The sequence below is a fragment of the Streptomyces sp. NPDC048197 genome, assembly GCF_043202395.1.
In the GTDB taxonomy this organism is placed as follows: Bacteria; Actinomycetota; Actinomycetes; order Streptomycetales; family Streptomycetaceae; genus Streptomyces; species Streptomyces siderophoricus.
The window spans coordinates 229,151-283,265 of record NZ_JBIDAJ010000006.1; the positions used below are offsets into that span (position 1 = coordinate 229,151).

Annotated in this window: 58 protein-coding genes (2 of these 58 cut by a window edge); 31 read left to right on the forward strand and 27 right to left on the reverse strand. The window is 73.5% G+C overall.

What is annotated here, in order from left to right:
- Positions 1–741, forward strand: the 3' portion of a protein-coding gene (locus tag ACGF4C_RS11415) for a 4-hydroxybenzoate 3-monooxygenase (RefSeq protein ID WP_393565305.1). 468 nt of this gene lie to the left of the window's left edge; only the last 741 of its 1,209 coding nucleotides appear in the window; its start codon lies beyond the left edge, outside the window; its stop codon occupies positions 739–741.
- Positions 742–1,036: 295 nt separating this feature from the next.
- Entirely contained in the window at positions 1,037–1,114 is a 78-nt protein-coding gene (locus ACGF4C_RS11420; RefSeq protein WP_370454205.1) for a 50S ribosomal protein bL37, read from the forward strand.
- Positions 1,115–1,223: 109 nt separating this feature from the next.
- Here ACGF4C_RS11420 and ACGF4C_RS11425 read toward each other — a convergent pair whose 3' ends face one another.
- Entirely contained in the window at positions 1,224–2,471 is a 1,248-nt protein-coding gene (locus tag ACGF4C_RS11425; protein WP_393565307.1) for a serine hydrolase domain-containing protein, read from the reverse strand.
- A gap of 185 nt (positions 2,472–2,656) precedes the next feature.
- Between ACGF4C_RS11425 and ACGF4C_RS11430 the strand changes: the two genes are divergently transcribed.
- Positions 2,657–2,980 (forward strand): putative quinol monooxygenase, encoded by a 324-nt coding sequence (locus tag ACGF4C_RS11430; protein WP_393565308.1) that lies wholly within the window; start codon positions 2,657–2,659, stop codon positions 2,978–2,980.
- 100 nt (positions 2,981–3,080) lie between these two features.
- On the opposite strand, the gene ACGF4C_RS11435 is transcribed toward ACGF4C_RS11430, so the two are convergent.
- Complete coding sequence (locus tag ACGF4C_RS11435; RefSeq protein WP_393565310.1) at positions 3,081–4,436, reverse strand: phosphoribosyltransferase family protein; 1,356 nt, start codon at positions 4,434–4,436, stop codon at positions 3,081–3,083.
- 165 nt (positions 4,437–4,601) lie between these two features.
- Between ACGF4C_RS11435 and ACGF4C_RS11440 the strand changes: the two genes are divergently transcribed.
- Entirely contained in the window at positions 4,602–5,420 is an 819-nt protein-coding gene (locus ACGF4C_RS11440; protein WP_393565311.1) for a TIGR01458 family HAD-type hydrolase, read from the forward strand.
- Here the strand turns inward: ACGF4C_RS11440 and ACGF4C_RS11445 are convergent.
- Positions 5,377–6,114: a histone deacetylase gene (locus ACGF4C_RS11445; protein ID WP_393565313.1), complete on the reverse strand. Its 738-nt coding sequence runs from the start codon at positions 6,112–6,114 to the stop codon at positions 5,377–5,379. The genes ACGF4C_RS11440 and ACGF4C_RS11445 overlap by 44 nt on opposite strands.
- A 278-nt stretch (positions 6,115–6,392) precedes the next feature.
- On the opposite strand from ACGF4C_RS11445, the gene ACGF4C_RS11450 reads away from it, so the two are divergent.
- The gene (locus ACGF4C_RS11450) at positions 6,393–7,361 is read left to right on the forward strand and encodes a hypothetical protein (RefSeq protein ID WP_393565315.1); all 969 of its coding nucleotides are present in this window, start codon (positions 6,393–6,395) and stop codon (positions 7,359–7,361) included.
- Between the two features lie 28 nt (positions 7,362–7,389).
- Here ACGF4C_RS11450 and ACGF4C_RS11455 read toward each other — a convergent pair whose 3' ends face one another.
- Complete coding sequence (locus ACGF4C_RS11455; RefSeq protein WP_393565317.1) at positions 7,390–7,977, reverse strand: nucleoside deaminase; 588 nt, start codon at positions 7,975–7,977, stop codon at positions 7,390–7,392.
- A 132-nt stretch (positions 7,978–8,109) separates the two neighbouring features.
- Between ACGF4C_RS11455 and ACGF4C_RS11460 the strand changes: the two genes are divergently transcribed.
- From ACGF4C_RS11460 to ACGF4C_RS11470, 3 genes are all read left to right on the forward strand, one after another.
- Positions 8,110–9,657: an ATP-dependent DNA ligase gene (locus ACGF4C_RS11460; protein ID WP_393565319.1), complete on the forward strand. Its 1,548-nt coding sequence runs from the start codon at positions 8,110–8,112 to the stop codon at positions 9,655–9,657.
- 3 nt (positions 9,658–9,660) lie between these two features.
- Positions 9,661–10,134, forward strand: coding sequence for an NUDIX domain-containing protein (locus tag ACGF4C_RS11465; RefSeq protein ID WP_393565321.1), 474 nt, complete (start codon positions 9,661–9,663; stop codon positions 10,132–10,134).
- A gap of 222 nt (positions 10,135–10,356) precedes the next feature.
- Positions 10,357–11,370, forward strand: coding sequence for a winged helix-turn-helix domain-containing protein (locus ACGF4C_RS11470; protein ID WP_393565322.1), 1,014 nt, complete (start codon positions 10,357–10,359; stop codon positions 11,368–11,370).
- A 14-nt stretch (positions 11,371–11,384) separates the two neighbouring features.
- Here the strand turns inward: ACGF4C_RS11470 and ACGF4C_RS11475 are convergent, their stop codons facing one another.
- From ACGF4C_RS11475 to ACGF4C_RS11495, 5 genes are all read right to left on the reverse strand, one after another.
- On the reverse strand, positions 11,385–12,377 hold the full coding sequence (locus tag ACGF4C_RS11475; protein ID WP_393565323.1) for a zinc-dependent alcohol dehydrogenase family protein: 993 nt from the start codon (positions 12,375–12,377) through the stop codon (positions 11,385–11,387).
- 31 nt (positions 12,378–12,408) lie between these two features.
- Positions 12,409–13,257, reverse strand: a complete 849-nt coding sequence (locus tag ACGF4C_RS11480; protein WP_030411223.1) for a carbohydrate ABC transporter permease — start codon at positions 13,255–13,257, stop codon at positions 12,409–12,411.
- A complete protein-coding gene (locus ACGF4C_RS11485; protein ID WP_393565326.1) occupies positions 13,254–14,237 on the reverse strand; it encodes a carbohydrate ABC transporter permease in 984 nt (327 codons plus the stop codon). The genes ACGF4C_RS11480 and ACGF4C_RS11485 overlap by 4 nt, the downstream gene beginning before the upstream one ends.
- Positions 14,218–15,597 (reverse strand): ABC transporter substrate-binding protein, encoded by a 1,380-nt coding sequence (locus ACGF4C_RS11490; protein WP_393565327.1) that lies wholly within the window; start codon positions 15,595–15,597, stop codon positions 14,218–14,220. Before ACGF4C_RS11490 ends, ACGF4C_RS11485 begins: the two co-directional genes overlap by 20 nt.
- A 178-nt stretch (positions 15,598–15,775) precedes the next feature.
- Positions 15,776–16,537: a DeoR/GlpR family DNA-binding transcription regulator gene (locus ACGF4C_RS11495; RefSeq protein WP_393565328.1), complete on the reverse strand. Its 762-nt coding sequence runs from the start codon at positions 16,535–16,537 to the stop codon at positions 15,776–15,778.
- A gap of 293 nt (positions 16,538–16,830) precedes the next feature.
- Here ACGF4C_RS11495 and ACGF4C_RS11500 point away from each other — a divergent pair, with 293 nt between their 5' ends.
- Positions 16,831–17,238 (forward strand): STAS domain-containing protein, encoded by a 408-nt coding sequence (locus ACGF4C_RS11500; protein ID WP_374102747.1) that lies wholly within the window; start codon positions 16,831–16,833, stop codon positions 17,236–17,238.
- Positions 17,239–17,247: 9 nt separating this feature from the next.
- On the opposite strand, the gene ACGF4C_RS11505 is transcribed toward ACGF4C_RS11500, so the two are convergent.
- Entirely contained in the window at positions 17,248–18,438 is a 1,191-nt protein-coding gene (locus ACGF4C_RS11505) for an exo-alpha-sialidase (RefSeq protein ID WP_393565331.1), read from the reverse strand.
- 294 nt (positions 18,439–18,732) lie between these two features.
- Here ACGF4C_RS11505 and ACGF4C_RS11510 point away from each other — a divergent pair, with 294 nt between their 5' ends.
- Genes ACGF4C_RS11510 through ACGF4C_RS11520 form a run of 3 tightly spaced genes read left to right on the forward strand, consistent with a single transcriptional unit; the run spans position 18,733 to position 23,004 of the window.
- Positions 18,733–19,929 carry an NAD(P)/FAD-dependent oxidoreductase gene (locus tag ACGF4C_RS11510; RefSeq protein WP_393565332.1) on the forward strand — a complete coding sequence of 399 codons (1,197 nt, stop codon included), beginning with the start codon at positions 18,733–18,735 and terminating at the stop codon, positions 19,927–19,929.
- A 42-nt stretch (positions 19,930–19,971) separates the two neighbouring features.
- Positions 19,972–21,408, forward strand: coding sequence for a 2-oxoadipate dioxygenase/decarboxylase family protein (locus ACGF4C_RS11515; protein WP_393565334.1), 1,437 nt, complete (start codon positions 19,972–19,974; stop codon positions 21,406–21,408).
- A 36-nt stretch (positions 21,409–21,444) separates the two neighbouring features.
- Entirely contained in the window at positions 21,445–23,004 is a 1,560-nt protein-coding gene (locus ACGF4C_RS11520) for an aldehyde dehydrogenase family protein (RefSeq protein WP_393565335.1), read from the forward strand.
- Between the two features lie 24 nt (positions 23,005–23,028).
- On the opposite strand, the gene ACGF4C_RS11525 is transcribed toward ACGF4C_RS11520, so the two are convergent.
- Both ACGF4C_RS11525 and ACGF4C_RS11530 read right to left on the reverse strand, forming a co-directional pair.
- Entirely contained in the window at positions 23,029–23,790 is a 762-nt protein-coding gene (locus ACGF4C_RS11525; RefSeq protein WP_393565337.1) for a hypothetical protein, read from the reverse strand.
- 2 nt (positions 23,791–23,792) lie between these two features.
- Positions 23,793–24,314, reverse strand: a complete 522-nt coding sequence (locus tag ACGF4C_RS11530) for an RNA polymerase sigma factor (protein WP_393565339.1) — start codon at positions 24,312–24,314, stop codon at positions 23,793–23,795.
- A gap of 514 nt (positions 24,315–24,828) precedes the next feature.
- On the opposite strand from ACGF4C_RS11530, the gene ACGF4C_RS11535 reads away from it, so the two are divergent.
- Positions 24,829–25,647: an SAM-dependent methyltransferase gene (locus ACGF4C_RS11535; RefSeq protein ID WP_393565341.1), complete on the forward strand. Its 819-nt coding sequence runs from the start codon at positions 24,829–24,831 to the stop codon at positions 25,645–25,647.
- 61 nt (positions 25,648–25,708) lie between these two features.
- Here ACGF4C_RS11535 and ACGF4C_RS11540 read toward each other — a convergent pair whose 3' ends face one another.
- The 3 genes from ACGF4C_RS11540 to dhaK form a co-directional block, all read right to left on the reverse strand.
- The gene (locus ACGF4C_RS11540; RefSeq protein WP_393565343.1) at positions 25,709–26,158 is read right to left on the reverse strand and encodes a PTS-dependent dihydroxyacetone kinase phosphotransferase subunit DhaM; all 450 of its coding nucleotides are present in this window, start codon (positions 26,156–26,158) and stop codon (positions 25,709–25,711) included.
- On the reverse strand, positions 26,155–26,763 hold the full coding sequence (dhaL, locus tag ACGF4C_RS11545) for a dihydroxyacetone kinase subunit DhaL (protein WP_393565345.1): 609 nt from the start codon (positions 26,761–26,763) through the stop codon (positions 26,155–26,157). Before dhaL ends, ACGF4C_RS11540 begins: the two co-directional genes overlap by 4 nt.
- A 112-nt stretch (positions 26,764–26,875) precedes the next feature.
- Positions 26,876–27,868 carry a dihydroxyacetone kinase subunit DhaK gene (dhaK, locus tag ACGF4C_RS11550; RefSeq protein WP_393565347.1) on the reverse strand — a complete coding sequence of 331 codons (993 nt, stop codon included), beginning with the start codon at positions 27,866–27,868 and terminating at the stop codon, positions 26,876–26,878.
- A 168-nt stretch (positions 27,869–28,036) separates the two neighbouring features.
- Here dhaK and ACGF4C_RS11555 point away from each other — a divergent pair, with 168 nt between their 5' ends.
- From ACGF4C_RS11555 to rpsN, 3 genes are all read left to right on the forward strand, one after another.
- Positions 28,037–29,059 (forward strand): alcohol dehydrogenase catalytic domain-containing protein, encoded by a 1,023-nt coding sequence (locus ACGF4C_RS11555; protein ID WP_393565349.1) that lies wholly within the window; start codon positions 28,037–28,039, stop codon positions 29,057–29,059.
- 108 nt (positions 29,060–29,167) lie between these two features.
- On the forward strand, positions 29,168–29,404 hold the full coding sequence (rpmB, locus tag ACGF4C_RS11560) for a 50S ribosomal protein L28 (protein WP_393565350.1): 237 nt from the start codon (positions 29,168–29,170) through the stop codon (positions 29,402–29,404).
- A complete protein-coding gene (gene rpsN / locus ACGF4C_RS11565; RefSeq protein WP_393565352.1) occupies positions 29,404–29,709 on the forward strand; it encodes a 30S ribosomal protein S14 in 306 nt (101 codons plus the stop codon). Before rpmB ends, rpsN begins: the two co-directional genes overlap by 1 nt.
- Before the next feature lie 96 nt (positions 29,710–29,805).
- Here rpsN and ACGF4C_RS11570 read toward each other — a convergent pair whose 3' ends face one another.
- Both ACGF4C_RS11570 and ACGF4C_RS11575 read right to left on the reverse strand, forming a co-directional pair.
- Complete coding sequence (locus ACGF4C_RS11570) at positions 29,806–30,966, reverse strand: adenosine deaminase (RefSeq protein WP_393565354.1); 1,161 nt, start codon at positions 30,964–30,966, stop codon at positions 29,806–29,808.
- Between the two features lie 114 nt (positions 30,967–31,080).
- Entirely contained in the window at positions 31,081–31,827 is a 747-nt protein-coding gene (locus ACGF4C_RS11575; protein ID WP_393565356.1) for a GntR family transcriptional regulator, read from the reverse strand.
- A 129-nt stretch (positions 31,828–31,956) separates the two neighbouring features.
- On the opposite strand from ACGF4C_RS11575, the gene ACGF4C_RS11580 reads away from it, so the two are divergent.
- Complete coding sequence (locus ACGF4C_RS11580; protein WP_393565358.1) at positions 31,957–33,921, forward strand: aconitate hydratase; 1,965 nt, start codon at positions 31,957–31,959, stop codon at positions 33,919–33,921.
- Between the two features lie 24 nt (positions 33,922–33,945).
- Here the strand turns inward: ACGF4C_RS11580 and ACGF4C_RS11585 are convergent, their stop codons facing one another.
- A complete protein-coding gene (locus tag ACGF4C_RS11585) occupies positions 33,946–34,263 on the reverse strand; it encodes a DUF6343 family protein (RefSeq protein ID WP_393565359.1) in 318 nt (105 codons plus the stop codon).
- A 323-nt stretch (positions 34,264–34,586) separates the two neighbouring features.
- Between ACGF4C_RS11585 and ACGF4C_RS11590 the strand changes: the two genes are divergently transcribed.
- The 3 genes from ACGF4C_RS11590 (at position 34,587) to ACGF4C_RS11600 (ending at position 37,615) form a co-directional block, all read left to right on the forward strand.
- Positions 34,587–35,378: a SigB/SigF/SigG family RNA polymerase sigma factor gene (locus tag ACGF4C_RS11590; protein ID WP_393565361.1), complete on the forward strand. Its 792-nt coding sequence runs from the start codon at positions 34,587–34,589 to the stop codon at positions 35,376–35,378.
- 105 nt (positions 35,379–35,483) lie between these two features.
- Positions 35,484–35,912, forward strand: a complete 429-nt coding sequence (locus ACGF4C_RS11595; RefSeq protein ID WP_393565363.1) for an SRPBCC family protein — start codon at positions 35,484–35,486, stop codon at positions 35,910–35,912.
- A gap of 74 nt (positions 35,913–35,986) precedes the next feature.
- Positions 35,987–37,615 (forward strand): phytoene desaturase family protein, encoded by a 1,629-nt coding sequence (locus tag ACGF4C_RS11600; protein WP_393565364.1) that lies wholly within the window; start codon positions 35,987–35,989, stop codon positions 37,613–37,615.
- A 16-nt stretch (positions 37,616–37,631) separates the two neighbouring features.
- Here ACGF4C_RS11600 and ACGF4C_RS11605 read toward each other — a convergent pair whose 3' ends face one another.
- A complete protein-coding gene (locus tag ACGF4C_RS11605) occupies positions 37,632–38,534 on the reverse strand; it encodes a universal stress protein (RefSeq protein ID WP_393565366.1) in 903 nt (300 codons plus the stop codon).
- 79 nt (positions 38,535–38,613) lie between these two features.
- A complete protein-coding gene (locus ACGF4C_RS11610; RefSeq protein WP_393565368.1) occupies positions 38,614–40,758 on the reverse strand; it encodes a SpoIIE family protein phosphatase in 2,145 nt (714 codons plus the stop codon).
- 263 nt (positions 40,759–41,021) lie between these two features.
- Between ACGF4C_RS11610 and ACGF4C_RS11615 the strand changes: the two genes are divergently transcribed.
- The 9 genes from ACGF4C_RS11615 to ACGF4C_RS11655 all read left to right on the forward strand — a co-directional run bounded on the left by ACGF4C_RS11615 (position 41,022) and on the right by ACGF4C_RS11655 (position 45,540).
- Positions 41,022–41,411 (forward strand): gas vesicle protein, encoded by a 390-nt coding sequence (locus tag ACGF4C_RS11615; protein ID WP_030411250.1) that lies wholly within the window; start codon positions 41,022–41,024, stop codon positions 41,409–41,411.
- A gap of 89 nt (positions 41,412–41,500) precedes the next feature.
- The gene (locus ACGF4C_RS11620; protein ID WP_030411251.1) at positions 41,501–41,935 is read left to right on the forward strand and encodes a gas vesicle structural protein GvpA; all 435 of its coding nucleotides are present in this window, start codon (positions 41,501–41,503) and stop codon (positions 41,933–41,935) included.
- A 3-nt stretch (positions 41,936–41,938) separates the two neighbouring features.
- Positions 41,939–42,652: a GvpL/GvpF family gas vesicle protein gene (locus tag ACGF4C_RS11625; RefSeq protein ID WP_393565370.1), complete on the forward strand. Its 714-nt coding sequence runs from the start codon at positions 41,939–41,941 to the stop codon at positions 42,650–42,652.
- A gap of 69 nt (positions 42,653–42,721) precedes the next feature.
- Positions 42,722–42,973: a gas vesicle protein GvpG gene (locus ACGF4C_RS11630; protein ID WP_030411253.1), complete on the forward strand. Its 252-nt coding sequence runs from the start codon at positions 42,722–42,724 to the stop codon at positions 42,971–42,973.
- Between the two features lie 48 nt (positions 42,974–43,021).
- Positions 43,022–43,744, forward strand: coding sequence for a gas vesicle protein (locus ACGF4C_RS11635; protein WP_393565372.1), 723 nt, complete (start codon positions 43,022–43,024; stop codon positions 43,742–43,744).
- On the forward strand, positions 43,741–44,547 hold the full coding sequence (locus tag ACGF4C_RS11640) for a GvpL/GvpF family gas vesicle protein (RefSeq protein ID WP_393565373.1): 807 nt from the start codon (positions 43,741–43,743) through the stop codon (positions 44,545–44,547). The genes ACGF4C_RS11635 and ACGF4C_RS11640 overlap by 4 nt, the downstream gene beginning before the upstream one ends.
- Positions 44,544–44,828, forward strand: coding sequence for a gas vesicle protein (locus ACGF4C_RS11645; RefSeq protein WP_393565375.1), 285 nt, complete (start codon positions 44,544–44,546; stop codon positions 44,826–44,828). The genes ACGF4C_RS11640 and ACGF4C_RS11645 overlap by 4 nt, the downstream gene beginning before the upstream one ends.
- Positions 44,825–45,241, forward strand: a complete 417-nt coding sequence (locus tag ACGF4C_RS11650) for a gas vesicle protein K (RefSeq protein WP_393565377.1) — start codon at positions 44,825–44,827, stop codon at positions 45,239–45,241. The genes ACGF4C_RS11645 and ACGF4C_RS11650 overlap by 4 nt, the downstream gene beginning before the upstream one ends.
- A 104-nt stretch (positions 45,242–45,345) precedes the next feature.
- Positions 45,346–45,540: a CsbD family protein gene (locus ACGF4C_RS11655; protein ID WP_393565379.1), complete on the forward strand. Its 195-nt coding sequence runs from the start codon at positions 45,346–45,348 to the stop codon at positions 45,538–45,540.
- A gap of 116 nt (positions 45,541–45,656) precedes the next feature.
- On the opposite strand, the gene ACGF4C_RS11660 is transcribed toward ACGF4C_RS11655, so the two are convergent.
- Genes ACGF4C_RS11660 through ACGF4C_RS11670 form a run of 3 tightly spaced genes read right to left on the reverse strand, consistent with a single transcriptional unit; the run spans position 45,657 to position 48,316 of the window.
- Entirely contained in the window at positions 45,657–46,643 is a 987-nt protein-coding gene (locus ACGF4C_RS11660) for a Rieske 2Fe-2S domain-containing protein (protein WP_393565381.1), read from the reverse strand.
- 5 nt (positions 46,644–46,648) lie between these two features.
- Positions 46,649–47,626, reverse strand: a complete 978-nt coding sequence (locus ACGF4C_RS11665; protein WP_393565382.1) for an SRPBCC family protein — start codon at positions 47,624–47,626, stop codon at positions 46,649–46,651.
- 6 nt (positions 47,627–47,632) lie between these two features.
- Positions 47,633–48,316, reverse strand: a complete 684-nt coding sequence (locus ACGF4C_RS11670; RefSeq protein WP_393565384.1) for a histone protein — start codon at positions 48,314–48,316, stop codon at positions 47,633–47,635.
- 362 nt (positions 48,317–48,678) lie between these two features.
- On the opposite strand from ACGF4C_RS11670, the gene ACGF4C_RS11675 reads away from it, so the two are divergent.
- Complete coding sequence (locus ACGF4C_RS11675; RefSeq protein ID WP_393565386.1) at positions 48,679–50,349, forward strand: alpha/beta hydrolase; 1,671 nt, start codon at positions 48,679–48,681, stop codon at positions 50,347–50,349.
- A gap of 28 nt (positions 50,350–50,377) precedes the next feature.
- Here ACGF4C_RS11675 and ACGF4C_RS11680 read toward each other — a convergent pair whose 3' ends face one another.
- From ACGF4C_RS11680 to ACGF4C_RS11690, 3 genes are all read right to left on the reverse strand, one after another.
- Positions 50,378–50,608, reverse strand: a complete 231-nt coding sequence (locus ACGF4C_RS11680; RefSeq protein WP_030411263.1) for a hypothetical protein — start codon at positions 50,606–50,608, stop codon at positions 50,378–50,380.
- Between the two features lie 144 nt (positions 50,609–50,752).
- Positions 50,753–51,745: a Ku protein gene (locus ACGF4C_RS11685; RefSeq protein ID WP_393565387.1), complete on the reverse strand. Its 993-nt coding sequence runs from the start codon at positions 51,743–51,745 to the stop codon at positions 50,753–50,755.
- Positions 51,746–51,893: 148 nt separating this feature from the next.
- Positions 51,894–52,292, reverse strand: coding sequence for a hypothetical protein (locus ACGF4C_RS11690; protein ID WP_030411265.1), 399 nt, complete (start codon positions 52,290–52,292; stop codon positions 51,894–51,896).
- 622 nt (positions 52,293–52,914) lie between these two features.
- Between ACGF4C_RS11690 and ligD the strand changes: the two genes are divergently transcribed.
- Positions 52,915–53,922, forward strand: a complete 1,008-nt coding sequence (ligD, locus tag ACGF4C_RS11695) for a non-homologous end-joining DNA ligase (RefSeq protein ID WP_393565389.1) — start codon at positions 52,915–52,917, stop codon at positions 53,920–53,922.
- A 16-nt stretch (positions 53,923–53,938) separates the two neighbouring features.
- Here the strand turns inward: ligD and ACGF4C_RS11700 are convergent, their stop codons facing one another.
- Positions 53,939–54,115, reverse strand: the end of a protein-coding gene (locus ACGF4C_RS11700) for a cation diffusion facilitator family transporter (RefSeq protein WP_393565391.1). 954 nt of this gene lie beyond the right edge of the window; the window shows 177 of its 1,131 coding nt (coding positions 955–1,131); the start codon falls outside the window, past its right edge; it ends in the stop codon at positions 53,939–53,941.

Below are 54,115 nucleotides of genomic sequence, written 5' to 3' on the forward strand. Positions count from 1 at the left end.
GCGCGGCACCACATCTCCTGCGACATCATCGCCGGTTGCGACGGCGCGCGGGGGGTGACCCGGGCGGCGATACCCGCCGGACGGACCGTCCTGACCCGCTACGACCACGGCGTCGCCTGGCTCGCCCTGCTCGCCGAGGCCCCGCCGTCCGCCGACGGCGTGGTCTTCGGCATCCACGAGCGCGGGTTCGGCGCCCATATGGCCCGCAGCCCCCAGGTCACCCGCTACTACCTCCAGGTCCCGCCCGGTGCGGACGCGGACGACTGGCCGCACGCCCGGGTCTGGGACGAACTGCACACCCGGCTCGCCGCCGCCGGGGCCCCGCCCCTGACCGAAGGGCCCCTGCGGGAGAAGGTCGTCCTGGACATGCACAACTACGTTGTGGAACCCATGGCGTACGGCCGGCTCTACCTGGCGGGCGACGCCGCACATCTGGTCGCGCCGATCGCCGCCAAGGGCATGAACCTCGCGATCAACGACGCCCTGCTGCTCGCCGAGGCGCTCATCGCGCACCACAACGGTGACGACACCGGCCTGGCCGGCTACTCGGACGCCTGTCTGCGGCGGGTCTGGCAGTACCTGGAGTTCTCGCAGTGGCTCTCCGAGGTGCTGCACGGCGCCTCGTCCGGCGACCGGTTCCGGGCCGGCACGGCCTCCGCCCGGCTGCGGCGGCTGCTGGTCTCCCGTCCGGCGGCCGAGGCGTTCGCCGGTCTGTACCTCGGCGAGGAGGCCGATCTGTGAGGAGGCCGATCTGTGAGGAGGCGGATCTGTGAGGAGCCGATCTGTGAGGGTGGCGGATGAGGGAGGAAGCGGATGGGGGAGGAGGCGGATCTGTGCGGCCGCCGGCCCGCCGGACCGGCCGACCGGGCAGGCTGACCCGGCGGGACGACTTCCGGTGGCATGGCTCACAGGGAGCCGGAGGGTGATGTCCCGGAACGCTGGGTACGGGCCTCATGATCGCCGGGCGGGATACCGCGTCGAAGTGGTAGAAATTCGGCGAAACCATCGATGAGCCGCCAGGGAGAAGGGAGACGCCATGTCCTCGAAGCGCCGTCGCAAGAAGAAGGCACGCCGCAAGAACGGAGCCAACCACGGCAAGCGGCCGCAGTCCTGAACTGAGGACACGACCGTCCTCACCCGTAGCCGGCCCCCTGGGGACGACTTCCGTCAACCCCACGGGCGCCGGCTACGCCTTCGTACGGCCGGGGCCTTACCGATCCTGGTCAGCGCCCGGACGGGGGCTTCGTCAGGGCGTCGGCTATGCGGAGGGTGGCCTGGACCTGGGTGGCATCGCGCCGGACCGGGTTGAACGACAGGACCGCACGCCGCTGTTGGTCCCGCGTGGCGACCATGGCCGAGGCGTAGCCGAAGCGTTCGCCGGTCTTGCCCCAGAAGGTGATCCCGTTCACCGTGACCGTCTGCAATCCCGCGGCGTAGCGCGCCGGGGTGCCGTCCAGCATCCGCACCTCCTCCGGCGGCAGGGTGAACATCCGGTCCAGCTCACGGGGCGGCAGCAGCTCACCGGAGAACAGGGCGGTGAGGAAGCGGTCCAGATCGCCCGTGGTGGAGATCATCTCGCCCTCGCCCCAGGCCTCCGACTGGTCGAAATCGGTGATGTCCAGCAGCGACCCGTCCGTCATCTGCATATAGCCGTGCACATGCGGGCCGTGGATCCGCGGGTCGTTGCCCGGCACGCAGGTGTGGTGCAGGCCGAGCGGGCGCAGTATGCGGTCCGCGACGACCTCTCCGTAGGGCCGGCCGGTCAGCCGCTCGATGAGCAGCGCCAGCAGGACGTAATTGATGCCGCGGTACTCCTGTTTCCGGCCGGGCGTGAACTTCATCGGGCCGGGCGGGAGGAGGGCGACGAGCTGCCGGGGTGTCCACCGGTCGTAGCGGTGCCGGGCGATGGCCTCGGGCGTGGACAGATCCGGTGCGCCTTCCTCGTCGGGGAGCCCGCTGGTGTGGTTCAGCAACTGCAGCACCGTGATCGGCGGGAACCCGGCCGGCAGCAGCCCGGGCAGCTGGCGCTGGATCGGCGACTCCACCGCGACCCGGCCCTCGGCCGCCAGCTGGAGCACCACCGTGGCGACGAAGACCTTGGTGATGCTGCCGATGCGGAAGGTGTCGCGGGCCTGGACCGCACGGCCGGTGTCCCGCTCCGCGACGCCCGCGGCGCCGTACCACCGGCCCGCCGAGCCGCTCACCCGCACCTGCGCCGCGGTCAGCTGCGGATGGTCCAGATCGCCGATGGCGGCCCGCAGTGCGGGAACGTTCAGCGGAGGCACCGGCACCGGCGCCGGGGGAGTGGGGTGGGCGGACGGGGCGGTGCGGACGGACGGGACGGGCCGGTGCGGCGGGCGCGGGCCGGGCGCGCAGCCGGTGGCCTGGGCGAGGCCCGGCGTCGCCATGACCGCCGCACCGGACAGCGCCGCACCCACAACTGCCCTGCGGGACAAGGAAGAAGAACTCATGTGACTCAGCATGAGGAAAATCCGCCGCGATTCCGTCAGGGCTTTCCCCGACCTGTCCCTGATCCGCCCCTGAGACAGCCCTGAGACAGTTCTGAAAGAGCTCTGATCCGGCAGCGCAGACCATGACACTCACCATCAAACCCCTGGCTAACAGGAAACATCAGTATGTGATCTAGAATCGGCGGATGATCTTCATTGTCGTCAAGTTCCCCGTGAAGCCCGAGTACGCCGAAGAGTGGCCGCAGCACGTCCACGCCTTCACCGGGGCCACCCGTGCCGAACCCGGCAACCTGTGGTTCGAGTGGTCACGCAGCCTGGAGGACCCGAACACCTACGTCCTCGTCGAGGCGTTCCAGGACGACGCCGGCGAGGCGCACGTCAACTCCGACCACTTCCGCGCCGGTCTGGAAGCCATGCGCCCGCTGCTGCGCAGTACCCCCGAGATCGTGAGCACCACCATCGAGGGCGCCCACGGCTGGAGCGCGATGGGCGAACTCACCATCGACTGACGAGACCGGCGAGACCGGCGAGACCGGCAAGACCGACGAGAAGGACGAGACCGGCGAGACCGGCGGGGTGACGACGAGCGAGGGCACCGGACCGGCCCGCTCAGCCGACCAGATGGTCGAGGAACCAGTCCCGGGCGAGCTCGGACACCTGGTCCAGGGCGCCGTGCTCCTCGAAGAGGTGGGTGGCGCCGGGGACGACGTCGAGCCGGGTCTCGCAGCGCAGGGCGGATTCCGCCTCGCGGTTGAGGTCGAGGACCAGCGGGTCGTTGCCGCCGACGATCAGCAGGGTCGGTGCGCGGACGCCGGCCAGCAGCGGCCCGGCGAGGTCCGGGCGGCCGCCGCGGGAGACCACGGCGCCGATGTCCGCGCTCGGGGAGGCGGCGGCCCGTAGCGCGGCGGCGGCCCCGGTGCTCGCGCCGAAGTAGCCGATGGGTACGGGGACGCGGCCGCGCAGCCACTCCGTGGCGTCGGTCAGCCGCTCGGCCAGCGTCTCGATGGCGAAGACGTTCGCCCGGTTGGCTTCCTCCGCCGGTGTGAGCAGGTCGAAGAGCAGAGTGCCCAGGCCCGCCCGGTTGAGGGCGGTGGCGACCAGGCGGTTACGGGGGCTGTGCCGGCTGCTGCCCGAGCCGTGGGCGAACATCACGACCGCCTTGGCGCCCGCCGGCAAGGTCAGATCGCCGGTCAGCCGGACCCCGGCGGCGTCGATGGCCACTTCCTCCTCGACGTCCACGTCCGCCACGGCGGCCGCGCCCTCCTCGGCGCCTGCGCCTTCCCCGGCGCCCGGATTCTCCTCGGCGGCCGCGCCGGCACCCGTACCGGGCCGGGCGGCGGCCTGCGCCAGCAGGGATACCACTTCGTCGTCGGGGGTCTGGGAGAAGTCCTGGTACCACTCGCCCACGGCGGAGAACCCGAACGGCGTGGAGAGACAGACGAATTCATCGGCGCTGCTGCGGAGTCGTTCGGCCGCGTCCGGAGGCGCCACCGGCACGGCGAGCACCACCCGGGCCGCGCCCTGCGCCCGTACCACCTCACAGGCGGCGGCCGCCGTGGAGCCGGTGGCGATACCGTCGTCCACCAGGATCGCGGTCCGTCCTTCCAGGGACAGCCGGGGGCGGCCGGCGCGGAACTTCTCCGCCTGGCGCACCAGTTCCGCCTCCTCGGCGCGCTCGACGGACGCCAGGTCCGCCTGGCCGAGGTGGCCGCGACGGACGATGTCGTCGCTGATGACCCGCACGCCGCCCTCGCCGATGGCGCCGAACCCGAGCTCACGCTGGTACGGGACGCCGAGTTTGCGGACCACGATCACATCGAGCGGTGCGTTCAGCGCCCGCGCCACCTGGAAGGCCACCGGGACCCCGCCCCGCGGCAGGCCCAGCACCACGGGCTCTTCCTGCGCCAGCTGCCGCAGCGCTTCGGCAAGGCGCTGACCTGCGTCGACGCGGTCGGTGAACAGCACGATGGGCACCCCCTGCCCAGGGGACGGATGTCACGTCCATACCTGTCTCGGACCCCGTACACCTGTCTCCGACGTAACCGCAAGTGGAGGGCGGGCGCAAGTCGGGCCGGTCGCCGTCGGCCGTACACGGGCCGGATGCCGCCGACCGTGGTTACCGTCGTTCCCATGGAACACATCCGGGCGGTGCTGATCGATATCGACGGGGTGCTCACGGTGTCCTGGAAGGCGCTGCCGGGCGCCGTCGAGGCCATAGAACGGCTGCGCGCCGCGGACCTCCCGCTGGCCCTGGTCACCAACACCACCTCGCGCACCCGCGCCGAGATCGCCCGGCGACTGAGCGGGGAGGGCTTTCCCGTCGGCGCCGACGACATCCTCACCGCGCCCGCGGTCACCGCTGCCTACCTGCGGGAACACCATCCTGACGCGCGCTGTCTGCTGATCAACAGCGGTGACGTCCGGGCCGATCTGGAAGGCGTCGAGATCGTGCCGGGGACGGACCGCCCGGGGACGGAGCGTCCGGAGACCGACTCCGGGGCGACGCCGGATGTGGTGGTCTTCGGCGGGGCGGGCGAGGAATTCAGCTACCCGGCGCTGAACGCGGCGTTCCGGCACCTGCGGTCCGGTGCCCGGCTCGTCGCCATGCACCGCAATCTGTACTGGCGCACGGCACAGGGGCTGGACCTGGACACCGGCGCCTTCCTCCTGGGCCTGGAACGGGCCGCCCGGGTCGATGCCGTGGTCACCGGAAAGCCGTCCGAGGCGTTCTTCGCCGCGGCGCTGGCGCACCTGGGCACGTCCGCCTCCGAGGCGCTGATGGTGGGCGACGACGTCGAGTCCGACGTGCTCGCGGCCCAGCGCTGCGGGATCACCGGGGTGCTGGTGCGGACCGGCAAGTACCAGTCCGAGGCCGTCGAGGCGGCCGACGGGACCCCGGACCGGGTCATCGACTCGTTCGCCGATCTGCCGGCGCTGCTGGGCCGCTGAGCAGCGCGGCGATGTCCGTCGCCGTCCAGTGGCCGTGGGCGCCCGGGCAGCCGGCCAGATAGCCGGCGGCGCGGCGTGCGCTCCAGCCGTGGGAGGCGATGATCCCGGTCGCGATGTGGCGCAGATAGGCCGCGGACGGCGGGTTCAGGCCGACGGTGCCGTCGGCACTGCTCCAGGGGGCCGTGAAGGTCAGCACCGGCAGGCCCTCCAGCCGCCCGGCACACACCAGCGTTTCGTAGCGGCCCGGGCCGATGCGCGCCCGTCCCTCGCGCAGCACCTCCGTGAGCTCGAGCTCCCCGCCCGGTTCCCGGTACATCTCCTGGGCGGCGATGTCGGAGAACTGCTGGGGCGTCAGGAGGTAGAGCCGCGCGGGGAGTTCGGGGGCCCGGCCGTCGGTGCCGTGCGGCGCTTGTGGGGCGCGGTGGTCGGGGTCGTAGAAGGCGCGGCCGCCGGTCCACACCTGCGAGGTGGTGGCGAAGTACATCCGGCCGGGCAGCATGACCGGCTCGGAACGGGCGGGCGGGCGCGGGTCCCGGCAGCCGGGGTAGCTGCGCAGCCCGCCGGGCGGACGCCCGCCGGCCAGGTAGTACGTCAGCCGGTCGAGGTGCATGTTGGAGCCGTAGGCGGCGTACCACAGATGGCGCTCGCCGTCCGGACGGGCGGTGGCGTCATCGAGGCGTCGGGGCCTGGTCACGTCTTCACGCTACGCGCCGGGGGAGGCGTTGCGCCTGCTCCGCCCCCTGCCGTCGCCCGAGGGGGCCGGAAATGGCCTGACCCGGCCGGGTCGGCGAAAGGAGGGCGGCGGCGCGGGTTTTGCGCGGAATCGGCTGGAGAAGCGCACTGGACGGAAAGGGACGCCCGAAGGACGGAGGCAGTGTGCCGGACACCGCGCCAGGAACCGCAACGGACCGGACAGCACGGCGGACAACGGACGGAGCACCGGGGAGGGCAGCGGGCGTCGGCCGCCGGGAGATGCTTGCGGCGTCCGCGGCGGCCGGCCTCACACTGCTCACCGGCTGCGGGGAGGCGCCGTCCGCCGGCCGCTCGGACGCCAAGCCCGCGCCCTCGCCCTCGCATGCCTCGCCCACCACGCCCGGCCCGCACGGTTCTCCCACCCCGGCCCGGACACCGCACCGCGCCCGCCCCGAACTCCCCCGCGGCGGCCGGGAGTTGTTCCCGCGGTACCGGATGGTCGGCTTCTGCGGTCTGCCCGGTGCGGCGGCGCTCGGCCGGCTCGGTACCGGCGATCCGGCGGAGCGCGCCGACGAGATCGAGAAGACGGCCCGCCGTTTTGCGGCGGGGCGCGAACCGCTGCCCGTACTGGAGCTGCTGGCCGTCGTCGCCAACTCCACCCCCGGCCCGGACGGCACCTACCGCTCCCGGACGCCCGCCGCGACCATCGCCCGCTTCCACCGGCTGGCGCGGCGCCGCCGAGCGATGCTGCTGCTGAACGTCCAGCCCGGGCGGGCGGCGGTGCTCGACGAGGTCAAGGCGCTGCGGGAGTGGCTGGTCCACCCGGACGTGGGGGTGGCACTGGACCCCGAGTGGGAGATGGGCCCCGGCGGGATACCGGGCGACTCCTACGGGCGGACCGACGGCCATGAGCTGACCTCGGTGGCCCGCTATCTGTCGGGGCTGGTCGAGGCGCACGACCTGCCGGAGAAACCGCTGGTCTTCCATCAGGTCGCCACGTCCGTCGTACGGGAGCAGTCCGCGCTGCGGCCGCAGCCGGGCGTGGCGCTGATCAAGAGCGCCGACGGCATCGGCTCGCCGGGGCTCAAACGCGGTACCTGGAAGCGGCTGGTGCGCGATCTGCCGGACGGGCTGCACACCGGTTTCAAGCTCTTCTACGAGGAGGACGCGGAGGGCGGCAGCCGCCTGATGACGCCGAAGGAGGTGCTGGCGCTCAGGCCGCAGCCGGAGTACGTGATGTACGAGTGAGCAGGCCGCCCGCGGGCGGACGGGAACTTCAGTACCAGTGCCGGTCCGCCCGTGCCCGCCAGGCGTCGTAGGCGCGGGCGCCCAGCTCGGGGTGGAGCTGCTCCATCGTGATCGCGCGCCGGTCGATCGGTTTGCCGAATTCCTCGTACTGGAACGAGTCGTCGAATCCCAGTTTCCGGGTCTCCTCCAGATCGCAGCTGAAATACACCGCGTCCAGCCGCGCCCAGTAGAGGGCGCTCAGGCACATCGGGCACGGTGCGCCGCTGACGTAGATCGAGCAGCCTTGCAGCATCCGGGCGCGGGCGGGTACCGGATCGGAGGAGCCTTCCGGGCGCGGTACGTACGCCAGGGTGCTTTCGCCCTGGCGCTGCCGGGAAATGGAGGGGGCCTCGGGGTTGAGCCGGCGCACGGCCGCGCGGATGCATTCCACCTCGGCGTGCGCGGTGGGGTCGCCGGTGAGCAGGACGCGGTTCTGGCCGCGGGCGATGATCTCGCCGTCGCGGGTGAGCACCGCGCCGAAGGGGCCGCCCCAGCCGTTCTCCACGGATTCGGTGGCGAGCCGGGCCGCCTCCGCCATGAGGTCCTCCGGGTCCATCGCGCAACCTCCGATCGGCATCGCCCCTCGCGCGCCACCGGGGGAACCGGCTGAGCCGGCAGCAGCCCGTTCGGGGCAGAAATTGCTTGTGGGTGAGGCTACTTCACGGCGGGCCCACCTGCGCCGCGGGCCGTACGGAGGCACCATGGCCCTATGTTGCTGGCCGATCTCGCGCAGGTGTCAGGGGAGGTGGCCGCGACCTCCGCGCGGTCGCGGAAGATCGCGCTGCTGGCCGGGCTGTTCCGGGCCGCGGCGCCGGAGGACGTCCCGGTGGTCATCCCGTATCTGGCCGGGCGGCTGCCCCAGGGGCGGATCGGGGTCGGCTGGAGCGTGCTGCGCGAGCCGGTCCCGGCGGCGGAGCGGGCCACGCTGACCGTGGAGGAGGCGGACGCGGCGCTGACCGGGCTGGCCGGGGTCGCCGGGGCCGGGGCGCAGGCGGAGCGGCGCCGGCGGGTGCGGGAGCTGCTGGGCGCGGCGACCGCCGAGGAACAGCGGTTCCTGGTCGCGCTGCTCACCGGCGAGGTGCGCCAGGGCGCGCTGGACGCCCTCGCGGTCGAGGGGCTGGCCGCGGCGACCGAGGTGCCGGCCGAGGACGTGCGGCGGGCGGTGATGCTCGCCGGCTCGCTGCAGGACGTGGCCCGGGAGCTGCTCGCGGAGGGGCCGGCGGCACTGACCCGCTTCCGGCTGACCGTCGGCCGGCCGGTCGGGCCGATGCTGGCGCACAGCGCGAAGTCCGTGGCCGAGGCCCTCGACAAACTGGGGGCCTGCGCCGTCGAGGAGAAGCTCGACGGCATCCGCGTCCAGGTGCACCGGGACGGCCCGGACGTACGGATCTACACCCGCACACTGGACGAGGTCACCGGGCGGCTGCCCGAGGTGACCGCCGCCGCCCGGGAGCTGCCGGCCGACCGCTTCATCCTCGACGGTGAGGTGATCGCCCTCGGACGAAGCGGCCGTCCGGTGCCGTTCCAGCAGGTCGCGGGCCGGTTCGGCTCACGGGTCGATGTCGCCGCCGCGCAGGCCGCGCTGCCGCTGTCCGTGGTCTTCTTCGACGTGCTGGCGGTGGACGGCCGGGAACTGCTGGAACTGCCGGGCGCCCGGCGGCATGCGGAGCTGGCGCGGCTGGTGCCGGAGCCGATGCGGGTGCGGCGCTGTGTGGTCGAGGACCCGGCCGATCCCGCGGCCCGCGCGGCCGCCGAGGAGTTCTGGACCCGGACGCTCGACCGCGGCCACGAGGGCGTGATGGTCAAGGCGCTCGACGCCCCGTACAGCGCGGGCCGCCGGGGTGCCGCCTGGCTGAAGGTGAAGCCGGTGCACACCCTGGATCTGGTGGTGCTCGCGGCGGAGTGGGGGCACGGCCGGCGCACCGGAAAGCTGTCCAACCTCCACCTGGGCGCCCGCGACCCGGACGGCGGGTTCGTCATGCTCGGCAAGACCTTCAAGGGGCTCACCGACACCGTCCTCGGCTGGCAGACCGAGCGGCTGCGGGAGCTCGCGGTGTCCGACGACGGGCATGTGGTGATCGTGCGGCCGGAACTCGTCGTGGAGATCGCCTACGACGGGCTGCAGACGTCCTCGCGCTACCCGGCGGGGGTGACGCTGCGGTTCGCGCGCGTGGTGCGCTACCGGGACGACAAGACGGCCGCCGAGGCGGACACGGTGGGCACCGTCCTCGCCGCGCATCCCGGCGGGGAGGCGTAGGCCGTGGCGGCGCGGCGCAGCGCCGGGCTGCTGGTGTACCGCAGCGGCGGGCCCGGCGTCGAGGTGCTGCTGGCGCACATGGGCGGACCGCTGTGGGCCCGGCGGGACGCGGGCGCCTGGTCCGTGCCCAAGGGGGAGTACCTGCCGCCCGAGGAGCCGTGGGCCGCCGCCCGGCGGGAGTTCGAGGAGGAGCTCGGGATGCCGCCGCCCGACGGCACCTACCTGCCGTTGGGGGAGACCCGGCAGTCCGGGGGCAAGGTGGTGACCGTGTGGGCCGTCGAGGGCGATCTCGACCCGGAACGGATCGTGCCCGGCACCTTCACCATGGAATGGCCGCGCGGCTCCGGCACGGTCCGCAGCTTCCCGGAGATCGACCGGGTGGCGTGGTTCTCCCCGGACGAGGCGCACGGGCGGCTGGTGACGGGGCAGCGGGTGTTCCTGGCCCGGCTCGCCGAGCGGCTCACGGCCGGCGGCTGACCTCCGGGGCCCGCCAAGGCCCCGTCCCGTGCCCGGAACCGGCCGCCGGGCCGCTCGCGCACCGCGTCCCGCGCCCCCCCGCCTTCACCACCTGTGCACACGGCCGGCCGGCCCCCGCCCTGGACACCCCGTCCCCGGCCCGGCAGGCTGACGGCGGGGCCCGGGGGAGGCCCGGAACACAGGGCTCCGGCAACGGGGTCATGAGCATGCTGCGGGGGCCGCATGTTGCGCATCCACTTCGAGGACCGGGACGTCGCGCGGGTGCAGATCGCCGCGGAACCCGATCCGCTCTGGGAAACGGTGCTGGCGGTGCACCAGCTGGTGCCGGCCGGTCCTGGAGTGCCGGTGTACGCGGCCTGGCGGGCCCGGGCCCGGCGCGAGCTGGACGCGCGCGGGCTGGCCCGGGCCGCCCGGCTGATCAGCGTCCTCGCCCCGGCCGGCGCCCGCTACTTCCCGGACTTCCTCACCCCCGACGCGGCCCGCGACGGGCTCGCCGCGGGCCTGGCGGCGCTCCGCGACACCCCCGCCGACCGGCTGGTCGCGGAGGCCGCCCGGGCCGCGCTGCCGGCCCGGCTGCCGCGCTGGACCGGTGCGCTGGCCGCGGGCAGCCGGCAGCCGCTCGACCAACTGGCCACCGCCCTTGCGGAGGTGCACCGTGCGGTGGTCGCGCCGGACTGGACCGAGGTGGCCGCCACGGTCGGCTGCGACCGCGGCACCCGGACCCGCGCGTTCTGCCGCGGCGGGGTGGACGGCATGCTCAACTCCCTTCGCCCGTCCGCGCGTTGGGACCCGCCGGTGCTGTCCGTGGACTATCCCTGCGAGCGCGAGCTGCATCTGCGCGGCCGCGGGCTGCGGCTGATCCCGTCCCACTTCTGCTGGCGCCGGCCCATCGCGCTCGCCGACCCCGGCCTGCCGCCGGTCCTCGTCCACCCGGTGGAACACGGAACCGGCTGGGCGCCGGACGCCGCCCGCGGCTGCCGCCCGGAGGCGCTGTCCGCCCTGCTCGGCCGCACCCGGGCCCGGGTCCTCGCGGCCCTCGACGCGCCCGCCACCACCGGTGAACTGGCCCGCCGGCTACGGGTCTCCGCGCCGTCGGCCAGCGAGCACGTCAGCGCGCTGCGCGAGGCCAACCTGGCCCGCAGCCGGCGCGACGGCGGCTGCGTCGTCCATGCCCTCACCCCGCTCGGCAGCGCGCTGCTGCACGGCGAGCTCGCGCCGGCGCGCCGGGCGGAGTGAGGGCCGGAGACGTCCTACGGGCAGACCTGGATCTTGCGGCCCTGCCCGCCCTGGAACCGGCCGATCGCCTCGGCGTAGTGGTCCAGGGGGAGGCGGTCGCTGATGAAGACCTCCGGGTCGAGGACGCCCGCCGCGAAGAGTTCCGCGGCGCGTTCGTAGCTGTGCAGGACGGCCATCGAGCCGGTGATGGTGATCTCCTGGTTGTAGATCCGGTACGGCTCGATGACGGCGCGGGCGGCGTAGTCGGCCACGCCGAACTGGAGGAACGTGCCTCCCTTGCCGACCCGGCCGAGCGCGTCCTGGATGGCGCGTGCGTTGCCGGTGGCGTCGATGACCACGTCCCAGCCGCGCGGCCGGTCCAGCTCGTCGGCGGAGCCGGCGGCGTTGCTGCAGCCCAGTGTGCGGGCGGTGGCCAGCCGTTCGGGGTTGATGTCGATGACGTCCACGCCGGCCGCACCGGTCCGCTTGGCCAGCTCCAGCATCATCAGGCCCATCGTGCCCGACCCGTAGATCAGCACCTGGCCGCCCAGTTGCTGGGAGCGCAGGATGTCGTAGCCGCGGACCGCGCAGGACAGCGGCTCGATCAGGGCCGCGTCCTCGGTGCGGACGTGGTCGGGCAGCTTGACGCAGTTCGCGACCGGGGCCACGGCGAACTCGGCGGCGCCGCCGGCCGTGGTCACCCCGATCGCGGCCCAGCGCTCGCAGAGGTTGTTGCGGCCGATCCGGCAGTAGTGGCACTCGTGGCAGTACAGGGAGGGGTCGACGGCCACCCGGTCGCCCTCGGCGAGCTCGGTGACCGCGCTGCCGGTCGCGACGACCGTACCGGCGAACTCGTGGCCCGGGACGACCGGCAGGGTGGGTGCGAACTCGCCCTGGAGGATGTGCAGATCGGTGCCGCACAGCCCGCAGGCGGCGACCTGGACCACGACCTCGCGCGGCCCGGGGGTGGGGTCGTCCACGGTGGTGACCTCGACCTTGCCGGGGGCGCTGATCAGTGCGGCCTTCATTTCACGGTTCCCTTCGTTGCACGGCCGCGAGTCATTTCACGGCTCCGAGCGACAGGCCCTGGACGAGTTTGTCCTGGGCGGCGAACCCGGCGACGAGCACCGGGAGCGAGATGACGGTGGCGGCGGCGCACACCTTGGCCAGGAACAGGCCCTGGCTGGTCACGAGTCCGGTCAGGAACACCGGTGCGGTGCCGGCCACGATCCCGGTCAGGACCCGGGCGAACAGCAGCTCGTTCCAGCTGAAGATGAACGAGATCAGCGCGGTCGCGGCGATGCCGGGCAGGGCGACCGGGGCCACGATGCGGGTCAGCGTGGTGGTCAGCCCGGCACCGTCGATCGAGGCCGCCTCCAGCATCTCCACCGGCACCTCGGCGAGGAACGAGCGCATCATCCACACCGCGATCGGCAGGTTCATCGACGTGTAGAGGATGACCAGCAGCCAGACGCTGTCGAGCAGCCCGGTGTTCTGGGCGACGAGGTACACCGGCAGCAGGCCGGCCACCAGCGGCAGCATCTTCGTGGAGAGGAAGAAGAAGAGGACGTCGCTCCACTTCCGTACCGGCTTGATGGCCAGGGCGTACGCGGCCGGGACGGCGAGCGCCAGCACGAGCAGGGTGGAAACCACCGATGCCGTCAGGGAGTTGAGCAGCGGCGGCCAGGGACTGACGCCGCTGTCCGCGCCGAAGAACTCCCGGTAGCCGTGCAGGCTCAGCCCCGCGCCGACGCTCGGCGGGTTGGTCGCGGCGTCCGCCTCGCTGTGGAAGGACGTCAGCACCATCCAGGCGACGGGCAGGAAGAAGGCGATCCCGCACAGCCAGGCCGCCAGGCCCAGCAGGCTCCCGGTCCGCCGTGGGCGCCGGGTCAGGGGTGCGCGGTTCATCGGGTGACCTCCTCGCGCAGCAGGGACGAGACGGTACGCAGCGCGAAGGTCGCCACGAGCAGGGAGCACACGACCACGACGACGCCCTGCGCGGACGCCCGTCCGTAGTCGTGGGCCTGGTAGAAGGTCTGGTAGATGGCGTACGGGAGGTTGGCGGTGCCCAGGCCCCCGGACGTGATGGTGAACACCGCGTCGAAGTTCTGGACGACGTAGACGGTGCCCAGCAGCGCGGCCAGTTCGAGGTAGCGGCGCAGATGCGGCAGGGTGAGGTAGCGGAAGATGTCGAAGGTGGAGGCCCCGTCCATCCGGGCCGCCTCGACCGCGTCGGCCGCCCGGCTCTGCAGCCCGGCCAGCAGGATCAGCATCATGAACGGGGTCCACTGCCAGATCAGCGACACCTCGACCGAGGCCAGCGGCACAGCGGTCATCCAGTCCGGCTGCGGTGCGTGGTCACTGCCGAACAGGCCCCATATCCAGGTGAGCGAGCCGTTGATCAGCCCGTAGGAGGCGTTGTAGAGGGCGTGCTTCCACAGCAGTGCGGAGGCCACCGGAACGACCAGGAACGGGGTGATGAGCAGCGTCCGGACGATGCCGCGGCCGCGGAAGCTGCGGTCCAGCAGCAGCGCCAGGCCCAGCCCGAGCACCAGGCTGACCAGCACCACGGTCACGGTCAGCAGCACCGTCGTGCCCACCGAGGACCGCAGTGCCGGATCGGTGAAGACCGCCCGGTAGTTGGCGAGGGCGGCGAAGCCGCGGTGGTCGGGGGCGAGCGCGTTCCAGCGGGTGAAGGAGATCACCACCGTCGCCACGAACGGGAGCTGGGTGACGGCGATCAGGAAGACCAGGGCGGGCAGGAGCGGGGCGCGCCGGGCCCAGTCCTTGGCCCGCCCGGTGCGGCGGGCGCGGGCGACCGGTCCGCCGGCCGGCGGTGTTGCCGGGCACGCGGCCTCCCGGGCCGGTTCAGTGGTCTGCGTAGGCATCGGACACCTCCTGCGCCAGTCGCTGGCTCGCGGTAAGGGCCTCGGGCACGCTCTGCTTGCCGGCGATGGCCGCGCTGATCTCGTGCGAGACCTTGGTGCCGAGGTCGGAGAATTCGGGGATGCCGACGAACTGGATCCCGGGGGCGGGGCGTTGCTGGACGCCGGGGTCGGCGGGCCGGGCCGAGCCGATGGCCTGTTGTGTGGCCGCGGCGAAGGCGCCGGCGGACCGGGTGTAGTCGGGGTTGCGGTAGAGCGAGGCCCGTTTGCCGCCGGGCACCCTCGACCAGCCCAGTTCGCGGCCCACCAGCCGTTCGTACGCGGCGCCCGAGGCCCAGCGGATGAACTTCCAGGCGGCGTCCTGGTGGGTGCTGGCCTTCTGCACGCCCCAGGCCCAGGTGTAGAGCCAGCCGGAGGTGCGGGTGCGCTCGACCGGGGCGGGGGCGTAGCCGATCCTGCCGGCGACCTTGGATCCGGTGGTTTCCAGGGAGCCGGCGCCGGCGGTGGCGTCGTACCACATGGCGACCTTGCCCTGCTGCATGTCGTTGAGGCACTCGGTGTAGCCGGCCTGCGGGGCGCCCGCCTCGCCGTGCTTGCGGACCAGATGGACGTAGAAGCGGGTGGCCCGGGTGAATTCCGGGCTGTTGACCCGTGCCTTCCAGTCCTTGTCGAACCACGTTCCGCCGAAGGTGTTGACGACGGTGGTCAGCGGGGCGGCCAGCTGGCCCCAGCCGGGCTGGCCGCGCAGGCAGATGCCCTTCATGCCCTTGCGGAACCCGTCCAACTTGGCGGCCAGTGCGGCCACTTGGTGCCAGGTGGGGTGCGCGGGCATGGTCAGGCCGGCGGCCTTGAGCAGGTCCTTGCGGTACATCAGGAAGGACGATTCGCCGTAGAACGGCTCCGCGTAGATCTTGCCGTCGGCGGCGGTGAGGGAGCTGCGGAGCGGCGGGAGGATGTCGTGCTGGTCGAACGCCCGGTCCTTCGCGGCGCGGGTGCCGAGCTCCGCCAGCCAGCCGTTGCGGGCGTAGATGGGGGTCTCGTAATTGCTGACGCTGGCCACGTCGTACTGGCCGGCCTGGCTGGAGAAGTCCTGGCTCATCTTGTCGCGCAGGTCGTCCTCCGGCAGCACGGTGAAGTTGACCTTGATGCCGGTCTCCTTGGTGAAGTGCTCGGCGGTGAGCCGCTGCAGATCCACCATCTGCGGGTTGTTGACCATCAGGACGTTCAGGGTGTTGCGGCCGTCGTTGCCGGCGTCACCGGCGCCGCGGTAGCAGCCGGTGGTGGACAGCGACAGGGTCAGGGCCAGGGCGGTGAGCCCCGCCGCGCGGGGGCCGCGGCGTGGCCCGGGGGATCGTGCTCGCACGGCTCATACCTCTCTTTTTCACTGCATGTCGGCATGTCGGGGATACGGGGATACGGGGATACGGGGATACAAGGTCGTGCCGGGGCACGGTGGGGGAACCGCACGAGGGCCCGCGGTGCGGTGCGGCCTCGGCGGCGGCTGGTGGTGTGCTGCGGACCGGTTTCGTCCGGGCCTTGGGTCAGACCCGGAGCACCTGCGGCCCCAGGAGGGAGTAGCGGTGGGCCTCCGGCGCGGACAGCCCCGCGTCGGTGACGATCGTGTCGAAGTCGCCGACCTCGGCGAACCGGCAGAAGCTGCTGGCGCCGAATTTGCTGTGCACCCCGACCAGCACCCGCCGCCGCGAGGAGCGGACGGCCTGCTCCTTCACCTCCGCGACCGCCGGGTCGGGGGTGGTCAGTCCGTGCTCCCGGGAGATGCCGTTCGCCCCGAGGAACGCCAGGTCGATCACGAACCGGGAGAGCATGTCGCGGGCCCAGGAGCCCACCGTCGCCTGCGTCCCGGAGCGCACCCGGCCGCCGGCGAGCAGCACGGTGGCGGACTCCGCGGCGGAGACCAGGGACGCGGTCCGCAGCGAGGCGGTGATCACGGTCAGCGGTCGGTCGGTGGGCAGCAGCATGGCGACCAGCTCCGGGGTGTAGCCCTCGTCGACGAACACCGTCTCGGCGGAGCCGACCAGCTCCGCGGCGGCCGCGGCGATCCGCCGCTTCTCGGCCACCTGCTGGGTCTCCCGCCGGGCGAGCGTGGTCTCGAAACCGGCGCTCTCGACCGGGTACGCGGCCCCGTGCGTCCGCCGGACCAGCCCGCGGCGCTCCAGTTCGCTCAGGTCGCGCCGGACGGTCTCGCGGGCCACGCCGAACTCGGCCGCGGCATCGGCGACCTCGACCCGGCCGGACTGCCGGGCCAGCGCGAGGATGCGGTGCTGGCGTTCCTCGGCCCTCATGGCTCACTCCTGCCCGGTGTCCGGTGGTTTTCCGGTGGCTTCCGTTCGGTCACGGGCCTGCCCGTTTCCGCCCGCATCAGGTTTATAGCAACCGGGGCCGACCGGAGTCCTGCCCGTAGCGACAGAAAAACTGCCCGTTTTTGCCCGCCCGGGACCGCTTCTGCACCGGACGGGGCCCCGGGCGGCTGCCCGTACCGCTCCTGTGGGGTGCCCGTGGCCCACCGGGACCGCCCGATCGGATCCGGCCGCCCGCAGCGGTGGTGCCGGCGTCGGCGCCGCATAGTCTGGACGGCATGAGCTCGGAGATGCGGTCGTTGGCGGTCACCTCGGTCGTGGAGGCGGAGGAGTGCGCGGTGCTGCGGGTCAGCGGAGAACTCGACCTCCGCACCGAGCAGGCGTTCCTCGCCGAAGCGCGGTCGGTGGTCTCGGCCGGCCACCGCTTCCTCGTGCTGGACCTGACCGCCCTGCGCTTCTGCGACTCCCGGGGACTCAGCTGCCTGCTGGCCCTGGAATGGCTCTGCCGCCGCCTGGAGGGCCGGCTGCTGCTGGCCTCCCTCGGCGTACGGATGCTCCGGCTGCTGGTCGGCACCCAGTCCCTCGGCGTCTTCTCCTGCTACCCGACGGTCGGCCATGCGCTGGCCGCCGTCCCCGACGGCGCCCGCCCGGCCTGGCCGCCCGCCGTCGAGGACCCGTCCGTGTGAAGGGGCGGTTCACCCGGGTGACGGCCCCGGGCAGCGCATCCCCAGCCACGCCCCGTCGAACCGGGCGAAGGTGATCTTCCGGTACGGGCCGGACTCGTAGAGCAGCCCGAACGTGCCGTCCGGCAGCCGGGTCAGCGTCGAGTACCCGGCCGGCCCCGGCACCACGGTCCGGGACACCGGCCAGCTCTCCCCGTCGTCGCACGAGCCCCGCACGGTGAGGTTCTCCCGGGCCCGGGCGCTCGCCGTATTGCTGAACAGCAGCCAGTGCGCCCGCGGCCGGCCGGCCGGCGCCGCCGGGTCGTACCGCAGGATCGAGGCGTTGTTGGCCGGATCGGGCAGCTCGTCGTCGGCCACCGGGGCGCTGTACGACAGCCCGCCGTCCCGCGAGTGCGCGACCAGCCGCCGGGGCGTGCTCGTGGTGCGGCTGTTGAGCAGCACCCGCCCGTCGGCCAGCTCGACGGTCTTGTTCTCGTCCATCCGCGGCCCCACCGGCGTCCCCAGGTGCCAGGTCGCCCCGTGGTCGTCGCTGTACGCGCTCGCCGCCCACATGCCGCCGTCCGCCGTGCGGAACGCGTACTGCTGCAGCAGCCGCCCGCCGGACAGCTGGCTGCCGGACCCGGAGGAGGCGAAGATGCCGCGCCAGGACGGGTCCTTGAGGGACCGGGTGATCCGGCGGTGCCGCCAGCTGCGGCCGCCGTCGTCGGAACAGCTGTAATCGGTGTGCAGCACGCTGGTGCTGTCGTGCGCGTTGCCGGTGCCCGCGGTGCCGAAGCCGACCCCCTTGGGCGCGTACGCGTGGAAGAGGAAGACCCGCCCGGTCGTCCGGTCCACCAGCAGGCTCGGGTCCCCGGCGCCCACCCCGCCGTCGTAGTCCACCGCCGCCTGCGGTGCGCTCCAGGTGCGCCCCTTGTCGACACTGCGCCGCACCATCACGTCCACGTCGCCCGGCAGATCGGCCGCGCTGTGGTTCCGCCGGTCGTACGCCGCGATCAGCGTGCCGTCCGGCAGCGTGGCCAGCGCCGGGATCCGGTACGTGTGCGCGCCCTGCCCGGACACCGCCAGGTCCGTGGTCTCGAACAAACCCCGGCCGGCTCCCGGGACCGGCACGGCGGCGGGGACCCCCGGCGCGGCCGGCAGGACGGCGCCGAGGCCCGCCGCGAGCAGCACGGCCAGGGCGCGGAAGCGGGCGGCTGCGGGCACCGGGACCTCCAGGCGGACACGACGGCGGCCGCTCCAGCGTGCGCGCGGGCGCCCCGGCGGGCGCGCCGACCGGCCCCGTCGGGGTGACCGGACCGCGCGCCCGGAGCAGCCGGCCACCTTGCGCAACCCCGCCCCGCCCAGAACCCTGGGACCGGGAACCCGGCAGTTCCGGAACCCGGGACCCCGCGTCCGCCGCCCGCCCCATGGACGCGCGACGGCACGCCCGTCATCCTCTGCACCACCGGTGCCCGACCGGCACCGGCTCCCGCACCGCGACACGGGAAGGCGGACCGGATGGCTTCCGACGCGGCATCGGCCACGACCCCGGAGCCCCTGCCCGGACGGGCCGACGTGGTGATCGTCGGCGGCGGGGTGATCGGCGCGAGCATCGCCTTCCACCTGGCCGAGGCGGGCGTCGGCCGGGTGCTCCTGCTGGAACGCGACCGGCCCGCTTCCGGCTCCTCGGGCAAGCCGATCGGCGGCGTCCGCGCCCAGTTCTCCGACCCGCTCAACATCCGGCTCGGGCTGCGCAGCCTGGCCGCCTGGCGGGACTTCGCCCGCCGGCCCGGCGCCGACATCGGCCTGACCACCGTCGGCTACCTCTTCCTCCTCGCCGACGACCGCGAACTGGCCCTCTTCACCCAGGGCGTCGAGACCCAGAACCGGCACGGCGTCCCCAGCCGCATCGTCGGCCCGCGCGCCGCCCAGGAGTTGTGCCCCTACGTCGACGCCCGCGGCATCGTCGCCGCCGCCTACTCACCCACCGACGGCCACGCCCTGCCCCGGGCCGCGGTCGCCGGCTATCTGCGCGCCGCCCGCCGGCTCGGCGCGACCGTCCGCACCCGCTGCCCGGTCACCGCCGTCGACACCACGGACGGCGTGATCCGTGCCGTGCACACCCCGCACGGCACGGTCCGCACCTCCACCGTCATCTGCTGCGCGGGCGCCTGGTCCCGGGCCGTCGGCGCGCTGGCCGGGGTCGCCCTCCCGGTCACCCCGCTGCGCCGGCAGATCGCCTTCACCGGCCCGCTGCACCCCGCCCCGCCCCGGATCCCCTTCACCCTCGACTTCGGCTCCACCCTCTACTTCCACAACGACGGCGCCGGCGGACTGCTCATGGGCCTCTCCGACCCCCGCCAACCCCCGGGATTCGGGCGGGGGTTCAGCCGCGAGTGGCTGGCCCCGCTGCGTGCCGCCGCGGCCCGCCGGGCCCCGGACCTCGCCGGCCTCCCGGTCGTCGACGGCTGGGCCGGCCTCTACGAGATGACCCCCGACCGCAACGCGCTGATCGGCGAGGCCGGCCGCCCCGGCCGGTTCCTGTACGCCACCGGCTTCTCCGGCCACGGCTTCCTCCAGGCCCCGGCCGTCGGCGAACTCGTCCGCGACCTCTACCTGGGCCGCGAGCCGTTCCTCGACATCGGCCCGCTCGCCGCGGCCCGCTTCGACGACGGCGCGCCGCCCGCGGCCCGCCCGGAGGCCCACATCATCTGACCCGCCCGGCACCCGTCCCCTCCCCGTCCCCCGGAGCTGCGTATGGTCCCCACCTGGCAACTGCGCGCCGCGTTCGCCCGCCGGCTGTCCGGCATGTACGGCACCGAAGTCCCCGCGTACACCACGCTGCTGGAGGTGACCGGGCAGATCAACGACGAGGTCACGGCCCGGGACCCGGAGGCCGGCCGGCTCGGCGGCCCGGCCCGGGTCGGCGTGGAACGGCACGGCGCCATCCGCGTCGGCACACCGGAGGAACTCCGGCAGGCCGCCCAGGTCTTCGCGGCGCTCGGCATGCACCCGGTGGGCTTCTACGACCTGCGGGACGGCGGCGAGGGCGCGGTGCCGGTCGTCTCCACCGCCTTCCGGCCGACCGCCCCCGAGGAACTGGAACGCAACCCCTTCCGGGTCTTCACCTCCCTCCTGACCACCTCCGACCGCCGCTTCTTCGGCTCGGACCTCGCCGCCCGGCTCGACGCCTTCCTCGCCCGCCGGCAGCTCTTCCCGCCCGAACTCCTCACCCTGGCCGCCCGCGCGGAGGCGGAGGGCGGGCTCCCCGACCCCCAGGCCGAACGTTTCCTCACCCTCGCGGCCGCCGCGTTCGCCCTCTCACCGGAGCCGGTCGACCGCGCCTGGTACGCCGAACTGGAACGGGTCTCGGCCGTCGCCGCCGACATCGGCGGGGTGACGACCACCCACCTCAACCACCTGACCCCGCGCGTCCTCGACATCGACGCCCTCCACCGCCGCATGGGCGAACGCGGCATCACCATGATCGACCGGATCCAGGGGCCCCCGCGCTGGGAGGGCCCGGACGTCCTGCTGCGCCAGACCTCCTTCCGGGCCCTGGCCGAGACCCGGACCTTCCGCGAGCCCGACGGCCGGCTCACCCGCGGCGCACTGCGCGTCCGGTTCGGCGAGGTCGAGGCGCGCGGGATCGCCCTCACCCGCGCCGGCCGGGCCCGCTACGACCACCTCATGGCCGAGACCGACCGCCGGACGGTACTGCGCCCGGGCGCCGACCGGCAGCAGACCGCCCGCTGCCTCTGGCTCCAGGGCTTCCCCGGCTCCGAACACCAACTCGCCGTCTCCCACCTGGCGTTCTTCACCTACCGCCCGGAGCCCGCGCGCCCCCGGGACGGCCGGCGCCCGCCCGCCGACCTGGCCGGCCTGCTCACCCACGGCTGGGTCACCGCCCACCCGATCGTCTACGAGGACTTCCTGCCGCGCTCCGCCGCCGGCATCTTCCGCTCCAACCTGACGGGGGCGGGCCGCCACGACGCGGACCTGGCCGGCGCGCCCTTCGACGCCGACCGGCTGTCCGAGGCGATCGGCCGCCCGGTGGCCGACCCGTTCGCGCTCTACGCCGGGCAGCAGGACCGTTCGCTGCGGCAGGCGCTGTTCACCCTCCGGGCGGGTGCCGCGCTACGCGCCCTGGACCACGGGGAACTGATCGACGCGGAACCCGTCCCCGCCCCCTGAACACCCCTTGGCCCCTTCTCACCCCAGGAGCGCGACATGCCCGCCGCCACCCCCGCCGGCCCCTGGCTCCCCGACACCGCCGCGCTGCGCGCCCGCGCGGCCACCGCCCTCCGCCGCTGCGGCGCCGACCTCGACGCCGTCACCGCCGCCGCCGGCCGGACCCTCCCCGCCCGTACGCCCCTCACCGGCGGCCTCCTCGCCGGCCTCGCCGCCACCACGCCGGAGCAGATCGACGCGGCCGTCGCCGAGGCGCACCGGACGTTCCAGGAGTGGCGCACGGTGCCCGCGCCGCGGCGCGGGGCGCTGGTCAAGCGGCTGGGCGCGCTGCTGACCGCCCATCAGGAGGACCTCGCCGACCTGGTCACCATCGAGGCCGGCAAGATCCGCTCCGAGGCGCTCGGTGAGGTCCAGGAGATGATCGACATCTGCGACTTCGCGGTCGGCCTGTCCCGCCAGCTCTACGGCCGCACCATCGCCGGCGAACGCCCCGGTCACCGGCTCTCCGAGAGCTGGCACCCGCTCGGCGTGGTCGGGGTGCTCTCCGCCTTCAACTTCCCGGTCGCCGTGTGGTCCTGGAACACCGCGATCGCCCTGGTCTGCGGCGACCCGGTGGTCTGGAAGCCGTCCGAGCTCACCCCGCTCACCGCGCTGGCCTGCGACGCGCTGCTCGCCCGGGCCGCCGCCGACACCGGCGCGCCCGCCGGGGTGCACCGGCTGCTGCTCGGCGCCCGGGACTGCGGGGAGCGGCTGGCCGACGACCCGCGGGTGGCCCTGGTCAGCGCGACCGGCTCGGTCCGCATGGGACGCGAGGTCGCGCCCCGGGTGGCCGCCCGGTTCGGCCGCTGCCTGCTCGAACTCGGCGGCAACAACGCCGCCGTGGTCACCCCGTCGGCCGACCTGGACCTGACCGTCCGCGCCGTGGTCTTCTCCGCCGCCGGCACCGCGGGCCAGCGCTGTACGACGCTGCGCCGGCTGATCGTCCACGAGGACGTCGCCGACCGCTTCCTCACGCGCCTCGTCCACGCGTACCGACAGCTGCCGGTGGGCGACCCGTTCGACCCGGCCACGCTGGTCGGCCCGCTGATCGGCCCCGCCGCCCGCACGGCGATGTCAAAGGCGCTGGCCGCCGCGCAGCGGGCCGGCGGGAAGCTGCTGACCGGTGGCGAGCGGTGTCTGGCGGACGAGGCGCCGGAGGCCGCCTACCTGCGCCCGGCGATCGTGCGGATGCCCGAGCAGCACGCGATCGTCCGCACCGAGACCTTCGCGCCGATCCTCTACGTCCTGACCTACCGCACCTTCGACGAGGCGCTCGCGCTGCACAACGACGTGCCGCAGGGGCTGTCCTCCAGCATCTTCACCCGCGACCAGCGCGAGGCCGAACGCTTCCTCGCCGCCGACGGGTCCGACTGCGGGATCGCCAACGTCAACATCGGCACGTCGGGGGCGGAGATCGGCGGCGCCTTCGGCGGGGAGAAGGAGACCGGCGGCGGCCGCGAGTCCGGCTCCGACGCCTGGCGCGCCTATATGCGCCGGGCCACCAACACCGTCAATTACTCGGCGGACCTCCCGCTCGCCCAGGGCGTCAGCTTCCTGTGACCACCTGCCCCGCCGGCCGCCCGGCTACCAGGTCCGGCCGAGGTCCCGGACCAGGGTGGGGGAGGGGCGCGGGATCTCGCCGAAGTCCTCGTCGTCGCTGTCCACGACGAGCTGGTTGATCACGTGCTCCAGGGCGGCCGGCAGGGTCGGGGCGAGCCCGCTGTGCCACTGGACCAGGAGGTTGTGCCGGGCCGCGTCCGGGAGCAGCTGCTTCTCGTCGAACGCGGCCACCGAGGGACGCTCCTCGTCGGGCCCGTGCGCGGCCTGCTCCCGCCAGTACGCGGCGTCGCGGTACTCGCCGTTGCGGCGGTGCGAGAGGTACAGGCAGTAGGCGGCGGTCCGGCTGCCGGCGCCGGCGCCGAAGTGCCACCAGAAGTGCGCCGCGTCGGTGCGGCCCGTGATGTGCAGCAGACAGGCGAAGACCAGTGCGCCCTCGGGATCGATGTGGTGGTCGTCGACCAGCCGCTCCAGGCTGGCCGCGGCCGGCGCGGCGTTCACCACCAGCGCACAGGCCAGCTGGAGTTCATGGGTGGCCTCGTCCCGGGCGCTCGGATAGCCGCTCGGCGCCGCCCGGTCGGCCCGGCCCGGCAGCCCGGCCGGCCCTGCCCCGTCCGCCGCGAGGGCACCCGCCGGTACGGGGACGCCGATCCGGCCGGGGCCACCGGGCGGCGTCAACCCGCCGGGACCGTACAGGCCCGCCGGCCCGCCGGTCCCGGCGACCGCGGCGGCGGCGCTGAGCAGCGTCTCGACGGTTTCCCGCCGCCCGGTGGAATGGGTGTGCGACATGGTCAGTTCCCCCTGGGATTTCCCTGATCGATACCGAGCGCCGCGGCGAGCTTGCGCTTGCCGCGGCTCGCGTAGGAGCGGACGGTGACTTCGTCGACGCCGAGCAGGGCGCCGATCTGGGCGTCGCTGTAGCCGATGACGTGCCGGAGCACGATCACGTCGCACTGCCGCTCCGGCAGTCTGGCGATCGCCGCGTACAGCCCCAACTGGCTTTCCAGCATGGCGAACTGCTGCTGGCACTCGCGCAGCAGGGCATGGGTGACCACGGCGAAGGCGGCGGTCTCGGTGAGGGCGGTGGGCTGCTGGTGGTCGTAGAGCCACTCCACCACCCGCTCCTTGAGGACCGACCAGGCGTACGCCTCCACCGACGCCTGCCGCAGCGCGTGCGGCCACAGCCGGCCGAGCTGCTCGTAGGCGGCCAGCGTGACCTCGCGGGCCGCGGGCTCGCTGCCCGTGTGCAGATAGGCATAGGTCAGCCACTTGCGGGCATGGGTGGCGAGGAACGCCTCGAAGGTTATGGACAATTGGCGGTCGGACCGGGCCGGTGTCACGGGCGGAAGCGGGCACCGGGGGAGCGCGGCTAACTCCGTGATGAGGGTGTGCGCCGGGGCGCACGCCGGTAGAAGTCGGTCCCGGTCTGCGCTCACGAGCAGTCCTCGTTCCGTTTGCCGTGCACCGCTGACCGGGTGTCGGTGTCCCGGGGACAGCGGGAGGACGGTTTGCCCTCACCCTCCAATGAACAGGAAACAGGGCCCGTTTGTGGCACGAGGGGCGCAAAAATCTTCCGCTGCGTATTCATATGACTACCCATGACGATGGCATGTGACGAATCGTGACACCGACCTGGCGGACTGTCACTGCCTGCGCGGGTGTGCGCCCCGCATGATCCGGCCGTCACCGGGCAGAGCTCCCACAGTCCCGCGCACAACGGCCGAAAGGCCGCGCTGGGGGCGCACGCTTCCTTCGCGTGCGCCCCTGGCCCGCCCGACCGGCGGCGCCGGACCCGAGTGTGAGCCGTACCTGGGGAGGCAGCGGACGATGAACGAGCACGAGCCCGTGGTGGACCTACAGCTGGACCGGGCCCACTCGTCCCGGATCTACGACTACTTCCTGGGCGGCAAGACCAACTTCCTCGCCGACCGGATGGCCGCCGGCAGCGTGCTCGGGGTGTTCCCCTCCGCACTGGTCGCGGCCCGCATCAACCGCGAGTTCATGCACCGCGCCACCCGCTTGCTCGCCGAGTCCGGCCTGCGCCAGTTCCTCGACATCGGCACCGGCATCCCCACCCCGCCCAACCTGCACGACATCGCCCAGGGCAGCGCCCCCGACGCCCGGATCGTCTACACCGACAACGACCCGATCGTCCTCGCGCACGCCGCGGCCCTGCTGCTCAGCACCCCCGAGGGCCGCACCGCCTACGTCCAGGCCGACGTCACCGACCCCGTGGGCATCCTCGGCGCGCCGCAACTCCTCGACACCCTCGACCTCTCCCGGCCGGTCGCCCTCAGCCTCAACGCCCTGATGCACTTCGTCCCCGACGACGGCCGGGACCGCGCCCACACCATCGTCGAAACCCTCAAGGCGGCCCTCCCCAGCGGCTCCACGCTCGCCATGAGCCACGCCACCGCGGACTTCGCCCCCGAGACGATGCAGAAGATCATCAAGATCTACGGCGATGCCGGGACCCGCCTGCAGTTCCGCTCCCGCCCCGAGTTCCTCCGCTTCTTCGACGGCTGGGACCTGCTGGAACCGGGCATCACCCTCTCCCACCAGTGGCGGCCGGACGACCCCGCCGACGCCACCCACGTCACCGACGCCGAGGCCGCCTGCTACGCGGCCGTCGCCCGCAAGCCCTGACGCGAGGAGTGCCGGGGGCGAAAGCGGGCCGGAAGCGGCCGAACGGGGCCGCCCCGCCCGCTCATTGCTTCCGGTAGCCGTACGCCTCCCCGGCCGCCGCCGCGACCGCGTCCAGATCCGCCCCGGCCGAGGCGGTGACCACCGCGGCCACCGCACCCTCCACGAAGGGGGCGTCCACCAGCCGCGCGCCCTCGGGGAGCTCGTCCTCCTCGGCGAGCAGCGCCTTGACGGTCAGCACCGCGCTGCCCAGATCGACCAGCAGCGCCACCCCCGCCCCGCGGTCCACCCGCCGGGCCGCCTCCGTGATCAGCTCCGCACTGGTGCCCAGCCCGCCGTCCGGGGTGCCGCCCGCGGCGGCCACCGGCGCCTTGGTGCCGCCCCCGGCCAGCCCGACGGCCAGCGCGGCCACGGACTCCGCGACCGGGCCGCTGTGCGACACCAGCACCACCCCGACCAGCGCCTCCGCACCGCCGGCCGGGCCCTGGCCGCTCACTTCACCCCCGCCGCTCACTTCGCCACCTCGGCGAGTGCCCCGAACAGCAGCGCCGAGGACGTGGCCCCCGGGTCCTGGTGACCGATGCTGCGCTCGCCGAGATAGCTCGCCCGCCCCTTCTTGGCCAGCATCGGCACCGTCGACCGCGCGCCCTCCCCGGCCGCCCCGGCCGCCGCCTCGAAGGACGTGGCCAGCGCCTCGACGGCGGGCACCAGCGCATCCAGCATGGTCTTGTCACCCGGCGCCGACCCGCCGAGCTGCCCCACCGCGTGCACCCCGGCCCCCAGCCCGGCCCGCAGCTCCTCGGCGGACACCTGCGCCGCGTCGCCCAACGCCTTCCCCGTACGCCGCAGCAGCGTGCCGTACAGCGGTCCGGACGCCCCGCCCACGCTGGAGATCAGCTGCCGCCCGGCCGCGGTCAGCACCGCCCCGGGCGTGGCCGGCGGCTCGGCCTCCACCATCTTCACCACGGCCGCGAAACCACGCTGCATGTTCGTGCCGTGGTCGGCGTCACCGATGGCCGAGTCCAGCTCGGTGAGCCGCTCCGCCTCCCGGTCGATGGCGGCGGCCGCCGCCGTCATCCAGCGTACGAAGAACGCGGCATCCAGGGCCGTTCCGGACACGGACCACTCTCCTAAAGATCGAGTTGCTCTCGGTTCACCTGCGGCAACGGGTACCCAGCTACATACACGAGCACCGGGACGGGTAAACGGCCCGGGCCCGCCGGCGGCTCCGCTACCGGCCCCACCGGAGCCCGGCCGTCTGCACCGGCGCGTCCCACAACCGCAGCAGCTCCCCGTCCACCTGACACAGCGTCACCGAGCAGCCCGCCATGTCCAGCGACGTCACGTAGTTGCCGACGAGCGTACGGGCCACCGCCACCTTGCGCTCGTCGAGCACCCGGCGCACCTCCGCGGAGAACCCGTACAGCTCCAGCAGCGGGGTCGCGCCCATGCCGTTGACCAGCACCAGTACCGGCAGCCGCGGTTCGAGGTCCTCCAGGACCGCGTCCAGCGCGAAGTCCGCGATCTCCCGCGAGGTCATCATCGGCCGCCGCTCCCGCCCCGGCTCGCCGTGGATGCCCACGCCCAACTCCAGCTCACCGGCGGGCAGATCGAACGTCGGGCTGCCCTTGGCCGGCGTCGTGCACGCGCTCAGAGCCACCCCGAAGCTGCGCGAGGACCGGACGACCTGCCGGGCCACCGCCTCCACCCGCTCCAGCGGCATGCCCTCCTCGGCCGCCGCTCCGGCGATCTTCTCCACGAACAGCGTCGCGCCCGTGCCGCGCCGCCCGGCCGTGAACGTCGAGTCCGTCACCGCCACGTCGTCGTCCACCAGCACGCTGGCGACCTGGATCCCCTCGTCCTCCGCCAGCTCCGCCGCCATCTGGAAGTTGAGCACGTCCCCGGTGTAGTTCTTCACCACGAACAGCACCCCGCGCCCGCTGTCCACCGCGGCCGCCGCCCGCACCATCTGGTCCGGTACGGGCGAGGTGAACACCTCTCCGGGGCACGCCGCGTCCAGCATCCCGGGCCCGACGAAGCCCGCGTGCAGCGGCTCGTGCCCGCTGCCGCCCCCGGACACCAGCGCCACCTTCTCCGCCACCGGTGCGTCCCGGCGCACCACCACCCGGTTCTCGGCGTCCACCACCAGCTCCGGATGCGCGGCGGCCATCCCCCGCAGCGCATCCCCGACGACGGTCTCCGGCACGTTGATCAGCATCTTCACGGGTACCTCCTGGTGGGCGGGCCGGTCCGGCGGTTCAAGTATCGGCCCGCGGCGGCGCCGACGGCACCGGCACGCGCCGGGTGTCTGCGCGCGCGTGATCGGCCCGGAGGTGGTCTGCTGGAACGGGGGCCGTCCGCACATTCCCGCCGCACGCCCCCGGAGAGCCGTATGAGGAGTTATCGCGCCGCCCAGGTCGCCGCCGCCCAACGCCCGTTCGAGATCGTCGAGCGCGAGGTGCCGGAACCCGGCCCCGGGCAGGTCAGGGTGGCCGTGGACGCCTGCGGGATCTGCCACAGCGATGCCGTCTTCGTGGACGCCCAGGTCCCGGGCGTACGGTTTCCGCTGGTCCCCGGGCACGAGATCGCCGGGCGCATCGAGGCGCTGGGCGCGGACGCGGACGACGGCTGGCACGTGGGCGACCGGGTGGCCGTCGGCTGGTTCGGCGGCAGCTGCCACCACTGCCCGCCGTGCCGGCAGGGCGACTTCGTGGTGTGCCAGAACCTCAAGGTCCCGGGCTGGGCGTACGACGGCGGCTACGCGGACGTGGTGATCGCGCCGACCGACGCCCTGGCCCGCATCCCGGAGGCGCTTCCGGCGGCCGAGGCGGCGCCGATGGCCTGCGCGGGCGTGACCACGTTCAACGGGCTGCGGCGCAGCCCCGCCCGGCCGGGCGACCTGGTCGCCGTCCTCGGGATCGGTGGTCTCGGCCACCTCGGCGTGCAGTACGCGGCCGCGATGGGCTTCGAGACCGTGGCCATCGCCCGTGGCGCCGCCAAGGCCGACTTCGCCAAGCAGCTCGGCGCGCACCACTACGTCGACAGCACGGCGGCCACCCCCGTCGCGGACGCCCTGCAGTCCCTCGGCGGCGCCAAGGTCGTCCTGGCCACCGCGGCCAACTCCGAGGCCATCGCAGCGACCGTGGACGGGCTGTCCCACCGCGGCGAGTTGGTGGTCATCGGGGTGTCCCCCGACCCGCTGGGGATCGGGCCGGTGCAATTGATCATGAGTGGCAAGGCCGTCCGCGGCCATCCGTCCGGCACCGCCCAGGACGTGCAGGACACCATGGCCTTCAGCGCGCTGCGCGGCATCCGCCCGATGATCGAGACCGCGCCGCTGGACCGGACCGACGAGGCCTACCGGAAGATGCTCTCCGGAACGGCCCGCTTCCGGATGGTGCTCATCCCTGGCTGACGCGCACCCCACGTTCCGCCGCGGCGCTCGTGCGAGGTAGTGTTGATAATGGTTTCCATTATCGATAACTTCCGCTGTGAACCGCGGCCGACGAGAGGTAGTCCGTACATGTCCGCCCACTGCCAACTGACCGGCGCCGAACCGGGCTTCGGCAAGACCATCTCCCATTCGCACCGCCGGACGTCCCGCCGGTTCGACCCGAACATCCAGCGCAAGCGCTACTGGCTGGCGAGCGAAGGCCGCCACATCCGGCTCACCCTCAGCGTCAAGGGCATCAGGACGGTCGACGTCATCGGGATCGAGGCCGCGGTGGCCCGCATCCGCGCGCGAGGGGGGAAGGTCTGATGGCCAAGCAGAGCAAGATCGCGAAGAACGAGCGGCGCAAGGTGATCGTCGAGCGGTACGCGACCCGGCGCGCCGAGCTCAAGGAGATCATCCGGCGGCCCTCGTCGACCGAGGACGAACGCGCCGCCGCCCAGGCCGAGTTGCGCCGGCAGCCGCGCGATGCGAGCGCGACCCGGGTACGGAACCGGGACGGTGTGGACGGCCGGCCGCGCGGGCACCTGCGGAAGTTCGGCCTGTCCCGGGTGCGGGTGCGGCAGCAGGCGCACGCCGGGTTCCTCCCCGGGGTCACCAAGTCCTCCTGGTAGGCGGGGGAGGCGGGCCACCGCAGATGAGGCAGCGGCCCGGGCGGCTGCCCGGGCCGCTGGGCCGTGAGGGGGCCGGCCCCCGCCGATGGCTAGCTGTCAGACAAGACTGCCCGCACCGGCCGGGACCCGGCCCAGTTCCTCGGCGCGCAGCCGTGCGTAACCGGGGAGGACGACCTCGTTCAGCAGCGCGGTGCGCTCGTCGAAGGGGAGGAAGGCGGACTTGACCGCGTTGACCGTGAACTCCTCCAGCTCGGCCGCGCCGTAGCCGAAGGTGGTGGCCAGGTGCTGGAACTCCTGCGTCATCGTCGTGCCGCTGACCAGCCGGTTGTCGGTGTTGAGGCACACCCGGAAGCCGAGCCGGCGGAGCAGGTCGATCGGGTGCTCGGGGTAGCTGGCGGCGGCGCCCGTCTGGAGGTTGGAGGTGGGGCACACCTCCAGGGCGATCCGCATGTCGCGGACGTACGAGGCGAGCCGGCCCAGCGTGACCCGGCCGTCGGGGCCGGTCGAGAGGTCGTCGGTGATCCGCACTCCGTGGCCGATGCGGTGGGCGCCGCAGCGCAGTACCGCCTCGTGGATGGAGTCCATGCCGACCGCCTCACCGGCGTGGATGGTCACCCGGGCGCCCTGGGCGCGGAGGTAGTCGAACGCCTCGGCGTGGTTGCTCGCCGGGTTGCCGATCTCGCCCCCGGCGATGTCGAAGCCGGCCACCCCGCGGTCGCGGTGCGCGACCGCGAGCCGGGCGATCTCCAGCGAGCGGTCCGCGTGGCGCATGGCGCACAGCAGGGTGCCGACCCGGATGCGGCGGCCGGCGGCCGCGGCCCGGCGCTCGCCCTCCCGGAAGCCGGCGTTGACCGCGTCCACGACCTCGTCCAGGGACAGCCCGCCGGCCAGGTGCTGCTCGGGGGCGTAGCGCACCTCGGCGTAGACCACGCCGTCGGCCGCGAGGTCCTCGGCGCACTCGGCGGCGATCCGGAAGAGCGCCTCCGGGGTCTGCATGACCGCGCAGGTGTGCGCGAAGGTCTCCAGGTAGCGCTCCAGCGAACCCGAATCGGCGGCGTCGCGGAACCAGCGGCCCAGCGCGGCGGGGTCGGTGGTGGGCAGGTTCCGGTACCCGACGTGCCCGGCCAGCTCGATGACGGTCGCGGGGCGCAGGTCGCCGTCGAGGTGGTCGTGCAGCAGCACCTTGGGAGCGCGCCGGATCTGCCGCTCATCGAGGACGTGGGGAGCCACCAGCGGCAGCTTGTCAGACAAGGTCATGGGGCGGGAGTATGACACGACTTCCCGGGGACGGCGAACGCGTCCCGGGAGGGAGCCGGCCCCGTGAGCGGCCGGTCGTCCCGGCGAGGGCCTGCCGAACGTCCCGCCGGCCGGCTACCGGGCCTGCCAGACGGGCAGGGCGGGCGCGCCCGGCGGCAGCATGTGCTTGGCCGCCAGCAGCGGCGTACGGTCCAGCCGGACGACCTGGGTGACCAGTACCGCGGGGGTGTCCGCAGGGCGGCCCAGCTGCGCCCCGCGCTGCCGGCCGAGGGTGGTGGCCACCACCGTGCTGCCACCGGTCAGCGGCAGTCCGCGCCCGGCCGCGAGCAGCAGCCGGAGCATCGACGAAGAGCCCGCCGCCGGCCCGTCGAACGCCTGCGCCGCCGCCGGCAGCAGCTCGGCCAGCAGCTCGTCCCGCGCCGCCCACTCCTGCGTCAGGCACGAGGGCAGACCGGCCACCTCGACCAGGCTCTCCCAGAAGCGCACCCGACAGGTGCCCGGCAGCAGCAGGTGCTGGGTGGAGAAGTCGGTCGGCTCCTCGTACGTACGGGCCAGGGCGGTGGTGGTGACCTGGCGGCCCTCGCCCAGCAGCTCCTCGACCGGCTTGAGGTACTCGAAGCCGCGCGGCGGCAGATGGTGGCTGACCGTGCGGCCCACCCCGCGCCGCACGTTGATCACGCCGTCCTCCTGGAGCAGGATCAGCGCCTCGCGCAGCGCCGGCCGGCTCACGCCCAGCTCGGTGGCCAGTCGGGGCTCGGTCGGCAGGGTGGAGCCCGGCGGGTAGGTGCCGTCCCGGACCGCCTCGACCATGCGCTCGTAGAGCGCGACGACCGGTCGCCGCTGAGGTTGCCTGCCGGCCATGTCGGTCTCCCTCTCCCACGGCATCCCACCCTGTCCGACAAGTCTGCCCCACCCGCGGCGGATCATGGGCCGGTGGCCGGCCGGCGGTACGGCAGGGTAGATGCGGCGGAGGAGGGCTAACATGAACAAATGGGGCGTTCACAGGGGACCGTGACGCAGCGCTTGATCAGCGACCACCTGGTGTCCGGCCGTATGGAAGCGGGCGAGGAGATCGCCCTGCGGGTGGACCAGACACTCACTCAGGACGCCACCGGCACGCTGGTGATGCAGGAGCTGGAGGCGCTGGCGCTGGAACGGGTCCGGACCGAGGTCAGCGTGCAGTACGTCGACCACAACATCCTGCAGGCCGACGAGCGCAACGCGGAGGACCACCTCTTCCTCCGCTCGGCCGCCCGCCGTTTCGGCCTGTGGTTCTCCAAACCCGGCAACGGCGTCTCCCATCCGACACATATGCAGCACTTCGGAATTCCCGGGAAAACCCTGGCGGGTTCGGATTCCCACACCTGCGCCGCCGGCTCCCTGGGAATGCTGGCGATCGGAACCGGCGGGCTGGAAGTGGCCCTCGCCATGGCCGGACGGCCGCTGCACCTCACCATGCCGGAGATCTGGGGAATCCGGCTGACCGGCGAACTCCCGCCCTGGGTGAGCGCCAAGGACGTCATCCTGGAAATGCTGCGCCGCCACGGCGTACAGGGCGGTGTCCACCGCATCCTGGAATACCACGGCCCCGGACTGGCCTCCCTCACCGCCATGGACCGGCACGTCATCGCCAATATGGGCGCGGAACTCGGCGCCACCACCACCGTTTTCCCCGCCGACGACGCCGTACGGGCATTCCTCGAAGCCGTCGGTCGGGGCGCCGACTTCACCGAAATCGTCGCCGGACCGGACGCCGCCTACGACGTGACGGAGGAGATCGACCTGGCGTCGCTGGAACCGCTGATCGCCCGGCCGACCTCGCCGGGAAATGTCGTGGGCGTACGGGAGGTCGCCGGGGAGCCGGTCGGCCAGGTCGTCATCGGCTCGTCGGCGAACCCCGGATTCCGCGATTTCGCGGTGCCCGCCGCCATGGTGCAGGGGCGGCAGACCGCCCCCGGAGTGAGTTTCGACATCAATCCCACCTCCCGGGAAATCCTCCAGGACCTGACCCGGTGCGGGGCCACCTTCGAACTGGTCGCGGCCGGCGCCAGAATTCACCAGTCGGGCTGCCTCGGCTGCATCGGCATGGGGCAGGCGCCGGCCGCGGGCCGCAATTCGCTGCGCACCTTCCCGCGCAACTTCCCCGGCCGCTCCGGCACCGACGACGACGCGGTCTGGCTGTGCTCGCCGGAAACCGCCACCGCCTCCGCGCTCACCGGCACCATCACCGATCCCCGCGCATGGGCCGCCCGCTTCGCCGTGGACCCCCCGGCACCCGACGCCCCGGACCCGATATCGGTCAACGACGCCATGCTGGAACCCCCGTTGCCACCGGACGAGGCGCTGCGGGTGGAGCTGGAACGCGGCCCCAACATTTCCGCACTGCCCGAACTCGACCCGCTGCCGGACGAGATGGAACTCCCCGTTCTCCTCAAGGCCGGTGACGACGTCTCGACCGACGAAATCTCCCCGGCGGGCGCCAAGGCACTGCCCTACCGTTCCAACATCCCGAAACTCGCGGAATTCACCCTGACCCGGCTCGACCCGGACTATCCGCGGCGCGCGAAAGCGGCCCAGGAGGACGGCGGCCACCTCATCGTCGCCGGGGCGAATTACGGGCAAGGCTCCTCGCGGGAACACGCCGCCATCACTCCGCGCTATCTCGGCCTACGCGCCGTCATCGCGAAGTCGTACGCCCGGATCCACTGGCAGAACCTCGCCAACTTCGGCGTGCTGGCGCTGGAATTCGACGATCCGGACGACTACGGGCGCATCGAGCCCGGGGACCGGCTGCGGCTCACCGGGCTGCACGAGGCGCTCGCGGAGCACGGCGCGCCGGCCCTCCGCGTCCGCAACACCACCCGCGACGAGGAGTATCCGGTCCATCACCGGCTCTCGCCCGGCCGGCGCCAAGCGGTCCTGGCGGGCGGCATCATCCCGGCACTGGCGCGCTGAGACCCGGCGCGCTGAGACCGGGGCTCAGCGCGGGCCCGGACCGGTGGCCGGGCGCCGCTCGCGGCGGATGCGGCGCAGCAGGACGACCAGGTCCAGCGCGGCGAGGAGCACCAGCACCCCGCAGACCACGGCCAGCACGAGCAGCGCGGTCGGGCCGGGGGAGTCCTGCGTGCCGGCCGCCGCCGACCACACCGCGAAACATGCCGTCCCGGCGCCGAAGACCACCACGGCGGCGGCCGACAGGACCAGCCGGAGCTGCAGCGGACTGCGGGCCGTGACCGGTTCGGTGCCGCTGCGCCGGCGGCCCGGCGGCCCGGGCTCGTGCGGACGGTCCTCGGGCACGGTCGCGCCCCCTTCCGATCGGCCGACCCCGTGCCGGGGAATCCCCGGCACGGGGGCCGCTGAGCCGAGCCGTTCGCCACCGGGGGCACCGCGGCGGTTCCCTCACCCACCGCCTGCGGACCCGGGGCGCGGCCCGCCCTCCCTTCCATTCTCCCACCCGGTGCTCCGGCACGGGCGGCGCGGCGGTGCGGCCCCGGTCGTCTCGCGCGCATCCGCCCCTGGCCGCACAGTGGAAACGATGAGCTGGACGAGCCGCGGGCGGGCAGCCCGCGAGCAGGGAGAAAAGGCTGATCGGGAAGGCGGATCGGGAGGCGTGAGGCGCGATGACCAGCGGTGCCGGTTCCGGCCGGTACGCGCACCTGGACCCGGACACCGGGGCGGCCTTCGAGGAACTGGCCACGCTGGCCGACGGTGACCGCAAGGAGAGGCTGCGCGAGGAGATCCTGCGGGCCTGGCTGCCGATGGCCCACCGGCTGGCCCGCCGCTACACCGGCCGCGGTGAGAGCGACGAGGACCTGCGGCAGGTGGCCGCGCTCGGCCTGCTCAAGGCGATCGACGCGTTCGACCCGCGCGCGGACACCCCGTTCGGCGCGTTCGCGGTGCCCACCATCGTCGGCGAGCTCAAGCGGCACTTCCGCGACGCGATGTGGGCGGTGCACGTCCCACGCAGCGTCAAGGACCTGCGGACCAAGGTCTTCCACGCCCGGGAGGAGCTGGCCGCGCACGCCGGTCAGCAGGAGATCACCGTCCGCGACCTGGCCGCCCACACCGGCCTGACCCAGGAAGAGGTCCTGCTCGCCCTCGACGCCGAGAACACCTTCACCGCGCTGTCCCTGGAACGGCCCCTGGGCGGCGACGGCTCCGACACGCTCGGCGAGCTCGTCGGACAGGAGGACCCGGCCCTGGCCCTGGTCGACGACCGGGCGGCGGCCACCGTGGGCCTGCGCATGCTCCCCGAGCGTGAGCGGCGCATCCTCTACCTGCGCTACTTCATGGGCCTCACGCAGAAGGAAATAGGCGACCGGGTCGGCCTCTCCCAGATGCACATCTCCCGCCTCCTGCGCCGCTCCTGCGATTTCGTCCGCGAACAGACCTTCGCCGCGCCGCGGACGTAGCAGATCCGGTGCGCGCGGCACCCCTCGGCCGGGTCGCCGCCCCGCTCCGGGCGGGGCACCCTGGAAGCGTAATCGCGTGCCATGAGCCGAGCTGTGAGGTGCCGGATGAGCACTCTCGAAGAACACATAGACATCAGCGTTCCGCTCGATACGGCATGGCAATGCCTGCATCGGGCGGAGGCCTATCCGCAGTTCCTCGACGGGGTGCGGGCCGCCCGCTCGGAGGGTGGGCGGACCCGTCTCGACGTCGAGGCGGGCGGCCGCACCCGGGAGTTCGAGATCACGATCACCGACCGGGGCGGGGAGAACGTGATGACGTGGCGGACCACGAGCGGACCCAGTCTCGGGGGTGCCTTCTCGCTGTTGTCCCTCGACGACGACCACACCCGCCTGCAGGCCCGCTTCGAGTACGAGCCGGGGACCATCACCGACGCCTTCGGCGGGCCCAAGGGTTTCGCCCAGGCCGCCGCCATCGAGCGGGGCCTGCGCAGCGATCTGCAGCAGTTCAAGGAGCTGGTGGAGCACGGCGGATGAGCCGCGCCGGTTCTTCCTGACGCGGAGGGGGCGGTGTCCTGACGCGAGGGGCGGTTTCCTGACGGGAGACGGCGATGCCGGACGCAGTGGTGATCGGTGCCGGGCCCAACGGGCTGGTCGCGGCGAACCTGCTGGCCGACGCCGGGTGGACGGTCGAGGTGCTGGAGGAGCAGGAGGAGCCGGGCGGCGCGGTCCGCAGTGACCGTGGTGTGCACGCCGACTACGTCAGCGACCTGTGCAGCTCCTTCTACCCGCTGGCCGCCGCCTCGCCGGTCCTGGCGCGCCTGGACCTGTACGAGCAGGGGCTGGTGTGGAGCCATGCGCCCCGGGTGCTGGCCCACCCGCTGACCGACGGTCGCTGCGCGGTGCTGGACCGCTCCCCGGGGGACACCGCGGCCGCACTGGAGGCCTTCGGCGCCGGCGACGGGGTCGCCTGGCAGGGGCTGTGCGGCATCTGGGACCGGATCGGCCCGAACCTGCTCCAGGCCCTGTTCACCCCGTTCCCCCCGGTCCGGGCGACGGCCCGGCTGGCCGCCCGGCTCCGCGCCGCGGGCGGGCTGCGGCTGGCCCGGCGGCTGCTGCTGCCCGTACGGCGCCTGGGCGACGAGGAGTTCCAGGGCGAGGCCGGGCGGCTGCTGCTGGCGGGCAACGCGCTGCACGCCGACCTCGCCCCGGAAGCGGCGGGCAGTGGCGGGTTCGGCTGGCTGATGTCGATGCTGGCGCAGGCCTACGGCTTTCCGGTGCCGGCCGGCGGGGCACAGGAGCTCACCTGGGCCCTGGTCCGGCGGCTGCAGCGGCGCGGCGGGGTGCTGCGCTGCGGGGAGCGGGTGGTCGGGATCGTGGTGCGCGCCGGGCGCGCGGTGGCGGTGCGCACCGCGATCGGCGAGACCGTGCCGGCCCGCCGGGCGGTGCTGGCCGACGTGTCCGTCCCGGCGCTGTACGGCCGGCTGATCGACCCGCACGAGCTGCCCGGCCGGCTGCTGGCGGACCTGCGGCGCTTCCAGTGGGACTTCGCCACGTTCAAGGTGGACTGGGCGCTGGGCGGTCCGGTGCCGTGGGCGGCCGAGGCCGCCGCCACCGCCGGCACCGTGCACCTCGCCGACGGGATGGACGAACTCACGCGGTTCGCCGCCCAGATCGCCATGGGACAGGTGCCGGACCGGCCGTTCGCGCTGTTCGGCCAGATGACCACCGCGGACCCCACCCGCTCGCCGCCGGGCACCGAGTCGGCCTGGGCCTACACCCACGTACCGCACCGGGTCCGCGGGGACGCGGCGGAGCGGGGCGCGATCACCGGCGCCTGGGACCGCGGGGAGCAGGAGGCGATGGCGGACCGGGTGGAGGCGCAGGTCGAGCGGTTCGCCCCCGGTTTCCGGGCGCGGATCAAGGCCCGGCGCATCCTCGCCCCGCCCACCCTGGAGGCGCTGGACGCCAATCTGCACGGCGGTGCGATCAACGGCGGCACCACCGCCCTCCACCAGCAGCTGTTCTTCCGGCCGCTGCCGGGGCTGGGACGCCCCGAAACCCCCGTCGAGGGGCTCTACCTGGCCTCGGCCGGCGCGCATCCGGGCGGCGGGGTGCACGGCGCACCGGGGGCCAACGCGGCCCGGGCTGCGCTGCGCCGCGCGCCGGGCAGCCTGCTCCACCGCACCCAGCGCGCCCTGGGGCGGGGCGCCCCGCTCCGCGCCGGCACCTGGCCGTGACACCCGGCGATGCGCCCTAGGACGCCTGGCGGTCGCCGTCCCGCCCCGGCACGACCAGGACGGGCGCGGCCGCGCGGTGCAGCACCTCGCCGCTCACCGAACCGAGCATCAGCCGGCGCAGGCCCCGGCGGCCGTGGGTGCCGACGACCAGCAGGGCCGCGCCGCGGGACGCCTCGGTCAGCATCGCCGCCGGGCGGAGGCGTTCGACCCGGGCCTGCACCGTGACCTCGGGGAAACGGTCGAGGCGCTTGGCGGCCTCGGTACGGAGGATCTCCAGCGCGGCCGCGTCGAGCGCCTCGAAGTCCGGCGCCACCAGACTGGGGCCGGTCGGCACTTCGCCGGGGTGGAAAGTGGCGTGCAGCAGCTGCAGGCTCGCCCCGCGCGCCGCCGCCTCCTCGTACGCCACGTCCAGCGCCCGCGCGCGGAGGTCGCCGAGGTCCACCCCGACCACCACCCGGTTGTCCGGGTCCGCGGAGGTCTCCCCGGGCCGTACGACGATGACCGGGCAGTCGGCGTGGGTGGCCACCTGCTGGCTCACCGACCCCAGCGACAGCCGCGGGAAGCCACCGCTGCCGCGGTGGCCGAGGACGAGGAAGGCGGCCTCCGCGGAGCGCTCCAGCAGGACCGGCGCGGGCCGGCCGGGCACCGTCTCCGTGGTCACCGTGATGCCGGGGAACTCCACGCGGGCCAGCTCGGCGAGCCGTTCGGTGACGGCGGCCGCCGGCGCCGGCGGCCCGTGCCCCTCCCCGTCTTTGTCCCTCGTGGTACCGGCGGAATCCGGGTGGCCGGTGACGTGGAGCAGATGCAGCGGGGTGTGGTGCAGCCCGGCCTGCCGCGCGGCGTGCCGGACCACCGCCCGTTGGTCGCTTCCTTCGTCAACACCGGCCAGGACCGGGCGGATCGGTGAGGCACCGGACATCGAAGTCACTCCTGTTCGGGTCGGGCACGCCGGGGCCGGGCGACCCCGGGGGAAGGGCGGCTACCCCGCAGCGGAGCGGTCAAGCGGGCCCGTCCGGTCCGATCGTGTCCGGGGCCAGCAGCATGAGCGCCACGTCGTCCTGGCGGTCCGCCCCGGAGTACCGGTTCTCCAGCAGGACGTCCGCGAGGGCGTCGGGCTGCCGGGGCGGTGCCGCGCTCAGCCGGCCGGCCAGCTCGGCGACCGCATGGTCCAGGTCGACCCCCGGCTGCTCCACCAGCCCGTCGGTGTAGAGCGCCAGTACGGAGTCCGGCGGCAGGTCGATCTCGGTGGCCTCGTACCGGGCGTCGGGGTCGATGCCCAGCAGCAGCCCGTGCGGCACGTCCAGCACCCGGGTGCGCCGGTCGGGATGGCGGAGCAGCGGCGGCGGATGGCCGGCACTGGCCAGACAGGCCCGGCCGGAGCGCAGGTTGATGTGGACGTACAGGCAGCTGGTGAACAGGTCGGGGTCCAGGTCGGTCAGCAGCCGGTTCGTGCGGGCCAGCACCTCGCCCGGGGAGGCGCCCGCCGTCGCGTGGGCGTGCACGGCGGTGCGGGCCTGCCCCATCAGGGCGGCCGCCGCCGCGTTGTGGCCCTGTACGTCACCGATGACCGCGGCCACGCTGTCCTCGTCGAGGCGGATCAGGTCGTAGAAGTCGCCGCCGATGTCCATCCCGCGGGTCGACGGCAGGTAGCGGGCGGCGACCGCGAGGCCGGGCACCGACGGCAGACCGTGCGGCAGCAGCCCGGCCTGCAGGTCGTGGGCCAGCTGCTGTTTGGCGTCGTACAGCCGGGCCCGGTCCAGCGCCTGGGCGATCAGTCCGGCCAGCGAGGTGAGGACCTGGTGCTCGTCCGTGCTGAAGGTGCGGGGGTGGTCGTAGGAGAGGATGCAGCAGCCGACCGGGCGGCCGGAGACGATCAGCGGCAGCACGGCCCGGGCCGCCTTGCCGGTCAGCTGCGGCAGCCCCGGGTAGTCGCGTTCCATCTGCTCGGGGGTGGTGTAGAAGCTGGGCTCCCCGGTGGACAGGGCGTGCACGGCCGGGCTCTTCGCGGCGCCCAGCGCGAGCCCCTCGAAGGCGGCGATGGCCTCGGCGGGATAACCACGGTGGCCGATGGTCCGCAGCCGGCCCGCTTCCGCCGCGTACATCAGCATGCCCTGGGCCCCGAACGCCGGCACGATCTGGTCGGCGACGAGGTCGACGACGTCCTGGACGCCCACCGCCTCGGTGAGCGCGGCCGCCAGGTGCAGTACGTGGTAGATCTGGCCGGCCCGGGGCGGCACCGCCTCTGCCGGTGCGGGCACCGGCAGCGGGCCGTACTCCTTGCCGGCCGGGACCTCCGAGGGCGCGATCCACACGCTCAGGCCGCGGCCGTCCGGGAACAGCCGGAAGGTGAGCCACCGGTCGGGCGGGCGGAAGGCGACGAAGGACATCGGCCGACGGCTGATCACCGCGGCGCGGTACCGGTCCTCGAACACCGGGTCGCGCAGCCAGGGCAGTGCCTCCCAGGGGCGCGCCCCGAGCAGCCGGTCCGGCTCCGCGCCCAGCAGTTCCGCGGCGCCGGTCGTGACCAGGGTGAGGGAGCCGTCCAGGTCGAGCGCGCAGGCGCCGCCCGGCAGGCGTTCGGCGAAATCGACCGCGGCCAGCGCCTCCTCGGGGCCGACGGTCCGGGTCGGCGGCGGGGTCAGCACCCGCGGCTCGACCGTCCGCGGCGGGTCTTTGTCGAACCGCGGGGGGTGCTCCGCCAGCACCGCCGCGAGCTGCCGGCAGCCGTTCTCGACGCGTTCCCGCTCGTCCGCCGACAGGTGCGGCGGATGGTCCGCCGGCCACAGCAGCAGCAGCGCGCCCCGGCCCCCGTTCGTGTCCCGGTCGCCGATCGGCGCCGCGGCCAGCGCGAAGTCGTACGGCACGGCCACCGCCGTACGGGGGAAGTCACGGACCAGCTGCTGGTGGCTGCCCGCCCACACCAGGTGCCGCCGGCGCACGGCGACCGCGACCGGGATGGGGGCGGCCAGCGCCACCCGGCTCCACGGCTCCAGGACCGGCGCGGGCACCCCGCTCATGACCGTCAGCTGCAGCACCGGCTCGTCGTCCGCCAGCACGTACACCCCGCCGGCCGACGCCCCGGCGTCCAGCATCGTCCGGAGCAGTGCCCGGTCCAGCGGGTCGGTCCCGGTCCCGCCGCTCATCTCGCACCTTCGCACCGCTGTCGTCGTGACATCTGCGACCCACTCCGGCCCGCCGTCGGTCCGGAACAGTGCCGACGTTACGCCGACGGCCGGACCACGGCATGCGAGCGGCCGCCGGCGCCCGGGTGCCGGCGGGCGCGCAGGGGGCCGGTCGGCTGCGGGCCGTCTGGCTCGCGATATAGGACAAACCGCCGTATATCATGTAATGGCGCCTCTTGAACCTGGCGCGGGCAGCATGTCACCTCCGAATCCTGAGAGGAAACATGGCCGCAGACGAAGAGGACGACGAAGCACCGGAGCAGCGCCCGAGCCGCGGAAAGACGGCCGGGAAAGGCAGCGACGCACCTTCCGGCAGCCGGGAAACGGATGAGAGTGGAACGGAGCGCGCCGCCCGCCGCGTTTCCGCGCCGCGGGCGATGCGCTACGCGGCCGAGCAGCTCCAGGAGCTCCTGGGCCGGGCCCCCGAGTCCGTCTCCGCGGTCCAACCGACGGAGGACGGCTGGATGGCCGACGTGGAAGTCCTGGAACTCGAACGCGTCCCCACGACGAGCAGCGTGATGGCGAGCTACCGGGTGACGCTCGACGAAGAGGGCGAGCTGATGTCCTACGAGCGCACCCGCCGCTACACCAAAGGCCAGATCGGCCAGAGCTAGGCCGGGTGGCGCCCGACATCACCGTTCGCCAAATGAACGACACGGCCACTTCGGTGGAATCCGCAGTGCGCCGGTGAAAGGGAGGCACCGTGAGTGTAGTGCCGCAAGGAGGAGGAGCCGTTGCGACGGGTGGCGGACAGGCCACCGGCAACCTCTACGACGTCGTGGAACTGCTCCTGGACCGTGGTCTGGTCATCGACGTCTTCGCCCGCGTCTCGCTGGTGGGCCTGGAGATCCTCAAGGTCGACGCCCGCATCGTCGTGGCCAGCGTGGACACCTACCTGCGCTTCGCCGAGGCCTGCAACCGCCTCGACCTGGAGTCCGGCCGCAAGGCCCCCTCCAAGCTGACGGACGTCGTCGGCGAGGTCACCGAGGGCGGCGCGCGCGGCAAGACCAAGGGGGCCCTGAGCGGTGTCGCGGAGTCCGTGGCGGACGCCCTCAAGGCCGGCGTCCAGGAGTCCGAGGAACGGCACAAGGAGCCCGCGGCCAAGCGCGAGCGACCGGTGAGGCACCGAAAGGACTGAGCCATGCCCGTCTACGTCTACGCGATCGTCTCCCGCAAGCATCCGCAGAAGCTGGACGGATTGCACGGAGTGGGCGACCCGCCGTCAGAATTGCGCACGGTGGCCGGCGAGGAGCTGACCGCGGTGGTCAGTGATGCCCCCGAAGAGCTACGGCCCAAGCGCCGCGACCTCGCCGCCCATCAGGCCGTGCAGGAACGGCTGATGGCCGACGGCACGGCCCTGCCGCTGCAGTTCGGCTTCACGGCCGACGACGAGGACGCGGTGCGGACCGTGCTGGAGGAACGCGCGGAGGAGTACGCCGAGCGGCTGCAGGCGCTGGAGGGCTGTGTCGAGTACCACCTCAAGGCCGCCCAGACCGAGGAGGCGATGCTGCGCCAGATCCTCACCGAATCGGACCAGGCGCGCCGGATGAACGAGGAGGTCAGAAGCGGCCGGGCCGGCCCGGACCTGCCGGTCGCGCTCGGTGAACTGGTCTCGAAAGAGGTCGATGCACGCAAGGAACGGCTGGCCGCCGTGGTCTCCGAGGCGCTGAGCGGGTTCGCCCGGGAGGAAAGCACCTACAAGGCGGCCGGGGACGATTTCCTCAGCGTGTCCTTCCTCGTCGACCGGGACCAGGAGGAACGCCTGCGCACCGCGGTGCAGAAGATCGCCGACGAACTGGGCGAGGACTTCGACCTGCGGCTGCGCGGTCCGCTCCCGGTCTACAGTTTCGTCTGATCCGTCCGGCCCGGCCGGTCGTCCGCTTCTTCCGGACGCCCGGTCCGCGGCCCCGTCCAGGGAGTTCCCATGGGTCTGCTGGGACAGATCGCCACCCTTCCCGTCGCTCCGGTGCGCGGCATCGTCTGGGTCATGGAGAAGGTGGTCGAGGCCGCCGAGAACGAGTACTACGACCCCGCTCCGGTGGAGCAACAACTCGCGGCCCTGGAACGGCAGTTGCTGGCCGGGGAGATCGACGAGGAGACGTTCGACCGGCGGGAGGACGAACTGCTGGACCGGCTGGAGGAGATCCGGGCCCATATCAGGGGCGCCGGCGGCTGAGCCGGGGCGCCGGGCCGCCGGAACGGCGGGGAATCGAGGTGCAGGTCCGTGAGTGAACCCCTGTCCAGGAGGCTGGGTGACCATCCGTCCAGGGCCGCCCCGTCCGGCGGCCAGGGCACCTCGGCCAACCTCGCCGACATCCTGGAACGCGTCCTGGAAAAGGGCCTCGTCATCGCCGGTGACATCCAGATCAACCTGCTCGACATCGAGCTGCTCACCATCAAGCTGCGGCTGCTGATCGCGTCGGTGGACAAGGCGAAGGAGATGGGCATCGACTGGTGGGAGCACGACCCCGCACTGTCCTCCCGGGCCTCCGACGGCTACCGCTCACTCGCCGAGGAGAACCGGCGGCTGCGGGCCGAACTCGCCGCGGCGCGCGGCCGGCCCGCGGGCGACGAACTGCCGCCGGGCGACACGGCGGAGCAGCGGCAGCCCGGCGAAGCCGGGGCGGGCGAGGAAGCCGAGAACGTCCGGGCGAACGAGCGGGCCGCGGTGACCAGACAGGCCGGGCAGGCCGGGCAGGCCAGGCGGGTCAAGGCGGCCGAGCCGACGCCGACCGAGCCGGCCGAGCAGGCCGAGCAGGCTGAGCCGGCCGAGCCGGCCCGGCCCAAGGACCGTCCGGCCAACCGCGGACGGCGCAGCGTGAGCGGCAACCCGGGCACCTCAGGCACGTCAGGCACCTCAGGTACCTCGGGCCGGGCCCGCACCTCCGGCACCGCACGCAAGCGGGCCGAGCCGCGTCCCCGGGGCAAGAAGCGGGACGAGCCATGACCGAGCTCATCAGTTATGCCTACGCGGTCGCGCGGGACGCCGACGGATCCCTGGAAGCGGAGCTGTCCGGGCTCCCGGGGGTGGCCGACGCCCCGGTGCGCCTGGTGCGTACCGGCGACGACGGCGATGTGGTCGTCGCCGTCAGCGCGGTGCCCGCGGCGGACTTCGACGAGCGCGCACTCCGTTCCCACCTCGAGGACCTGGACTGGCTGGAGGTGGTCGCCCGCGCCCACCACCGGGTGATCGAGGCGCTGGCCGCCCGCAGCACCGTGCTGCCACTGCGGCTGGCCACCGTCTACGTCGACGACGAGAGCGTCCGGCTGATGCTGGCGGACCGCCGGCAGGCGTTCGCCGACCGGCTCACCGAGCTGGCCGCACAGACCGAGTGGGGGGTCAAGATCTACGTCGAGGCCGCCGAGGCCCCCGAGGAGCCGTCCGCCGACCAGGACGTGAGCCCGGGGCGGGCCTACCTCAGCCGGCGCAGGGCCCAGCGCCACGCCCGCCAGGACGCCTACCGGCACGCCGAAGAGGCGGCCCGGCGGGTCGAGGAGACCGCCCGCACCTACGCCGTCGACCAGGTCCGGCACCGGGCACAACAGGGCGAACTGGCCCAGGGCCCGGGCGAGAACGTCGTCAACGACGCCTACCTCGTGCCGCAGCAGGACGCCGAGGACTTCCGCGCCGACGTCCTCCGGGCCGGTGACGGCTTCCCCGGTGTCCGCGTGGAGGTCACCGGACCCTGGGCGCCCTACTCCTTCGCGGTCCCCGCCGAGGCCGAACCCGTGCGGAGAGCCGCGCCGTGAGGCCCGTGGGCGGGGCGCCGGCCAGGTCGGACGAGCCGCTGCCGAACCAGCAGGTCGCGCTGATCGACCTGCTGGACCGGCTGCTCAGCGGCGGGGTGGTGCTCACCGGCGACGTGGTGCTCTCCATCGCCGACATCGACCTCGTCCGCATCACGCTGCGCGCGCTGGTCGTCTCCATCAGCGCCGCGAACCCCTCCCCGTGGCCCTCGCGCGAGGAGCTGGCACAGCGGGGCGAGTTGCCGTACCAGGAGCAGCCGACGCTCCCGGAGGGCGGACCATGACCCAGGACGCCCAGTGGCCGGCCGGCGACCGCTTCGACGAGGTCGCGGACGCGGCGGCGCGCGCCTTCCGCCTGCTGCCCGCGGCACCGGAGGACGACGTGCTGCGCACGCCGGGCGGTCCGTCGCACCGGCCCGCCCACCGGATCGCCACCGATCCCGACACGGTGGAACGCGACCTCATGAAGCTCGTCCTCACCCTCGTCGAGCTGCTGCGGCAACTCATGGAGCGCCAGGCCCTGCACCGGGTCGACGCCGGGGACCTGACCGAGGAGCAGGAGGAACGGCTGGGCGAGACGCTGATGATCCTGCACAGCCGGATGGTGGACCTCTGTGCCCGGTACGACCTGTCGCTGGAAGACCTCAATCTGGACCTCGGCCCCCTCGGGACCTTGCTGCCACCGGCACCGTCCTGACCGGAGCCGTCACGCACCACACCCCGACCCCACCGCCAGGAGCACGACAAAAAGGCCCACGACAACAAGGCGTACGACAACAAGGAGCACGACAGGAGCGAGATATGGACATCAGGAAGAAGACCCGGGAGCTCAGCGGAACCGCCGCGGGCAAGGCCAGGGAAGCGATCGGCAGGACCAAGGAAACGGCCGGCCGGGCCCGCGGCGACGCGGGGCTCGAACACCGGGGCAGGGCGGAGAAGGCCATGGGCAAGGTCAAGCAGGCCGTGGAGAAGGGCCGGCACACGCTGAAGCACTGAGCCTGCCGCCCGGCCGGAACGGTCGCCGAAGCGGTCGCTACGAAACCGGTCCCCGCCGCCCGTGTCTCCGTGCGGGCGGCGGGGACCGGTGGCGTATGCGCGCGGCCCGGGCCGGTTCAGCCGCCGGCGTCGGGCAGCCGTACCCGCACGGTGCCGTCGGACTCCACGCTCACCTGGAACGCGGGCTGCGGCGCGGTGGCCGGCCCCCGTACGTTGGCGCCGTCCGACAGCCGGAAGACGCTGCCGTGCCAGGGGCACTCCACACAGCCGTCCGCGACCTTCCCCTCCGACAGCGGCCCGGCCAGGTGGCTGCACCGGTCGGCGAGGACGTGGATGTGGCCGCCCGGCTGCCGCACCACCACGAGGGGCACCTCACCCAGCTCCCGGCGCACCGCCTCGCCGACCGGGAAGTCCGCGACCCGGCCCACGGTGTGCCAGCCCGGCGCCACGAGGTGCGGCACCGGCTGGGCCTTGTTGCCGCCCGCGGCCTGCCGGTAGGCGAGGTGCCCGCCCAGCAGCCCGCCGGTACCGGCCGCGCACAGCCCCGCGAGCCCGAGCGCCTTGCCCAGCGCGGTACGGCCGCGGCCGCGCTGCACCCAGGAGTTCGCGTACAGGCCGATGGCCGTGGCGATCGACGCGGCGTGCACCAGCCCGGTGCGCATCTGGTCCTCGTGCTGCTCGGCCCAGTCCACCCAGCCGGCCAGCGCGGCCGGTACCGCGGAGACCACGCCCACGCCCACCAGCACCCGGGCCCCGCGCCGGGCGCCGGGCACCAGGTCGAGCACCGCGGCGGACAGCCAGGAGCCCAGCGGGAGCTGTACCAGCGCCGGGTGCAGTGGATGGCCGAGCGGCAGCCCGTGCAGCACATCGCGCCAGCGCCCCAGCGGCAGCCCACGGACCGCCCGCTGGAGCGGGCCGATCACCGGGTCCAGCTTCTCCAGGCGGCCCAGTTCGTCGAGGGCGCGCAGGAACGTGGCCTCGGTGCGGGCCGCGGCGTCTTTCAGCGTGCCGGTGTCGCCGCCGGCACCGGTGGCCGTCTGCAGGACGCCACCCGGGCCCGGGGAGAGGACGGCGAATTTCGTGTACCGCGCGGAGAGCCGCATCAGCCTCACTCCTCTTCGGTCTCTTCCTCGTCCTCTTCGGCGGGCGCTTCCTCTTCTTCCTCGTCCGCTTCCGCTTCCTCTTCCGCGGACTCCTCGCCTTCCTCGCCTTCCTCCCCCTCTTCGCCCTCCTCTTCCGGTTCCTCTTCCTCTTCCTCCTCGGCCGCTTCGCTCTCCTCTTCCTCGACGGCCTCTTCATGGGTCCGGACGACCTCGCCGTCGCGGATCTCGCCGCGCCAGCCCTCCGGTTCCTCGTCGGTGAGGGTCACGTAACGCTGGAAGTGCTTGAAGTCCAGCCGCAGCCGTCGTCCCTGCACCCGCCAGATGTTTCCGGTCTTCTCGAAGAAGCCCGAGGCGTAGTACTCGACGACCAGCACGATGCGGGTCAGATTCGGCGCCAGCTCGTGGAAACTCACCGCGCCCCGGGTCGACCCCTTGGCCCCCTCCGAGGTCCAGACGATCCGGTCGTCCGGTATCTGTTCCTGGACGGTCGCCTTCCAGCCCCGGGTCGACGGTCCGACCTTGGCCTTCCAGTCGCTGGACGTCTCGTCGTGCGGCGAGACATTGCGCACGCCTTTGGTGAAGCGGCTGAATTTCTCGTACTGCGTCCAGTGGTCATAGGCGGTACGCACCGGCACACCGACATCGAGGACCTCGATGATGTTGGTGACCTTCTTGTCGCCCGAGCTGCGTTTCTTTCCGCCGCCGAAAACCTCCTTGGCCTTCCCGACCAGGCTGTCCTTGACGCTCTTCGCCGTTCCGGAGAGCACCGCCTTGGCGGGGGACTTGCCGCCCAGCAGGCCCATGCCGATCTCCTTGCCCAGGGAGCCGCCGTGCTCGGCGACATCCGTGAGCCGGTCCGTCATGTCCGTCAGCTTGTCGCCGGCGCGTTCGGCGAGGCTCCCCACCCACGCCGTCACGAGGTTGCCGAACTCCTCCCGCACCCGGTCCATCCCCGAGTCCAGGCCCGTTCCCGTTCGTGCCATGACCGGTCACCTCCCGCCTCTGCCGCGCGACGTGGTCTTCTTTGCGGCGCTCTTCTTCGCCGGAGCCTTCTTGGCCGCCTTGGCCGTCTTCTTCGCCGCCGGGGCCTTCTTGGCGGCGGTCTTTCGTGCCGGGGCCTTCTTGGCGGCCTTCTTGGCCGGGGCCTGCCGGCCGGCGGTCTTCTTCTCCGGGGCCCGCTCCCCGCGGGCTCCGCCGCCGCGGCGAGGCGGCTCCTCTTCCTCCTCTTCCTCCTCCGGCTCCTCCTCGTCCTCGCGGTCGTACTCGCCTTCTTCTTCCTCTTCCTCCTCCTCGGGCTCTTCCTCCTCCTCCCGCGGCTCCTCCTCGTACTCCTCCTCCTCGTCCTCGTACTCCTCCGGGCCTAGTTGGAGGCGACGGGTACGGTCCTGGAGGGTCTCGGCGAGCGAGGCCAGCTGGCGGGTGGCGGCGGACGTCAGGGCCTTGCGGCCGGCGTCCATCACCTCACCGCGGAGCTGGTCGCCCAGCTCCGCGACCTGCGGGATGTCCCCGAGCTTGCGGACGCTGTCGGACACCAGCTGACGGGGGTCGAGGCCGGATTGGCGCCCGGCGAGATAGGACGCCGCCGTGAGCGCGAGCCGGCCCTTCTTGGTACGGCCCAGCACATAGCCGCCGGCCATGGCGGCGGCGAGCATGATCTTCGTTCTCTCGTTCATGGACGTGTCACCTTTTCCTGGGCAGCCTGCCGATCGGCGCCATATCTCCAGAGTGATCCCTGTGGTGACCTGCGCATCTCGGGCGCCTCTCGCGAGTGCGGGGCGCGGCCGCGCCCCGTGGGCAGGCCGGTACAGCGGGTTCGCCCGCCGTTACGGGCAGCCCGCTCTACGGGTTACCGGCGGTCCGGAAGAAAAACACGCGAGTCCGTCAAAGTGGCTTCGATGCGGTCAAAAAGCGGTCAAAAAACCGCAGGATGTCCGCCCTGCCGCCGGGCCGTAGGTGTGCGGACGGAAGACGACGGTCCTACGCTCGGAATATGCCGGGATCACGCCGTGCCCCGCCTCGTACGGGGGCAGATCGTGTGGGAGCCGGGGGAGCGCGGCGTGCCCGCCGGTGTGCGACCGCGGCCCGGCTGCCGGCCGTGGCGGCGGTGGCGGCGGTGGTGGCGCTGCTCGGCGTGCCGGCCGGCGCCCCCGCCGCCCCGGCGGGAACTCCCGTGCCCACGGCCGCCGGTGAACCGTCCCCCGGCCCCGGGCCGGCCCGCTTCTACCAGCAGCGGCTCTCCTGGGAACGGTGCGGACCGGACGTACGACAGAGCGCCCGCAGCCAGGGCGACACCGCGCCGCCGGGCTTCTACGACCGGCTGGAATGCGCCCGGCTGACCGTCCCACGGGACTACGGCCACCCCGACCGGACCGCGCTGCAGGTCCAGCTGGTCCGGCTGCCGGCCACCGGGCCCGGCAAGCGGCTCGGCTCCCTCGTGCTCAACCCCGGAGGCCCGGGCGCTTCCGGCGTCGACTACCTGATCGGCAGCGGCAGCGCCTTCGCGCGCCCCAACCAGCGCTACGACCTCGTCAGCTTCGATCCGCGCGGCACCGGGCGCACCGAACCCGTCTCCTGCGGCAGCCGGCTCGCCCCGCCGCCCGGCAACTCCGCCGACGACACCCTCGCGGCGAAGGAGAAGCGCATCAACGAGGCGTGCGGGCGGTACTCCGGCGGACTGCTTCCCTGGGTCGGCACCGCGGACGTCGCCCGGGACATGGACGTGCTGCGCGCCGCGGTCCACGACGACAAGCTCAACTACCTGGGATTCTCCTACGGCACCAAGCTCGGCGCGGTCTACGCCCATGAATTCCCGGACAAGGTCGGCCGGATGGTGCTGGACGGCGTCGAGGACCCCACCAAGAACACCTGGCAGACCGCGCTCGCCCAGGCCCGGGGCTTCCAGCGGGCGCTGGACGACTTCACCGCCGACTGCGTCCGTGCCGCCGACTGCCCGCTCGGCACGGACGACGGCCGGGCGCAGGACCAACTGCTCCGCTGGTACCGGCAGTTGACCGATACACCGCTGACGGTGCAGGGGCGTACGGTGGACGAGACCACCTATGTCTACGCGCTGCGCGAGGCCCTCTACAGCCGGAGCGACTGGCCGGCCCTGCGGCAGGCCCTGGCGCAGCTGCGGCGCGGTGACGGCGCGGGCATCCTCCGGCTCAGCGACATCGGCGGCAGCCTGGCCCCCACGCGCAGCACGGCCCGCGGCGGCACGGCTGTTGCCGTACCGCCGCGGGCCGGAATCCCGCCGCGGCGGACCGGGCAGGACGACCAACTGCCGCCGCAGGACCAGCTGGCCCTGCGCGCGATCTCCTGCCGGGACACCTCGGAGCGCTACGGCGCCGCGGACTATCCCCGGGCCGAGCGCGAACTCACCCTGGCTTCACCGCTGTTCGGCCCGGACATCGCCCCGACCCTGCTGGACTGCTACGCCTGGCCGGTCGCGGGCGACGACTCCTCCCGCGACGTCGCGGCGCCGGACGCGCCGCCGATGCTGCTGGTCGCCACCACCAACGATCCGGCGACCCCGTACGACGGCGCCGTCAACATGGCCCGGGCGCTGGACAACTCCAGTGTCGTGCTGACCTTCCGCGGGGAAGGGCACGCCGCCTACACCACCGGCGACACCTGTGTCCAGAATCATGTCGACCGGTTCCTGATGGACGGCGTGCTGCCCGAACGGGGCACCAGCTGCGGCTGAACGGCCCGGTGGCCGGCAGCCCGGTGGACTACCCCCGGTAGTAACGGTTGTCCTCGACGTCGACCACCGGAGCGCCGGGGGCGGGCGGCTGGGTGCGCCGCCGTTTGAGGATGCTCACGTACGTCGCGAGCCCGATGATGCCGACGATCATCATGATGATGCCGACCAGGTCGAGGTTGATCCCGGCCATGTGCCAGTCCGTCGCGAACGTGAGGATCGCCCCCACCGCCAGCAGACCGATGCACCCGCCGATACCCATGGTGTTTGCCTCCATAACTGGTGTGACGGTCAGGTCTGTTGACAGTGCGGTTACCCCGCGGCGGGGGCCTTATGTCCGTGCCGCGGCGGGACGTCCGGCGCGGACGGGAGGGGCGGGGCCCGGAGCCGGGCCCGGGCGGGCGGCTCAGCCGGCGCGCCGGCCGCCGCGGCCCGCGGTCTTCTTCGCCGCGGCCGGTTTCTTCGCGGCGGTCTTCTTCGTGCCTGCCGTCTTCTCCGCCGTCTTCTCCGCGGTCCTCTTGGCGCCCGTCGTCCTGGCGGCCGTCTTCTTCTCCGCGGCCCTGCGCCCTGGGGCCTTCTTCCCGGCCGCGGCCGGGCCGGACTCCTCGTCCTCGCCGCGCGACCGTTTCGCCGCCCGGACGCTGTCCTGCAGCGCCGCCATCAGGTCCATCACCTGGCCGGCCGGGGGCTCCTCGCCGGTCTCGAACTCCGGCTCGCGGTCGGCCAGCTTCGCCGCCACCAGCTCTTCGAGCGCCTCGCGGTAGTGGTCGTGCACGTCCTCCTCGGACAGTCCGCCGAAGGAGTCCATCAGCGCCTCGGCGGCCGCCACCTCATTGGCGTGCACCGGCGCCTCGCGCTCGGGCAGTACCCCCTGCAACGGGCGGATCTGGTGCGGCCAGAGCAACTGCTGCATCACGAGGACGTCGCCCATCGGCCGGATCATGGCCAGCGTCTCCCGGCCGTGCAGGGCGATCTTCCCCAGGCCGACCCGCTGGTGCCGTTCCATCGCATCGCGCAGCAGGACGTACGGTTTGGCCGCGGCCGGGCCGTCGATGCCCAGGTAGTAGCCCTTGCCCAGCTGCAGCGGGTCGATGTCACCGCCGGCCACGAAGGCGAGGATGGTCAGCGTCTTTGCGGTCGGCAGCGGGAGGGCCTCCAGGTCCTCGTCGCTGAGCGGGACGACGGTGTCGCCGTCGCCGGGCCGGTAGCCGCGGCCGATCTCGTCGGGGGAGACCTCGGTGTCCTCCAGGGAGCACACCGGCTGGTTGCGCACCCGCCCGCCGTCCTTGGTGTGGATGCGGACGAAGCTGACCGACGCGGAGGTCTCCGTGGCGTTGTACGCGGCGACCGGGATCGTGACCAGGCCGAAGCTGATGGCGAACTTCGCCGTGGGACGCATGGGGGCCGCCTTCATCGGTGCGTTCGGCTCCATGCTAAGCGGGCCGGGCAAACCGTACATCCCGTGTCATATCGGGCATGGCCCGATCGGGTCGGGCGGCGGCCGACGGGGGCCCCGGATCACCGGGCGGCCCCCGGGCAGGGTCAGGTCACGCCACGGCGTGCCGGTGGTCTCCCGCGCAGAGCGCCCAGATGATGAAGATGTCGATGGCGACCAGCGTCAGCGCCCAGAACGGGTAGTACGGGATCCACAGGAAGTTCGCCAGCGCGCTGAGACCGACGAGGACGACACCGAGGATGCGCGCCCATGTCGCCCCGCTGGCGATCAGGGCGACGCCCGCCGCCAGGATCACGATGCCGAGGATCAGGTGGATCCATCCCCAGCCCGCGAGGCTGAACGAGAACACGTAGTTCCGTGTCGTGAGAATGACGGTGTCCTTCGCGATGGCGGAGATGCCCTCCAGCAGGGTCATCGCCCCACCGAAGATCATCAGTACGCCCGCGAAGGCCGTCCATCCCCCGACGATGGTGGGTTTCTGCGTGGCCATGGCTCACTCCTCACCTGAGAAACCTGGCCGGCCGCCGGCACGATCCCGGCGGTGGTCAAGTGGTCATGCACTGTTTCCACGTTTCCACAGGGACCGGCCGGCCGCATGTCAGGGGTGAGGGGCCCGCATTGAGGGGGGATCAGCGCCGGCCGGCCCCGGGGCGCGGCGCTGCGGCCGCGTCCGAGGTGCCCGGTGCGGGCAGCGGATCGGGCGCGGGGCCCGGTTCGGGCCCCGGCGTGGGCGGCGCCGGATGCGGCGGGATCGGATCCGGCTCGGGGGCCGGTACCGGCGGCGGAACCGGATCCGGTCCGGGGGCGGGCACCGGGCCGGGGCGCGGGCCCGGCGTGGGTCCGGGCGGCCCGGGCCCCGGGCCCGGCGTCGGTGGTACGGGATCGCGGGCTCCGCGCCCCCACTGACGGCACGTCGCGTCCGGTACGAGATGCGCTACGGGATCCGGCACAAGACCCTCCTTCGCTACGGCCCCACGGGCGGTACGCGCCCCATGAGGCCCCTTCGGGACACCACCCTTGTTGCCGTTTTCGGGCCCGGCATGCGGCGTGGCGGGCGGCCGCCACCCGGACGCCGGAGCGTACGGCGGCCCGCAGCGGGTACCCCCGCCCGCATGGACGACACGGACAGGGACCGGGAAACCGGCAGGAAAGAGACCGGCAAGGACGGCACCACCGGGAAGTCCGGCAACTCCGGCAAGGGCGGCAAGGGCGGTACGAAGACCGTGCGGGCGGGCGGCCGGACGGTGGAGGTGCACCGCCCGGACAAGGTGCTGTTCCCGGACGACGGGCTGACCAAGGCCGATGTCGTCGACTACTACCGCCAGGTGGCCGCGGTCGCGGTCCCGCACCTGCGGGACCGCCCGCTGATGCTGGAACGGCTCCCGGAAGGGCTGGACGGGCCGCACTTCATGCAGAAGGAGACTCCGGACCACTACCCCGACTGGATCCGCCGCGAAGAGGTCGCCAAGGAGGGCGGCACCGTCACCCATCCCGTCTGCGACGACAAGGCCACCCTGCTCTACCTCGCCGACCAGGCCTGTCTCACGCTGCACCGCTGGCTGTCCCGGGCCGGCCGGCCCGACCACCCGGACCGGCTGGTGTTCGACCTCGACCCGCCCGGCTCCGGCTTCGAGCCGGTACGGGACGCCGCGCGGCAACTCGTCGGGCTGCTGGACGAACTCGGGCTGCCGACGATGCTGATGACCACCGGCTCGCGCGGGCTGCACGTCATCGTCCCGCTGGACGGCCACGGCGACTTCGACACCGTACGCGGCTTCGCCCAGGACGTGGCGGAGGTGCTGGCCGGGCGCCACCCGGACCGGCTCACCACGGCCGTGCGCAAGAAGGCCCGCGGCGACCGGCTCTACCTGGACGTCCAGCGCAACGCCTACGCACAGACGGCCGTCGCCCCCTGGTCGCTACGGGCCAGGCCGGGCGCGCCGGTCGCCGTGCCGATCCGCCACGAGCAGCTCGACGACCCCGAACTGACCGCGCAGAGCTGGTCGTTGACGGACCTGGCGGGCGTCCTGGAGCAGGCACGGGCCCGGCCCTGGTCGGCGGTGCCGGCCCGCGGGCGGTCGCTGCGCACGGCCCGCAAGCGGCTCGACGCACTGCGCTGAGGGGCCGTCGGCCCGGTCAGTCCGCCGGCGGTCCGGTGTCCGGCGCGTGCGGACCGGCGGGCCGTCGTCCGTCGTCCGGTCCCGGTGCGTGCCGTTCGCGGTCGGCGAGCACCGCCTCGTCGAGCAGTGCGCGCTCCCGGCGGGCCCGTTCCCGGTCCTCGGCCGAGGCCTCCGTGACGTCCAGGAAGATCTG

Bases quoted from the DNA above. Each gene is read 5' to 3' on its own strand.
- ACGF4C_RS11660 (WP_393565381.1), bottom strand. From the start codon at position 46,643: ATGCGGCTCTCCGCGCGGTACACGAAATTCGCCGTCCTCTCCCCGGGC.
- rpsN (WP_393565352.1), top strand. From the start codon at position 29,404: ATGGCCAAGCAGAGCAAGATCGCGAAGAACGAGCGGCGCAAGGTGATC.
- ACGF4C_RS11535 (WP_393565341.1), top strand. From the start codon at position 24,829: ATGAACGAGCACGAGCCCGTGGTGGACCTACAGCTGGACCGGGCCCAC.
- ACGF4C_RS11575 (WP_393565356.1), bottom strand. From the start codon at position 31,827: ATGGCCGGCAGGCAACCTCAGCGGCGACCGGTCGTCGCGCTCTACGAG.
- ACGF4C_RS11500 (WP_374102747.1), top strand. From the start codon at position 16,831: ATGAGCTCGGAGATGCGGTCGTTGGCGGTCACCTCGGTCGTGGAGGCG.
- ACGF4C_RS11680 (WP_030411263.1), bottom strand. From the start codon at position 50,608: ATGGGTATCGGCGGGTGCATCGGTCTGCTGGCGGTGGGGGCGATCCTC.
- ACGF4C_RS11580 (WP_393565358.1), top strand. From the start codon at position 31,957: ATGGGGCGTTCACAGGGGACCGTGACGCAGCGCTTGATCAGCGACCAC.
- ACGF4C_RS11430 (WP_393565308.1), top strand. From the start codon at position 2,657: ATGATCTTCATTGTCGTCAAGTTCCCCGTGAAGCCCGAGTACGCCGAA.
- ACGF4C_RS11520 (WP_393565335.1), top strand. From the start codon at position 21,445: ATGCCCGCCGCCACCCCCGCCGGCCCCTGGCTCCCCGACACCGCCGCG.
- ACGF4C_RS11610 (WP_393565368.1), bottom strand. From the start codon at position 40,758: ATGAGCGGCGGGACCGGGACCGACCCGCTGGACCGGGCACTGCTCCGG.
- ACGF4C_RS11600 (WP_393565364.1), top strand. From the start codon at position 35,987: ATGCCGGACGCAGTGGTGATCGGTGCCGGGCCCAACGGGCTGGTCGCG.
- ACGF4C_RS11655 (WP_393565379.1), top strand. From the start codon at position 45,346: ATGGACATCAGGAAGAAGACCCGGGAGCTCAGCGGAACCGCCGCGGGC.
- ACGF4C_RS11480 (WP_030411223.1), bottom strand. From the start codon at position 13,257: ATGAACCGCGCACCCCTGACCCGGCGCCCACGGCGGACCGGGAGCCTG.
- ligD (WP_393565389.1), top strand. From the start codon at position 52,915: ATGGACGACACGGACAGGGACCGGGAAACCGGCAGGAAAGAGACCGGC.
- ACGF4C_RS11515 (WP_393565334.1), top strand. From the start codon at position 19,972: ATGGTCCCCACCTGGCAACTGCGCGCCGCGTTCGCCCGCCGGCTGTCC.
- ACGF4C_RS11590 (WP_393565361.1), top strand. From the start codon at position 34,587: ATGACCAGCGGTGCCGGTTCCGGCCGGTACGCGCACCTGGACCCGGAC.
- ACGF4C_RS11595 (WP_393565363.1), top strand. From the start codon at position 35,484: ATGAGCACTCTCGAAGAACACATAGACATCAGCGTTCCGCTCGATACG.
- ACGF4C_RS11665 (WP_393565382.1), bottom strand. From the start codon at position 47,626: ATGGCACGAACGGGAACGGGCCTGGACTCGGGGATGGACCGGGTGCGG.
- ACGF4C_RS11510 (WP_393565332.1), top strand. From the start codon at position 18,733: ATGGCTTCCGACGCGGCATCGGCCACGACCCCGGAGCCCCTGCCCGGA.
- ACGF4C_RS11690 (WP_030411265.1), bottom strand. From the start codon at position 52,292: ATGGCCACGCAGAAACCCACCATCGTCGGGGGATGGACGGCCTTCGCG.
- ACGF4C_RS11475 (WP_393565323.1), bottom strand. From the start codon at position 12,377: ATGAAGGCCGCACTGATCAGCGCCCCCGGCAAGGTCGAGGTCACCACC.
- ACGF4C_RS11440 (WP_393565311.1), top strand. From the start codon at position 4,602: ATGGAACACATCCGGGCGGTGCTGATCGATATCGACGGGGTGCTCACG.
- ACGF4C_RS11605 (WP_393565366.1), bottom strand. From the start codon at position 38,534: ATGTCCGGTGCCTCACCGATCCGCCCGGTCCTGGCCGGTGTTGACGAA.
- rpmB (WP_393565350.1), top strand. From the start codon at position 29,168: ATGTCCGCCCACTGCCAACTGACCGGCGCCGAACCGGGCTTCGGCAAG.
- ACGF4C_RS11615 (WP_030411250.1), top strand. From the start codon at position 41,022: ATGGCCGCAGACGAAGAGGACGACGAAGCACCGGAGCAGCGCCCGAGC.
- ACGF4C_RS11495 (WP_393565328.1), bottom strand. From the start codon at position 16,537: ATGAGGGCCGAGGAACGCCAGCACCGCATCCTCGCGCTGGCCCGGCAG.
- ACGF4C_RS11650 (WP_393565377.1), top strand. From the start codon at position 44,825: ATGACCCAGGACGCCCAGTGGCCGGCCGGCGACCGCTTCGACGAGGTC.
- ACGF4C_RS11420 (WP_370454205.1), top strand. From the start codon at position 1,037: ATGTCCTCGAAGCGCCGTCGCAAGAAGAAGGCACGCCGCAAGAACGGA.
- ACGF4C_RS11555 (WP_393565349.1), top strand. From the start codon at position 28,037: ATGAGGAGTTATCGCGCCGCCCAGGTCGCCGCCGCCCAACGCCCGTTC.
- ACGF4C_RS11630 (WP_030411253.1), top strand. From the start codon at position 42,722: ATGGGTCTGCTGGGACAGATCGCCACCCTTCCCGTCGCTCCGGTGCGC.
- ACGF4C_RS11640 (WP_393565373.1), top strand. From the start codon at position 43,741: ATGACCGAGCTCATCAGTTATGCCTACGCGGTCGCGCGGGACGCCGAC.
- ACGF4C_RS11485 (WP_393565326.1), bottom strand. From the start codon at position 14,237: ATGCCTACGCAGACCACTGAACCGGCCCGGGAGGCCGCGTGCCCGGCA.
- ACGF4C_RS11425 (WP_393565307.1), bottom strand. From the start codon at position 2,471: ATGAGTTCTTCTTCCTTGTCCCGCAGGGCAGTTGTGGGTGCGGCGCTG.
- ACGF4C_RS11470 (WP_393565322.1), top strand. From the start codon at position 10,357: ATGTTGCGCATCCACTTCGAGGACCGGGACGTCGCGCGGGTGCAGATC.
- ACGF4C_RS11525 (WP_393565337.1), bottom strand. From the start codon at position 23,790: ATGTCGCACACCCATTCCACCGGGCGGCGGGAAACCGTCGAGACGCTG.
- ACGF4C_RS11450 (WP_393565315.1), top strand. From the start codon at position 6,393: ATGCTTGCGGCGTCCGCGGCGGCCGGCCTCACACTGCTCACCGGCTGC.
- ACGF4C_RS11685 (WP_393565387.1), bottom strand. From the start codon at position 51,745: ATGCGTCCCACGGCGAAGTTCGCCATCAGCTTCGGCCTGGTCACGATC.
- ACGF4C_RS11455 (WP_393565317.1), bottom strand. From the start codon at position 7,977: ATGCCGATCGGAGGTTGCGCGATGGACCCGGAGGACCTCATGGCGGAG.
- ACGF4C_RS11460 (WP_393565319.1), top strand. From the start codon at position 8,110: ATGTTGCTGGCCGATCTCGCGCAGGTGTCAGGGGAGGTGGCCGCGACC.
- ACGF4C_RS11570 (WP_393565354.1), bottom strand. From the start codon at position 30,966: ATGACCTTGTCTGACAAGCTGCCGCTGGTGGCTCCCCACGTCCTCGAT.
- ACGF4C_RS11670 (WP_393565384.1), bottom strand. From the start codon at position 48,316: ATGAACGAGAGAACGAAGATCATGCTCGCCGCCGCCATGGCCGGCGGC.
- ACGF4C_RS11625 (WP_393565370.1), top strand. From the start codon at position 41,939: ATGCCCGTCTACGTCTACGCGATCGTCTCCCGCAAGCATCCGCAGAAG.